The organism is Stenotrophomonas sp. Steno-Z10-BAI (genome assembly GCF_056393115.1).
Genome location: NZ_JBWJOZ010000001.1, coordinates 905716 through 963386 on the forward strand (window position 1 = coordinate 905716; position 57671 = coordinate 963386).

General features: G+C 67.3%; 46 protein-coding genes (2 of these 46 only partly in view). 13 read left to right on the forward strand and 33 right to left on the reverse strand.

Going from position 1 to position 57671, the window contains the following annotated elements; genetic code table 11:
- A protein-coding gene (betA, locus tag AC06E9_RS04130) for a choline dehydrogenase (protein WP_121039801.1) crosses the window boundary here: on the forward strand, positions 1-780 show its 3' portion. 891 nt of this gene lie to the left of the window's left edge; the window shows 780 of its 1671 coding nt (coding positions 892-1671); its start codon lies beyond the left edge, outside the window; its stop codon occupies positions 778-780.
- A 5-nt stretch (positions 781-785) separates the two neighbouring features.
- Here the strand turns inward: betA and AC06E9_RS04135 are convergent, their stop codons facing one another.
- Positions 786-1664: an EamA family transporter gene (locus AC06E9_RS04135; protein ID WP_088432509.1), complete on the reverse strand. Its 879-nt coding sequence runs from the start codon at positions 1662-1664 to the stop codon at positions 786-788.
- A 72-nt stretch (positions 1665-1736) separates the two neighbouring features.
- Between AC06E9_RS04135 and AC06E9_RS04140 the strand changes: the two genes are divergently transcribed.
- Positions 1737-2216: an Lrp/AsnC family transcriptional regulator gene (locus AC06E9_RS04140; RefSeq protein ID WP_478055513.1), complete on the forward strand. Its 480-nt coding sequence runs from the start codon at positions 1737-1739 to the stop codon at positions 2214-2216.
- A 6-nt stretch (positions 2217-2222) separates the two neighbouring features.
- Here AC06E9_RS04140 and AC06E9_RS04145 read toward each other — a convergent pair whose 3' ends face one another.
- The 3 genes from AC06E9_RS04145 to AC06E9_RS04155 all read right to left on the reverse strand — a co-directional run bounded on the left by AC06E9_RS04145 (position 2223) and on the right by AC06E9_RS04155 (position 4736).
- Positions 2223-3311: an alpha/beta hydrolase family protein gene (locus AC06E9_RS04145; RefSeq protein ID WP_259462120.1), complete on the reverse strand. Its 1089-nt coding sequence runs from the start codon at positions 3309-3311 to the stop codon at positions 2223-2225.
- Positions 3302-4153: an AraC family transcriptional regulator gene (locus tag AC06E9_RS04150; protein WP_478055514.1), complete on the reverse strand. Its 852-nt coding sequence runs from the start codon at positions 4151-4153 to the stop codon at positions 3302-3304. Before AC06E9_RS04150 ends, AC06E9_RS04145 begins: the two co-directional genes overlap by 10 nt.
- 103 nt (positions 4154-4256) lie before the next feature.
- On the reverse strand, positions 4257-4736 hold the full coding sequence (locus AC06E9_RS04155; protein ID WP_121039810.1) for a VOC family protein: 480 nt from the start codon (positions 4734-4736) through the stop codon (positions 4257-4259).
- 384 nt (positions 4737-5120) lie between these two features.
- Here AC06E9_RS04155 and fhuE point away from each other — a divergent pair, with 384 nt between their 5' ends.
- The gene (gene fhuE, locus AC06E9_RS04160) at positions 5121-7280 is read left to right on the forward strand and encodes a ferric-rhodotorulic acid/ferric-coprogen receptor FhuE (protein WP_478055592.1); all 2160 of its coding nucleotides are present in this window, start codon (positions 5121-5123) and stop codon (positions 7278-7280) included.
- 179 nt (positions 7281-7459) lie between these two features.
- Here fhuE and AC06E9_RS04165 read toward each other — a convergent pair whose 3' ends face one another.
- Both AC06E9_RS04165 and AC06E9_RS04170 read right to left on the reverse strand, forming a co-directional pair.
- The gene (locus AC06E9_RS04165) at positions 7460-8086 is read right to left on the reverse strand and encodes a LysE family translocator (RefSeq protein ID WP_152152247.1); all 627 of its coding nucleotides are present in this window, start codon (positions 8084-8086) and stop codon (positions 7460-7462) included.
- A gap of 184 nt (positions 8087-8270) precedes the next feature.
- Positions 8271-11144, reverse strand: coding sequence for a TonB-dependent receptor (locus AC06E9_RS04170; RefSeq protein ID WP_478055515.1), 2874 nt, complete (start codon positions 11142-11144; stop codon positions 8271-8273).
- 544 nt (positions 11145-11688) lie between these two features.
- On the opposite strand from AC06E9_RS04170, the gene AC06E9_RS04175 reads away from it, so the two are divergent.
- Together AC06E9_RS04175 and AC06E9_RS04180 are read left to right on the forward strand one after the other, a co-directional pair.
- Positions 11689-13665: a transglycosylase SLT domain-containing protein gene (locus AC06E9_RS04175; RefSeq protein WP_282263889.1), complete on the forward strand. Its 1977-nt coding sequence runs from the start codon at positions 11689-11691 to the stop codon at positions 13663-13665.
- A 25-nt stretch (positions 13666-13690) separates the two neighbouring features.
- Positions 13691-14917 carry a multifunctional CCA addition/repair protein gene (locus AC06E9_RS04180; protein WP_461770282.1) on the forward strand — a complete coding sequence of 409 codons (1227 nt, stop codon included), beginning with the start codon at positions 13691-13693 and terminating at the stop codon, positions 14915-14917.
- Between the two features lie 20 nt (positions 14918-14937).
- Here the strand turns inward: AC06E9_RS04180 and AC06E9_RS04185 are convergent, their stop codons facing one another.
- Complete coding sequence (locus tag AC06E9_RS04185) at positions 14938-16023, reverse strand: S41 family peptidase (RefSeq protein ID WP_478055516.1); 1086 nt, start codon at positions 16021-16023, stop codon at positions 14938-14940.
- A 159-nt stretch (positions 16024-16182) separates the two neighbouring features.
- Positions 16183-20181, reverse strand: a complete 3999-nt coding sequence (locus tag AC06E9_RS04190) for an autotransporter family protein (RefSeq protein ID WP_478055517.1) — start codon at positions 20179-20181, stop codon at positions 16183-16185.
- Here AC06E9_RS04190 and AC06E9_RS04195 point away from each other — a divergent pair.
- Positions 20180-20509, forward strand: a complete 330-nt coding sequence (locus AC06E9_RS04195; RefSeq protein WP_147433870.1) for a hypothetical protein — start codon at positions 20180-20182, stop codon at positions 20507-20509. The two genes, AC06E9_RS04190 and AC06E9_RS04195, sit on opposite strands and share 2 nt — an antisense overlap.
- On the opposite strand, the gene AC06E9_RS04200 is transcribed toward AC06E9_RS04195, so the two are convergent.
- From AC06E9_RS04200 to AC06E9_RS04225, 6 genes are read right to left on the reverse strand one after another with little or no spacing between them, the layout of a single operon-like run.
- Complete coding sequence (locus AC06E9_RS04200) at positions 20494-21561, reverse strand: acyltransferase family protein (protein ID WP_461770285.1); 1068 nt, start codon at positions 21559-21561, stop codon at positions 20494-20496. The genes AC06E9_RS04195 and AC06E9_RS04200 overlap by 16 nt on opposite strands.
- A complete protein-coding gene (nagA, locus tag AC06E9_RS04205) occupies positions 21558-22706 on the reverse strand; it encodes an N-acetylglucosamine-6-phosphate deacetylase (RefSeq protein WP_461770286.1) in 1149 nt (382 codons plus the stop codon). Before nagA ends, AC06E9_RS04200 begins: the two co-directional genes overlap by 4 nt.
- Positions 22706-23734 (reverse strand): SIS domain-containing protein, encoded by a 1029-nt coding sequence (locus tag AC06E9_RS04210; protein WP_152152261.1) that lies wholly within the window; start codon positions 23732-23734, stop codon positions 22706-22708. Before AC06E9_RS04210 ends, nagA begins: the two co-directional genes overlap by 1 nt.
- 6 nt (positions 23735-23740) lie before the next feature.
- Positions 23741-24808, reverse strand: coding sequence for a LacI family DNA-binding transcriptional regulator (locus AC06E9_RS04215; RefSeq protein ID WP_088432334.1), 1068 nt, complete (start codon positions 24806-24808; stop codon positions 23741-23743).
- Positions 24809-24850: 42 nt separating this feature from the next.
- On the reverse strand, positions 24851-26143 hold the full coding sequence (locus AC06E9_RS04220; protein WP_478055521.1) for a sugar MFS transporter: 1293 nt from the start codon (positions 26141-26143) through the stop codon (positions 24851-24853).
- Positions 26143-26409 carry a hypothetical protein gene (locus AC06E9_RS04225; RefSeq protein ID WP_478055523.1) on the reverse strand — a complete coding sequence of 89 codons (267 nt, stop codon included), beginning with the start codon at positions 26407-26409 and terminating at the stop codon, positions 26143-26145. Before AC06E9_RS04225 ends, AC06E9_RS04220 begins: the two co-directional genes overlap by 1 nt.
- A 100-nt stretch (positions 26410-26509) precedes the next feature.
- Between AC06E9_RS04225 and AC06E9_RS04230 the strand changes: the two genes are divergently transcribed.
- The 3 genes from AC06E9_RS04230 to AC06E9_RS04240 all read left to right on the forward strand — a co-directional run bounded on the left by AC06E9_RS04230 (position 26510) and on the right by AC06E9_RS04240 (position 32736).
- On the forward strand, positions 26510-27538 hold the full coding sequence (locus tag AC06E9_RS04230; RefSeq protein WP_121039840.1) for a glucokinase family protein: 1029 nt from the start codon (positions 26510-26512) through the stop codon (positions 27536-27538).
- A 136-nt stretch (positions 27539-27674) separates the two neighbouring features.
- Positions 27675-30305 carry a TonB-dependent receptor gene (locus AC06E9_RS04235; protein ID WP_478050088.1) on the forward strand — a complete coding sequence of 877 codons (2631 nt, stop codon included), beginning with the start codon at positions 27675-27677 and terminating at the stop codon, positions 30303-30305.
- Positions 30306-30399: 94 nt separating this feature from the next.
- The gene (locus AC06E9_RS04240; protein WP_478055526.1) at positions 30400-32736 is read left to right on the forward strand and encodes a family 20 glycosylhydrolase; all 2337 of its coding nucleotides are present in this window, start codon (positions 30400-30402) and stop codon (positions 32734-32736) included.
- 65 nt (positions 32737-32801) lie between these two features.
- Here AC06E9_RS04240 and AC06E9_RS04245 read toward each other — a convergent pair whose 3' ends face one another.
- Together AC06E9_RS04245 and AC06E9_RS04250 are read right to left on the reverse strand one after the other, a co-directional pair.
- Positions 32802-33191, reverse strand: coding sequence for a VanZ family protein (locus tag AC06E9_RS04245; protein ID WP_152152268.1), 390 nt, complete (start codon positions 33189-33191; stop codon positions 32802-32804).
- Between the two features lies 1 nt (position 33192).
- The gene (locus AC06E9_RS04250) at positions 33193-34377 is read right to left on the reverse strand and encodes a class I SAM-dependent methyltransferase (RefSeq protein WP_461770291.1); all 1185 of its coding nucleotides are present in this window, start codon (positions 34375-34377) and stop codon (positions 33193-33195) included.
- A gap of 56 nt (positions 34378-34433) precedes the next feature.
- On the opposite strand from AC06E9_RS04250, the gene AC06E9_RS04255 reads away from it, so the two are divergent.
- Positions 34434-35171 (forward strand): pteridine reductase, encoded by a 738-nt coding sequence (locus AC06E9_RS04255; RefSeq protein ID WP_121039852.1) that lies wholly within the window; start codon positions 34434-34436, stop codon positions 35169-35171.
- A 102-nt stretch (positions 35172-35273) separates the two neighbouring features.
- On the opposite strand, the gene folK is transcribed toward AC06E9_RS04255, so the two are convergent.
- Entirely contained in the window at positions 35274-35765 is a 492-nt protein-coding gene (folK, locus tag AC06E9_RS04260; protein WP_121039855.1) for a 2-amino-4-hydroxy-6-hydroxymethyldihydropteridine diphosphokinase, read from the reverse strand.
- Between the two features lie 84 nt (positions 35766-35849).
- On the opposite strand from folK, the gene AC06E9_RS04265 reads away from it, so the two are divergent.
- Positions 35850-36584: a proteasome-type protease gene (locus tag AC06E9_RS04265; protein WP_121039858.1), complete on the forward strand. Its 735-nt coding sequence runs from the start codon at positions 35850-35852 to the stop codon at positions 36582-36584.
- On the opposite strand, the gene AC06E9_RS04270 is transcribed toward AC06E9_RS04265, so the two are convergent.
- The 4 genes from AC06E9_RS04270 to AC06E9_RS04285 form a co-directional block, all read right to left on the reverse strand.
- Entirely contained in the window at positions 36585-38099 is a 1515-nt protein-coding gene (locus AC06E9_RS04270) for an ATP-binding response regulator (protein WP_461770292.1), read from the reverse strand.
- 4 nt (positions 38100-38103) lie between these two features.
- A complete protein-coding gene (locus AC06E9_RS04275; protein ID WP_478055527.1) occupies positions 38104-38544 on the reverse strand; it encodes a response regulator in 441 nt (146 codons plus the stop codon).
- Complete coding sequence (locus AC06E9_RS04280; RefSeq protein ID WP_121039867.1) at positions 38541-40361, reverse strand: sensor histidine kinase; 1821 nt, start codon at positions 40359-40361, stop codon at positions 38541-38543. The genes AC06E9_RS04275 and AC06E9_RS04280 overlap by 4 nt, the downstream gene beginning before the upstream one ends.
- A 182-nt stretch (positions 40362-40543) precedes the next feature.
- Complete coding sequence (locus AC06E9_RS04285) at positions 40544-40918, reverse strand: BON domain-containing protein (protein ID WP_121039870.1); 375 nt, start codon at positions 40916-40918, stop codon at positions 40544-40546.
- A gap of 170 nt (positions 40919-41088) precedes the next feature.
- Between AC06E9_RS04285 and AC06E9_RS04290 the strand changes: the two genes are divergently transcribed.
- Complete coding sequence (locus AC06E9_RS04290) at positions 41089-42129, forward strand: oxidoreductase (RefSeq protein WP_282260551.1); 1041 nt, start codon at positions 41089-41091, stop codon at positions 42127-42129.
- An 85-nt stretch (positions 42130-42214) separates the two neighbouring features.
- Here the strand turns inward: AC06E9_RS04290 and gnd are convergent, their stop codons facing one another.
- From gnd to AC06E9_RS04325, 7 genes are all read right to left on the reverse strand, one after another.
- Positions 42215-43117: a phosphogluconate dehydrogenase (NAD(+)-dependent, decarboxylating) gene (gnd, locus tag AC06E9_RS04295; protein ID WP_478055528.1), complete on the reverse strand. Its 903-nt coding sequence runs from the start codon at positions 43115-43117 to the stop codon at positions 42215-42217.
- Between the two features lie 3 nt (positions 43118-43120).
- Complete coding sequence (locus tag AC06E9_RS04300; protein ID WP_461770294.1) at positions 43121-44401, reverse strand: hypothetical protein; 1281 nt, start codon at positions 44399-44401, stop codon at positions 43121-43123.
- Positions 44402-44423: 22 nt separating this feature from the next.
- Positions 44424-45050 (reverse strand): DUF2242 domain-containing protein, encoded by a 627-nt coding sequence (locus AC06E9_RS04305; RefSeq protein WP_478055530.1) that lies wholly within the window; start codon positions 45048-45050, stop codon positions 44424-44426.
- A 129-nt stretch (positions 45051-45179) separates the two neighbouring features.
- Positions 45180-47357, reverse strand: a complete 2178-nt coding sequence (locus AC06E9_RS04310) for a carboxy terminal-processing peptidase (RefSeq protein ID WP_121039882.1) — start codon at positions 47355-47357, stop codon at positions 45180-45182.
- 238 nt (positions 47358-47595) lie between these two features.
- On the reverse strand, positions 47596-48609 hold the full coding sequence (gene lipA / locus AC06E9_RS04315) for a lipoyl synthase (protein WP_121039885.1): 1014 nt from the start codon (positions 48607-48609) through the stop codon (positions 47596-47598).
- Positions 48610-48627: 18 nt separating this feature from the next.
- Complete coding sequence (lipB, locus tag AC06E9_RS04320) at positions 48628-49335, reverse strand: lipoyl(octanoyl) transferase LipB (protein ID WP_121039888.1); 708 nt, start codon at positions 49333-49335, stop codon at positions 48628-48630.
- Positions 49323-49601, reverse strand: coding sequence for a DUF493 family protein (locus tag AC06E9_RS04325; RefSeq protein WP_121041243.1), 279 nt, complete (start codon positions 49599-49601; stop codon positions 49323-49325). The genes lipB and AC06E9_RS04325 overlap by 13 nt, the downstream gene beginning before the upstream one ends.
- A 193-nt stretch (positions 49602-49794) precedes the next feature.
- Between AC06E9_RS04325 and AC06E9_RS04330 the strand changes: the two genes are divergently transcribed.
- Complete coding sequence (locus AC06E9_RS04330) at positions 49795-50859, forward strand: lipid A deacylase LpxR family protein (protein WP_478055531.1); 1065 nt, start codon at positions 49795-49797, stop codon at positions 50857-50859.
- Positions 50860-50918: 59 nt separating this feature from the next.
- Here the strand turns inward: AC06E9_RS04330 and AC06E9_RS04335 are convergent, their stop codons facing one another.
- The 5 genes from AC06E9_RS04335 to rodA (AC06E9_RS04355) form a co-directional block, all read right to left on the reverse strand.
- The gene (locus tag AC06E9_RS04335) at positions 50919-52136 is read right to left on the reverse strand and encodes a D-alanyl-D-alanine carboxypeptidase family protein (RefSeq protein WP_152152282.1); all 1218 of its coding nucleotides are present in this window, start codon (positions 52134-52136) and stop codon (positions 50919-50921) included.
- Between the two features lie 107 nt (positions 52137-52243).
- Positions 52244-53563, reverse strand: a complete 1320-nt coding sequence (locus tag AC06E9_RS04340) for a septal ring lytic transglycosylase RlpA family protein (RefSeq protein WP_478055532.1) — start codon at positions 53561-53563, stop codon at positions 52244-52246.
- Positions 53560-54705: a lytic murein transglycosylase B gene (mltB, locus tag AC06E9_RS04345; RefSeq protein ID WP_478050083.1), complete on the reverse strand. Its 1146-nt coding sequence runs from the start codon at positions 54703-54705 to the stop codon at positions 53560-53562. Before mltB ends, AC06E9_RS04340 begins: the two co-directional genes overlap by 4 nt.
- A 601-nt stretch (positions 54706-55306) precedes the next feature.
- Positions 55307-56407 (reverse strand): rod shape-determining protein RodA, encoded by a 1101-nt coding sequence (rodA, locus tag AC06E9_RS04350; RefSeq protein WP_461770297.1) that lies wholly within the window; start codon positions 56405-56407, stop codon positions 55307-55309.
- A 166-nt stretch (positions 56408-56573) separates the two neighbouring features.
- Positions 56574-57671: the 3' portion of a rod shape-determining protein RodA gene (gene rodA, locus AC06E9_RS04355; protein ID WP_478055533.1), read on the reverse strand. Its footprint extends 15 nt past the window's final position; 1098 of the gene's 1113 nt are visible here — the last part of the coding sequence; its start codon lies beyond the right edge, outside the window — the gene reads right to left on this strand; the stop codon is at positions 56574-56576.

Below are 57671 nucleotides of genomic sequence, written 5' to 3' on the forward strand. Positions count from 1 at the left end.
CTGCAGGACCATCTGGAGGTGTACATGCAGTACGCCTGCAAGAAACCGGTCTCGCTGTACCCGGCACTGCAGTGGTGGAACCAGCCGGCGATCGGTGCGGAATGGCTGTTTGCCGGCACCGGTATCGGCGCCAGCAACCAGTTCGAGGCCGGTGGTTTCATCCGCACCCGCGAGGAGTTCGACTGGCCCAACATCCAGTACCACTTCCTGCCGGTGGCGATCAATTATAACGGCACCAACGCGGTCAAGGAACACGGCTTCCAGGCGCATGTGGGCTCGATGCGCACGCCCAGCCGCGGCCACGTGCATGCCAAGTCGCTGGACCCGCGTGAGCATCCCTCGATCCTGTTCAACTACCAGTCCACCGACCAGGACTGGCAGGAGTTCCGCGATGCGATCCGCATCACCCGCGAGATCATCGCCCAGCCCGCGCTGGACGAATACCGCGGGCGCGAAATCAGCCCGAGTGCCGAGTGCCAGAGCGATGCCGAACTGGATGCCTTCGTGCGCGCCCATGCGGAGACCGCGTATCACCCGTCGTGCTCGTGCGCGATGGGCACCGATGCGATGAGCGTGGTCGACGGCCAGGGCCGCGTGCATGGCATGGAAAGCCTGCGTGTGGTCGATGCCTCGATCATGCCGCGGATCATCACCGGCAACCTCAACGCCACTACGATCATGATCGCCGAGAAGATCGCCGACCGGATCCGCGGGCGTGCACCGCTGCCGCGCAGCACGGCGGCCTATTACGTGGCCGGGGACGCACCGGCCAGGCGCTGAGGGCGTTACGCCGGCGCACCCGGCAACGGCACCACCACCCGCTTCGCCGTCAACGTGCTCCCTACCGAGGCCACCACGGTGCAGCCGATCGCCGCCCATTGCAGCGTGGTCAGGTGCTCGGCCAGCAGCCCCATCGCCAGCAGCGCCGCGACGGCCGGCTCCATGCTGATCAGGATGCCGAAGGTCTCCTTCGGCAGCCGCTTGAGCGCCATCATCTCCAGCGACATCGGGATCGCGCTGGAGACGATCGCCACGCCGAGGCCGAACAGCAGGATCTTCGGATCCAGCAGTGCCATGCCCGCGTGCGCCACGCCCACCGGCACCACCACCAGCGCCGCCGCGCACAGCCCCAGCGAGACCGTGTGCCCGGCCGGCAGATGCCCGGCGCGCTTGCCGAAGATGATGTACATCGCCCAGCACACCGCCGCGCCCAGCGCGAACATCACCCCGACCGGGTCCAGTGGCTCACCATGGCCCAGCGGCAGCAGCAGCAACAGCCCGACCAGCGCGCAGCCGACCCAGACGAAATCGACCGGCCGCCGCGAGGACCACATCGCCACCGCCAACGGCCCGCAGAATTCGATCGCCACCGCGATGCCGAACGGAATCGTGCGCAGCGCCATGTAGAACAGCAGGTTCATCACCCCGAGCGTGATGCCGTAACGGACGATCGCCCCGGCATCGGCGCGCGAGGTGGTCCAGCGCCACGGCCGGAACACCATCAGCAGCACCAGCGCCGAGAAACCCACGCGCAGCGCGCTGGTGCCCTGCGCACCGATCAGCGGGAACAGCTGTTTGGCATACGAGGTGCCCACGGCCAAGGAGGTGACCGAGCCGAGCACGGCCAGGGCGGGGAAGAAGCTGGAGAGGCGGGAGGTCGACATCCGCACAGGATATTGCGCAACGGCCGAAGGAGATGCTCAATTGCAGGGGCCTTCCTGCATGTTTCACTCACCATGTCCGCCTTCCCCTACCCCCCTGACAGCTTCGACCGCGCCATCCTGGCGATCCTGCAGCGCGACAACGCCACCCCACAGCGCGAGATCGCCGAGGCGGTGAGCCTCTCTGCCCCGGCGGTGCAGCGACGGATCAAGCGCCTGGAAGAGACCGGCATCATCCGTGGCAACGTCGCCGTGCTGGACCAGGCCCGGCTGGGCCGGCCGCTGACGATCATGGTCGAGCTCCGGGTCGCCAGCGAGCAACCACATCGGGTCGCGCCGTTCCGTCGCCGCGTGCAGGAGGACCCCGCCGTGCAGCAGTGCTACGCGATCACTGGCGACGCCGATTTCCTGCTGATCCTGACCGCCACCTCGATGGAAGAATACGAAGCGATCAGCGAGCGGCTGTTCGGCAACGACGACAACATCGAGCGCTTCCGCACCGCGGTGGCGCTGAGTACGCTCAAGCGCAGCCTGGCGGTTCCCCTCGCCGAGTGATCCGGGTCAGCGCGTGGCCGCCAGCGCGGCATCGAACAACGCCGTCGCTTCCGTGATCGCGGCCCCGTGGGTGGCCTGCTTGTCCGCCACCACCTGGCAGAGTGCACCGACGCGGGTCTGGCCCAGGGCGGTGCAGCTGGACAGGAAGTCGTAGTGCCCGACCGCGGGCAAGGTGGTCAGCCTCGCCTTCGGCAGTCCTGCGGCCGCGATGTCGCTGTTGGTGGCCGGTGAGGCCACCGTGTCGGCCGCACCGACGATGATCGATACCGGCTGGCTCACCTTCTCCAGTTCCTCCGGGGCGAAGGCCTGCACCATGGCCGGCGCGATCAGCACTACCGCACGTACCCCGGCAATGGCGCGGTCCTCACCGGCCTTGGCCACCCACGGGGCCAGTTCCGGTGTCGCCGCGGCGGTCATCCGACGCGCCAGGGTCAGTGACGGAGTCTCGGCCTGCGGCGCGCAGACGCCGTCGTCAGGATGCGCGCGGCAGAACGCCAGCAGCCGCTGCAGATCCGGGCGTGCGCCCGCGGCAACCAAGGCAGTGAACCCGCCAGCCGAATAGCCCGCGATGCCCAACCGCGTGGCATCGATCTCCGCCGCCAGCGCGGGGTCGGCCTGCACGGCAGCCAGCGCGGCAGCCAGGTCATCCACACGGTTCCACATCAGGATGCTGCCGGCCTCGGTCATCGGGTCCACCCCGTTGTTGCCGGGATGATCCACCGCGATCACCACATATCCGGCCCGCGCCATCGCGGTACCGAACCAGCCCATCATCCGTGCGCTGCCGCCGTTGCCGTGCGAGAGCAGCAGCACCGGCCAGCGTCCGTTGGCGATGGCGGCATCGGCGGCGGCCGTGCCCACCTCGAACAACGGCGCATCGGGCGGGCCGATCGTCAGCGCGGTTTCCTGCGCCCCGGGCTGTGCCGGGTACCACACGGTGTAGCGCACGCTGTCGCGGTGGTCGGCATCGCGCACGGCCGCACTGGGCGTATGTGCAACGCCGTGCCGCTCGCCGACGGGCGGCACGGCCCCAGCGGCAAACAGGGGCAGGCAGAGCGCCAGCAGCGCGGCACAACAACGGGCGGTCATTCGCATGGGTCACTCTCCTTGGGGTGCAACGTGTCGGCCAGCGGCAGCCAGATCTCCACACCGCCGTGGCCACTGCGGTCATCGAAGCGCGTGTCGTAGCGCTCCAGGTCCGGTGCGTCGGCCAGGGTCAGGCCGGACGCCGGCAGATAGTCATTCAACAACCAGAACCAGGTGGAGCGGATCGCGGAAATGTGCGCGGCATGCCAGGCCACCAGGTACTCGCGGGGCGCGATCGATATCGCCTGCCAGCCGGCGGGCACGGGCGCGGATGCACTGATCTCCACGCCGGCGATGTAGTCAAAGCCACCATCAACGTCATTGTTGCCGCACACACCAAAGGCGATCTCCGCGCCCAGCCCATGCGCCTCGTCCAGGCGCTGCCATTGCGAAGGAATCGATGCGACGGTCGCGGCGGTGTGGCGCGCACCGATCCCGGCCACGCGCAGTGCGCCACGGTGCACGCGATGCGGTTCGATCATGCAGGGTGTCGAGGAGTCGATCAGTTTCAATGCCTCGACCAGCACCACTCCGCCCAGCCCCTGCTCCCGCACCTGCTCGGGCGATCGCCCAAACTGCTCGGAGAATGCGCGGGTAAAGGCTGCATGCGAGGCGTAACCAGCAGCGATGGCCACCTCCAGGATGCCATCAGCCCCGGCCGCCAACTGATATGCGGCGTGGGTCAGCCGGCGGCCACGCAGATAGCGCACCACCGAGGTGCCGGTGCTGAGCTGGAACAGCCGCGAGAGATGGAACGGCGACAGGCCCACCACGCGGGCGATATCGGCCAGCGACGGGTTTTCAGCGAAGTGGCTTTCGATGTACCACAGGGCCCTGCGTGCCGCACCCATACCGCCAGATCCATGCCGATGAACGGGACCGCAGCGTAACCCAGCGCGCGCTACGCCATTTGATCGTTCTTGCTGTCCGCGGCAACGCGCCGCGCGTGTTGTCTCAGCCCCTCACCGCCGCTTCGATGGCCGCCACGTCGATCCTGCGCATGGTCATCATCGCCTCGAACGCGCGCCGGGCCACGGCGGGGTCCTTGCTGGTCACCGCGTCGGTCAGTACCCGCGGCGTGATCTGCCAGGACAGACCCCATTTATCGCGACACCAGCCACACGCACTTTCCTCGCCATCGTTGCCGACGATCGCAGCCCACAACCGGTCCGTTTCGGCCTGGTCATCGGTGGCGATCTGGAAGGAGAATGCTTCGCTGTGTTTGAACGCCGGCCCGCCGTTGAGCCCGATGCAGGGGATGCCGGCGACGGTGAAATCGACGGTGAGCACATCGCCCTGTTTGCCGGAGGGAAAATCGCTCGGCGCGTGGTGCACCGCGTGCACCGCACTGTCAGGGAAGGTGGCGGCGTAGAAGCTGGCGGCGTCCAGCGCGGTACCGTCGAACCAGAGGCAGATCGTGTTCTTGCTGACCATGGGCGTCTCCTGGAGCAGAGGATGGATTGCGCCCGCTTACGGTAGGCGCGCCGGTGTTAAGCCTGCGCGCGGGTGCCGCGTGGGTGTGCCGTGGATAGCGACGGCCCATGCTGCTCGCCCCCGCGTGCTGACCCCCGCCAAGATGAATACGCAGATACCCTGCCCACCATCATCGGGATCGATGAGATCGAATGCGGTTGATGATGCGAATGATTGCCGTTACCATAGTGTGATCCGGGTCGCGCAAGGGATGCGTACCCGTGAACAGTTATCGAGCCCGCGCCGGGTCACCGCCCCCGCCAGCCGCTTCCTGCCCCCACCCCGCTCCGCCGCAGGCCACCCAGGACGCCGGCCATGCCCGTTGCCGTCTTTCTGGAAACGCCGATGCCCCGCTACGCCCACGTGCTGTCCCGCCCGTCGATGCACCGTCGCCCGCTGCCGCAGGCCTTGATGGTGGCCCTGTGCGCCCTTGCCGTTGCGCCTGCGTTCGCGCAGGATGCGACCCCTGACGCCACCACCACCCTGGACAAGATCGTGGTCAAGGGCGAGCGCGCCGAAGGCTATTCGGTCCGCAGGACCTCGGCCGGTACCCGCTTCGATCTGGCCCCGCGCGAGATCCCGCAGTCGGTCAGCATCATCAGCCACCAGCGCATCGAGGATCAGAACCTCGATGACATCATCGACGTGCTGGCCAACACCACCGGCGTGAGCAGCACCCAGTCCGATACCGAGCGCACCGAGTTCTACGCGCGCGGTTTCTACATCGACAGCTACCAGTTCGACGGCCTGCCGACCCAGATGGTGCAGAACTGGAGCTACGGCGATTCCGGCCTGGATTTGGCCCTGTACGACCGCGTGGAAGTGGTGCGTGGCGCCACCGGCCTGCTGTCCGGCGCCGGCAACCCGTCCGCCTCGGTGAACCTGATCCGCAAGCACGCCGACAGCGCCGAGCTGACCGGCAACCTGTCGGTCAATGTCGGCAGCTGGGGCCGCACCCGCAGCACGGTGGATGTGACCACCCCGCTGAACGCCAGCGGCTCGGTGCGTGCGCGCGTGATCGGCAGCTACCTGGATACCGAATCGCAGATGGACCGCTACGACCAGCACAAGACGCTGGGCTATGCGGTGATCGATGCCGACCTGACCCCGGATACCCAGCTGAGCGTGGGCTATGACTACCAGCAGAAGCGCGCGAACGGCGCGACCTGGGGTGGCTTCCCGATGTGGTACTCCGACGGCACCCCCACACCGTACGACAAGACCTTCAGTGCGAACCCGGGGTGGACCTACTGGGATACCACCAGCAAGCGCCTGTTCGCCACGCTGGAACATGCTTTCGCCAATGACTGGAAGGTCAAGGTCGGTGCGACGCACGACAAGACCAATGCCAACGACAAGCTGTTCTACCCGTCCTACACCGCCTTCGACAAGGTCACCGGCAGCGGCATCACGCCAATGGCCGGCCTGTACAACACCGAGCGCAAGGTCGACAGCGTGGACGGCTTTGTGGAAGGCCCGTTCCAACTGTTCGGCCGCGAACACCAGTTCATGGCCGGCCTGAGCTACAACAAGCGCGAGTACGCCAACTACGGTGACTTCCAGGTCGGCGGCACCAATACCGCGTGGGGCCCGATCGACAACTATCTCAACTGGACCGGCAACATCCCGGAACCGAACTGGAACCCGCTGAGCCTGGCCAGCCAGGGCACCATCACCCAGAAGGCCGGCTACGCGGCGACCCGCCTGTCGTTGGCCGATCCGTTGAAGCTGATCCTGGGTGCTCGTTACACCGATTGGAAAAGCGAGGGCGAAGACGCGGACCGCTCGCACAAGGTCACCACGCCGTATGCCGGCCTGGTCTACGATCTCAACGACACGTATTCCACCTACGCCAGCTACACCGAGATCTTCCAGCCACAGACGCTGCGCACCAAGGCGGGCAGCTATCTGGACCCGGTCGATGGCAAGAGCTACGAGGTGGGCGTCAAGGGCGCGTGGTTCGATAACCGCCTGAACGCCTCGCTGGCCGTGTTCCGCATCGAGCAAGACAACGTCGGCCAGGCCACGATGGACAAGGTAGACGGTAACGAACTCGAAACGGCGTACATCGCCGCGCGCGGCACCGTCAGCCGCGGCGTTGAGTTCGAACTCAACGGTGAGCTTGCCCCGGGCTGGAACGCCACGTTTGGTGCGTCGCGCTACGTGGCCAAGGACATCAACGATGCGGACATCAACACCAACCTGCCGCAGACCACGCTCAAGCTGTTTACGAGCTACACCCCGCAGTCGCTCACCGCACTGACGGTCGGCGGCGGTGCCAACTGGCAGAACCGTATCTACTACCCGATCCCGGGGCTTGGCCGCTTCGAACAGGAAGGCTACGCGCTGGTCAGCGCCTTCGTGCGCTACCGCATCTCCCCGGAGTTCAGCGTGCAGGCCAACCTCAACAATCTGCTGGACAAGAAGTACCTCTCGCAGATCACCGGCTACGGTGCCTACGGCGATGGTCGCAATGGCGGCCTGACGTTTACCTGGTCGTTCTGATCGGTCATTGATCGTAACGCTTCAACAAAGGAGAACCGGGCATTGCCCGGCTCTCTGCGTCTTGCACGATGCGCAACGGACGCGCGGCGCCGCACGGCCAGACCTCGGTAGTGCCGGCCGCTGGCCGGCAGCCTCATGAACGATGAAAGTCCTGCCTGGTTGCCGGCCAGCGGCCGGCACTACGGCCTGGCGCGCAGCAGCGCCAACCCGAACCCGATGAAGATCGTGCCGACCACGCGGTCGAACACCTTGCGCAGCCCCGGCTTGGCCAGATAACCGGCCAGCCCGCGGCCGCCGGCGGCGTACACCCCGTACCAGAACATCTCCATCACCGCGAAGGTGCCCACCAGGATCACGAACTGCGGCAGCTGCGGCTGGGTGAGATCGACGAACTGCGGCAGGAACGCCGAGGCGAACAGCAGCAGCTTCGGGTTGCTGATGCCGATGATGAATCCATCGCGGAACAGCACGGTGCGTGAACTGGGCACCAGCGCCGAGGTGCTGCCGACGTCGATCGGCGCATCACCGCCGCGCCAGGCCTTGATCCCCAGGTACACCAGGTACGCCACGCCGGCGTAGCGCAGCACGTCGAACACCATCGGCGAGGCCTTGAGCACCGCGCCCAGCCCGGCGGCGGAGATCGCCAGGGCCAGTACCAGCGCGGTCAGGCAGCCGGCCATGGCGGCGATGCTGCGGCGGAAGCCGACGCGCACGCTGCGGGTCATCACGTGCAGCATGTTCGGGCCGGGCGTGCCGCACAGGACGAACACGGTCACGGCGAAGATCCACCAAGTATGCAGGTTCATGGCAATACAGTTCGAGAGAGAGGTAGTGCCGGCCGCTGGCCGGCAGCGCAATGATGCCTGACGGAAACAGCATCGGCAGGCCGGACTCGCGAGATGGCCGGTCCTCGCAACCGGGTTGTCCGCCCGGAACGCACCGGGGCGCCCTCACGGCGCCCCGGTGTGTCACCTCCGCATCAGCCCGCGATTAGAACCGCAGGTCCGCGCGCACGTACCAGTAGCGCCCGCGCGGGATGTCGTAGGTCGAGGCGTCATAGCCGTTGAGCGAGCACGACAGGCAGATCGGCGGATCCTTGTCGAACAAGTTGTTCAGGCCGGCGCTGAGCTGCAGCCCCTTCATCCAGTCGATCTTGTAGCCCACCTGCATGTCGTGGAAGGTGGTGGCCGACAGTTCGTTGGTGCCTTCGGCCTGGTTGCTGCAGATCGGGAAGGCGGCCACATCGCCGCACGCCTCGGTGAGCTTGGAGATGTGGCGCACCGTCCAGGAGGCGTTCCAGTTGGACAGGTTCCAGCTCAGCGTAGCATTGCTGGTCCACTCCGGGATCGAGCTGTCGGCCACTTCCACACCCGGCTCCTGCGGCTGCTTCTGCCCGGCGGCCCCCAACGCCTCGTAGCGGCCGACGAAGGTGTTCTGCCAACCGAGCTTGAACTGCCCGATCTCCGTCTGCGGCAGGGTCCAGAACAGATCCACATCCCAGCCATCGGTCTTGATCGAGCCCAGGTTGGTCAGCCGGTTGTTGAAGCTGCTGACCGCCCCGGTGGAGGCGCGCGTGATGCCACTGCAGTACAGCGGGTCCAGCGTGTCCACGCACAGATCAAGCTGGGTCTGCGCGTTGATCGCCTGGATCGCGCCTTCGATGTGGTGGCGGTAGAACGTCACCTCGACATCGAAGCGCTCCGACCAGGACGCGTTGCTGCCGAACCACGGGCTCCACACGAAGCCGGCGCTGAAGCTGCGCGAGCGCTCCGGATCCAGTTCCGCGTTGCCGCCGGTGGTGACCGAGATCTGCGAGTTGGCCTGCTGGAAACCGCCCGGCACGCCGAGTGCGGCACAGTTGGCGGCACTGCCGCGCGGCGGCGTGCCCCCCAGCCCGACCGAGCAGGGATCGAACAGCTGCAGATCGGCACGCGCGGCCGAGCCATACAGCTCGCCGATGGACGGTGCGCGGAAGCCTTCGGCGTAGCTGGTGCGCAGCACGAAGTCATTGGTCACCTGCCAGCGCAGGCCGTACTTCGGGGTGAACTCGCCACCAAACGTGGAGTAATCCGAGTAGCGCCCCGCAAGGCTCAGGTCGAGTTTTTCGCCGAGCGCGCTCTTGGCGAAGATCGGCACGCTCAGCTCCAGGTAGGCCTCGTTGACATCGTAGGAACCGGCGGTCGGCAGCGAGGGCACGCCGTTGTAGTGGCCGATCACGGTCAGCGGATCCGGATCGTAGCGGCCCTCGTACTTGCGGTACTCATAGCCGGTGGCGAACGAGACCGGGCCGGCCGGCAGGGTGAACAGCTCGCTGCTCAGGTTGGCGGTGAACAGGCTCAGCTCGTTCTGGCTGCGGTCACGCACTACTGGCTGGATCCAGCGCAGCATCTCCGGGGTGATCGAGCCGACCCCACCGAAAATGTTCAGCGGTACGCAGCCGGGGGTGGCCGCACAGATCGCCGGATCGCCCAGCGCCATGTTGACCTTGTAGATGTCGTAGCTGCCGTAGTTGGTCTGCTCGGCCTTGTTCTTGCTGTACATGCCGTTGAGGTCCCAGAACCAGCTGCGATCCGCGGCCTGGAACTGGCCGACCAGGCCGGTGGCGAAGTACTGGGTGTTGACCTCCTGCTCGAACACGCGCGCGCCGCCTTCAACAGGGCGACGGCCGATCAGGCTCATGTTGCCCGAGGCGGCCAGATCGAAGCCGAACGGGTTGTACGGGTTGAGGCCGGAGACCACGATGTTGTCGGCCAGCGGGTTGCCGGTGGCGCCATCGGGGCCGAAGAACAGCGGCTCCGGACCGGCCTGGTTGGTGGACTCGCGGCGATTGCCAAGCGCCTTGATATACCACTGGATGTCGTCGGTGAGATCGAAGCGGAACTGGCCGAAGATGCCTTTCCGCTCGGACGGGGTGAGCACCAGGTTGTACTCGGCGAAGTTGAAGCGGTCGGCCGAGGTGAAGCAGTGATAATCATCACTGCGGTCGCAGCCGGCGCTGCCGTCGTAACGCGGGCTGCTTACGCCGGTATTGGGTACGATGTCCTGTACCGCCCCGGTGGCGGGATCGACGAACTTGAAGCGCCCCTGCGGAATGCCACCACTGCCGAAGGCCAGCCCGGTGCCGGGAATCGGGAAGCGCGACTGCTCGCGATCGCGCGCATACACCGGGTCCTGCTTGGTCCAGCTCGCCCCCAGGAACAGGGTGTAGCGGTCACCGCTGGTGCCCCAGGCCAGGTCCACGCCCTTCTGGGTGCCATCGCCCTTGGTGTACTCGCCATAGTTCATCGTCACCTGAGCGCCGTCGAATTCACGGCGGGTGATGATGTTGACCACACCGGCGATCGCGTCGGAGCCATACAGTGATGAAGCGCCGTCTTCGAGCACTTCGATGCGCTCGACGATGGCCAGCGGAATGGTGTTCAGATCGGTCGCCGCGCCCACGCCGGACGCGGAAGATTCATTGACCCAGCGGATGCCATCGACCAGCACCAGCACGCGCTTGGCGCCCAGGTGACGCAGATCGACCTGGGCCGACCCCGCACCCACGCCACTGCCATCGGGTGGGAAGCCGAAGTTGCCCGAGGAATTGAATTTCGCATTGAGCGCCGAGCCGGAGCCGGTCAGCTGCTGCAGCACGTCGCCGATCGAGGTCAGGCCGGTGCGCTCGATCTCGGTGCGGGTCAGGGTCTGGATCGGCACCTGCCCTTCCACTTCGGCCCGCTTGATACGGCTGCCGGTCACTTCCACCCGGTCCAGATCCGTCGTACTGCGTGGCGCGTCCTGCGCGCTGGCCAGGGCCGGTGCAGCCAGCAGCAGGCACAGCGATACGGCGACCGCCAACGGGCGGTGATGCAGGTTGTTCATTCGCTCTCTCTCCAAAGGAATGTTGGGCGGGACTGCCGCTCCCCCCTGCATGGCGGCAGTGTCTCCTTTGTAAACAACCTGTAAATGTGAAGGAGTGACGTGCGCCTCGCTTTCACGGGGAATCGACAAAGCCGACTGTGCGCGGGCGCGGCTATGGGGCAGCGTGTGTGCGGTCTGTGCGAGCGCACATGCTGCTGTTTTCGAGGGATATTGACGGCATCCGGGGCGGTCGTCGTGCCGCTGCTGCGCGAACGCCGTCCGCGTGATGTCGGGACTCTGGTGACGACTGGGAACCTCGGCGATTGCGCTGGCCAGCGCGTCGGAATCGGCTTCCGTGCGCAGCCGTCGAGGGTCGTTGGCATGGCGTCCAGATGCGCCGCCGCACGTCGATGCGATGGGGTCTGGAGCGGCGCGTGTTTCCAACATCCCTGGTCACCGGTGGAGCGATGGACCGGTGTGCGAATGGACCGCCCCAGCGGCGCCCGTTCATCCTCGAGTCGGATTGCCCTCACCGCCTTTCACCGGCCCCCGTTATGCTTTCCGCATGACTCGACTTCCCCTCTATTTCTTCAGCGCGACCGTCCTGCTGGCCTGCACCGGGGTCAGCCCGGTGGCCGATGCCCAGAACCTGGATGCCCAGCGCGCGCAGCTCAAGGCCGTGATCGACAATGCCGAGCGCGGCCAGTTCGATCCTGCCCAGGCAGCGGCACTGAGCAAGCACCCGCTGTATGGCTGGGTGGAGTTCGCCAATCTGCGGCGCAACATCGATACCGTCAGCAACGTGCAGGCGCAGGATTTCCTGAAGCGCTACAACGGCCAGGCGGTAGCCACCAGCTTCCGCAACGTATGGCTGCCGGCGGTGGCGCGGCGCCAGGACTGGCCGACCCTGCTGGCCAACTGGACCGACACGACCAACGTCGGCCTGCGCTGCGCCCAGCTCAATGCACGCCAGGCTACCGGCAAGGCCGACGCGCAGTGGGTCAGCGAGGCGCAGGCGATCTGGCGCAGCACCGGCAAATCCTTGCCTGATGCCTGCGACCCCGTGTTCGCGGTGCTGGATGCCAAGGGCGGCATGAACGCCGAGCTGCGCTGGGCACGCATCGATGCCGCTGCCGATGAGCAGCAGCCGGCGGTGATGCGCAGTGCCGCGCGCGGGCTGCCGGCCGCCGATCTGGCCCTGGCCAACACCTATGCCGCCTTCGTCGACAAGCCCAATGCCAGCGCGCTGAACTGGCCGCGCAATGAGCGCAGCCGGCGGATCGCCACCGATGGCCTGGCTAAACTGGCCAAGGCCGACCCGGGGGCCACCGAACAGCAGTTGCCGCAGTACGCCGACGCGCTGCAGCTGAGCGCCGCGCAGCGCGCGCAGGTGCTGTACCAGATCGCGCTGTGGACGGTGGCTTCCTACGGTCCGGACTCCGCCCGTCGCCTCAATGCGGTGCCCGAATCGGCGTATGACGAGCGTCTGCACGAATGGCGTGCGCGCGAAGCGCTGTCGCGCGGCGACTGGCCGGCGGCGCTGACCGCGATCCGCAAGATGGGCCCGACCCAGCGCGCCGACTCGCGCTGGCGCTATTTCGAAGCGCGCATGCTGGACAAGACCGGCAAACGCAGCGAAGCGCAGGCGGCCTTCCGTGAGGCCGCCCGCGCGGCCACCTTCCATGGCTTCCTGGCGGCCGACCAGCTCGGCCAGAACTACACGCTGTGCCCGTGGGAACCCAACGACAGCGCCCAGGCGCAGGCGGCGGTCGCGCGTGACCCGGCGATCGTGCGGGCGATGGAACTGTTCAAGATCGAACGGGCGGGCTGGGCCGTGGCCGAGTGGAATGATGCGCTGAGCCGTTACGACAACACACAGCGTCGTCTCGCCGTGGAAGTCGCCCGCGACAACGGCTGGTTCGACCGTGCGGTGTTCTCGCTTGGCAAGACCCCGGACGAGCAGCGCCTGTATTCGCTGCGCTTCCCGCTGCACCACGACGACAGCATCCGCCGCGAGTCCGCACGCAATGCCATCGATCCGGCCTGGGTGGCCGCGGAAATCCGCGCCGAGAGCATCTTCAACCCGAAGGCCCGCTCACCGGCCAACGCCATGGGCCTGATGCAGGTCCTGCCCGCCACCGGTGCGGCAGTGGCCAAGTCAATCGGCCTGACCAACTACGGCGGCGCTGCCAGCCTCTACGACCCCGATACCAACATTGCCATCGGCACGGCCTACCTGCGCCAGCTGATGAACAAGTACGAGGGCCTGCCCTACGTCACCATTGCCGCCTACAACGCCGGCCCGACCCCGACCGCCCGCTGGCAGTCGCAGCGTCCGGGGTTCGATCCGGACATCTGGATCGAGACGATCAGCTACAAGGAAACCCGCGAGTACGTCGCGCGCATCCTGGCCTTCAGCGTGATCTACGACTGGCGCTTGAACGGTGACGCGCTGCCGGTGACCGACCGCATGAACGGCCGCCTGCAGGCCAAGCGCAAGACCTTCGCCTGCGCGGCCAACGCCGACAAGGGCGGGGATTGAGCGGACTGACGATTATCATGGCCGCATGAAGATCTATCTGGTGGGCGGCGCCGTGCGTGACCGCCTCTTGCAGTGTCCACCCGGCGACCGCGACTGGGTCGTGGTCGGGGCCACCCAGGCGCAGATGGACGCGCAGGGGTACAAGGCCGTGGGCCGCGATTTCCCGGTGTTCCTGCATCCGGATACCGGTGAGGAATATGCGCTGGCCCGCACCGAGCGCAAGTCCGGCCGCGGCTACCGCGGCTTCGTGGTCGATGCCGATCCCGCTGTGACGCTGGAGGAGGACCTGCAGCGTCGCGATTTCACCATCAACGCGATCGCCTGCGATGAAGCCACCGGTGCGTTGGTGGATCCGTATGGCGGCGTGGGTGATATCCAACAGCGCGTGCTGCGCCACGTCGGCCCGGCCTTCGTCGAGGATCCCCTGCGGGTGCTGCGTGCGGCCCGCTTCATGGCGCGCTTTGCGCCCCTCGGCTTCACCGTCGCCGCCGAGACGATGGCCCTGATGCGGGAGGTCGCCGCCAGTGGCGAGCTCGATGCGCTGGTGCCCGAACGCGTCTGGCAGGAGCTGAGGCGTGCCCTCGCCTCCGCGCGGCCGTCCGCGTTCCTGCGCACGCTGCATGACGCCCATGCCCTGGGCGCGGTCCTGCCCGAGCTGGAGGCGCTGTATGGCGTGCCACAGCGCGCGGAGTTCCACCCGGAAGTGGATACCGGCGTGCACCAGGAAATGGTCAGCGACATGGCCGCGCAGCTGGCCCCGGGCGATGACCTGATCGGCTTCGCCGCGCTGACCCACGACCTCGGCAAAGGCCTGACCCCACCGGCCGAATGGCCGCGGCACATCATGCATGAGCAGCGTGGCGTCGCCCCGCTGCGTGGATTGGCCGAACGCCTGAAGGTGCCGGTCGATCACCGCCAGCTGGCCGAAGCCGTCTGCCGCGACCATCTCAACGTGCACCGCATCGATGAGTTGCGCGATGCCACCGTGCTGGAGCTGCTCGGCCGCTGCGATGGGTTCCGCCGGCCCGAACGCATCGCGCAGATCGCGCTGTGCTGCGAAGCCGACAAGCGCGGCCGGCTGGGCTTCGAGGCCAGCGACTACCCGCAGGGTGAAACGCTCAAGCGCCTGCACCAGGCAGCGCTTGCCGTGCAGGCGCGCGATCTGGATCTGACCGGGCTGAAGGGGCCGGCGGTGGGGGAAGCGCTGGCCAAGGCGCGGGTGAAGGCCATCAGCGCGGTGCGTACGCGCTGATCGACGGCTGGGATGACGCCTCAGGTGGCGCGGGCGCACGCCGGTTGCGCCAGCAGCCAGTCCCTTGCGGCCGCCGCAGCATCCTCGCCCTCACCGATCACCACATCCGGCGCGATCTTCCTGCCATCGCCCTGGCCGTTGCGATCGACCATGACGTTGCCGGTGACCAGCAAGGCGCTTCCATCAGGCAGCAGCTCGGTCCGGTTACCCGTGGAGACGCCTGCCGTGGGCTGGCCGAAGCTACGGGTGTTGGCACGCCCACGGAACGCCAGTGCCGTCGCCTCTCCCGCGCTGGCGGTGCGCGGCCCGAACAGCACCGCCACCGGTGCGCCGGGATGACGCAGCCGATACGCGGCCGCGCCAACATCCAGCAGGTTCTTCTGCTCCAACCACACCACGCCGCCGTGCAAGAACCAGGACCGCTCCGAGCCGGCCGTGGTGAACGCACCTACCCGCGGTGCATTGCCGCCCGCGTCTTCCAGCAAGGGCGCCAGGCCGAGCAACATCGGCCACATGTTGCCGCCGGTGTTGCGCCGCAGGTCGACCACCCAGCCGCATCGCTCCGCGCGGTCCTTGCTGCGGATGGCGTCCTGCAGCGTGCCTGCAAACGCAACACTCGCCCGCTGCCAGGCCACGCTGTCGCCCGGTCCACCACCGCTGAAGGCGCCCACCGTCATCCAGCCGATGCGCCGGCCGACCGTATCCATATCGCGCTGCTGGTCAGTGCGTTGCTGCTTGGCGCGGTGCTCGTGTGTGCGCTGCGTTGCCGGCGGTGGCTGGGATCCCGCCACGGTGGCGCGGCTTGAAGAGGACTGCAGCAACGGGTAGCTCGCCGGCAGCCACCGCCCATGCCCCCCACTGCTCACGACAATGGCATCGCGCAACAGCGGCCAGGTCTTGGCGGGATCAGCATCGGGAGCCTGCAGGCGGGTGCGCAGCGCCTGCCAATCGACCTTGTCGCGGTACAGCGCCTCGCGCTCCAGCACCGCCACGATCCGCAGCTGTACCGGGGGCGCAGGCATCTCCTGTGCGTTCGCCATCGGTGCAAGCAGCACACCGGCCAGCAGCGCCGGGCGCGTACAACGAGACCGCAGGAACATCACCATCGCGCTACATCCGTGTAGTTGAGCAGGCCGCAGCATATCGCTGCACACGGCCACAAGAACAGCGCGCGTCCTCCGCCCTGGCGACCGGTCAGCCCGAAATGAGGGCACGCCACCCGTGGCGGGCAGCGTGCCGGGGATCAGCCAGCGCCCACAACCGCCTCACCAATCAAACCGCACGCCGATATTCCCCTCGATGCTCTTGCGCTCCTTCTGCGCGCTGCTTTCCAGATCGCGCGTGTAATCGGCCACCGCAAACGCGCTGACATTGGCATTGAAGCGCGCGACCACACCGACGCCGACTTCCAGTGCGCGCGAGCCCTGCTGGTTGGTGAGCCGGTTGTCGCCGAAGTCGATGCGATCTTCGCCGTCCAGGGTCTGCCAGTAGTTGAGCTTGACGTACGGCTGCCACCCATTGCCGGCGAGATCGTAATCGGCGGCGAGGCGAAGGCCGACGCGCCCGGTCCAGGCATTGTCGGCCTTGAAGCGGACCGCCGACACCCGGTCACCGGCATCGTCGATCGAGGTGCGCTGCCAGATCACCTGCGCCTGCGGCTCCAGCCACCATGCGGACTGCCCGAGCTGCAGCAGCGGCTTGCCTACTTCCAGCGACGCGGTGGTGCCATCGCCACGCACGTCGATGCCCAGCCCGCGCGCCGACGTGGCCTCACCGTCGTAGCGGCTCTGAAGGACCACGGCATCCAGATACCCGCCTTCGCTGCCGACGCGGGTCCAGTACAGGCCCACGTGCTTGTCATCCAGGCGGGTACGGCCGACGGCCACGTTGTCCCAGCCGATCGCAAAGCCGTTGACGTTGCCCTGCGCGCGGGTGCGGCCGACGAATACACCGACCTGATCGCGGTGGTTGCCATCGCCGTTGGCGTACAGGTCCAGGCCGGCCTGGATGCCCTGGAGATCACCGTCGAAACTGGGCTTGGCATCGCCCTCCCAGTGCTGCTCATGACTCTGCCCGATCATGCGTGCCCAGGCCGAGCGGAAGCCGCCCTGCCCGGCCAGCACGCGCTGCTCGCCCTGGCGCTCGTGGAAGGTGCCCAGGCTGGCCAGACTCGTCTCGCGCAGCAGGGGGGGCACCACGGAGTAGACGGGGGTTTCCACCCGGTACAACGGAATGATGTCGCCCTCTGCCGGGCGCGCATCGGGCGTCGGCGGTGTGGCCAGCGGACCGGGCACCGGCGGCACTTCGGTGGGGACCGGCGGCGGTGCCTCCGGCTGCGCGGGCGGCACGGGCGCCGGGGCCGGCGGGGGCGGGGGTGGTGCCGGCTCCGGCGCGATCGGGTCCGGATCGTCCGGCGGGTTCACGTCCGGGGGCGGCGGCGGTGCCGGCGGCAACACCGGGGGCGGGGTGCCGATGGCTTCCGGCGGCGGCGGCGGCGGCGGCACGTCGATGGTCGGCGGTGGCGCCGGTGCCGGGATCGCCGAGGCGGTAACCGTGGAACGCAGGTACCAGTTTTCAGCGCTGCCGCCGCTCACTCCGCCCTTGAACAGGTAATACTCGTAAGCGCCTGCGGCGACCGGGCTGTACAGCGCGAACGCATTGGCGGCGGTGCTGGCGCCATTGGTCGCCTGCACCACCATGATGCCGTCGGCGATCGTGGCCGCGCCGGTGCCGCCGACGTTGAGCACGCCGATACCGGTGGTGCCGCTGGCGGTGCCGTTGGAGATCACCAGCTTGTCCGACAGCGAGCTGTCATCGCCCAGCACGGACTGCAGGTACAGCGCGCCGCCGTTGCCCACATAGTTGCCGACGATGGTGAAGGCGTCGCCGACGCGGCTGCCACCATTGCTCAGGTCGATGCGTCCAGCGTTGGTCACCGTGGCCAGCTGGCCGGCGGTGAACGGCACGATGCGCGCGTCCAGGCCACCGGCGAAGAGCGTGCTGGTGGCATCGATGTCCAGCGCACCGGTGCCGGTGCCGCCGTCACCCAGAGTCAGGTTGCCGTCGAAGGTGAGCTGGGAATCATTGGCCAGGCCGATCTGCTCCCAGTTGGCGAAGCGCGCGACACCGTCGGTCTTGACGTTGTTCATGCTCAGCGCGTCGTTGCCGGGTCCGCCGTCGAACAGCGGCAACGCCCCCAGGTTGGAGGCGTTGAGGTTGGCCAAGCTGGCAACGTCATTGCCCTCGCCCATGTCCACCGCGCCGTGCACCACGCCACCGCCAGACCAGTCCAGCCGATCGCTGCCGGTACTGGCGCGGATCTCGCCACGTACGGTGCCGCCGGTGATGGTGATCGAATCATCGCCACCGCTGACGCTGATGTTGCCGCCGATGTAGCCCTCGGACAGGATGATGGTGTCGTTGCCGAAGCCGGTGACCAGGTTGCCGTCGATGGTGCCGCCGGACATGTCGAAGGTGTTGTTCTCCAGCTTCATGTTGACCCGGCCGATGCGCCCGCCGGTCATCTCGGCGTAATCGCCATCATCGAAGCCGCCGATGATCTGGCCACCGGTCATGCGGAAGCGGTCGGTCCCATCGCCCTGCAGCAGCGCACCGATGGTACCGCCGGTCATGACGAACACATCCCGGCCCCCACCCTGCTGCACGGTGCCGGTGATGGTGCCGCCGCTGATCTCCAGCTGGTCGACATCGTCGCCCTGGTCGACCGACGCCAGCGTGCCGCCGCTCATCAACAGAGCATCGTTGCCGGCACCTTGGGTGACCGCGCCCACAATCTGCCCGCCCTGCATCTCCAGGCGATCATCGCCCAGCCCCTGCGCCAGCGTGCCCCCGATCCTGCCTCCGGGCCGCACGATCGTGGTGTCGTTGCCGGCGCCCTGATCGACGTTGCCGACGATCACACCCGCAACATCCAGCAGATCATTGCCGTCGCCCAGCAGCGCTGAGCCGTTCAGTCGGCCGTTGACGATCAGCGACTGGGCGCCACTGGTGCCGATCACATTCGCCGCGCCACCGCCGCGCTGCTGCAGCGTGCCATTGATCTGCAGCGTGGTGCCATTGGCCATGGTCAGGCTGGCGGTTTCCAGCGTGTTGCCCAGCACCAGGGTGCCGCCAGTGAGTGTGCTTGCCCCACCCAGGCTGTTGAGGCCGGTCAGGGTGAGCGTGCCGGCCCCGGTCTTGTCCAATGCGCCGGTGCCGTTGATGCTGCCCGCATAGGTGCCATCGTCGGGCTGCGTGAAGCGGACCAGACCATTGTTGGTCACGCCGGGCGGCAGGCTCTGCGCCCGCGCTTCCAGGATGCCGGCCGGATCGACAATCACCGGGCCGGTGTAATTGGCGTTGTTGCCGGTCAGCGCCAGGGTGCCCTGCGTCACCGTGGCCACGGTCACCCCGGTGATGGTGCCGGTCAGTGTCCACTTGCCCGCATCATTCTTGGTCAGCGACTCGAAACCGACGAAATTGCCCGGCAGCGTGGAATCACCCATGCCGCTCAGGAAGATCGCGTCGTTGCCCGCTCCTCCGCTGAAATTGCCGGTGATCGACGAACCGGTATACAGGCGCAGGATGTCATTGCCACCGGCCAGCGAGATGTTGCCGATCACCTGGCCACGGTTGGTGAAGTCAAGCGCGCCGTTGCCGGAGCCACCGATCACCGTGCCCGGTGCCTGGATGATGCCGGTCTCGGTGTTGATCACGGTGTTCAGCCCAGTGGTGTTCTGCGACCAGATCGCCACGGCGTTGTTGGCGCGGATGGTGCCGCTGTTGACGATGGTGTTGCCCGCGCCCTGGAAGTTGATCACTTCGGCACTGCCTTGGCTGCCCAGCGCCAGCACTTCGCCGCCGGCATCGACGGTCAGGGTGCCGCCGGTGCGGAATTCCAGTGTGTCGCCGCCCGCGCCGAACAGTCCCGGCGCGCTGACTGCAGTGGCGCTGACGGTCGCACCGGTGCCGACGTGGATGTTGGCGTTGTCGCGCAGCGAGATGGCGTTGGCGTCACCCACCACCAGCTTGGCACCGGCCTGGACATCCACCGTGCGTCCATCCTCGATGGCGATGTTGCCGTTACCGACGCGGGTCACATAGGGATTGGGTGCGGCCGTGGTGCAGGTGGTGGTGGTGCCGACGGTAACGCAGTCCGCCTGTGCGCCGAACGAGGCCAGGACGATGGCGCTGCCCAGCAGGCCGCGTGAACGGAGCAGCACGGCGATGCTGAGCGCGAGGGGGTGGAGAGTGGACCTGGGCATGCGGCTTCCTCTGGACATCACGGAGGGCGGCGGCGGCATGACAGGTCATCGAAGCCCCCTGCTCCTGACTGCACGCATCACCATGAAATTCACGACGGCAGCGGACGCTGCCTGGGACTGCATTTCCGGCGGGACAACATCGAGGAGGGGACAGACGGCGCGCGGCAAATGGGCCACGGCCAGGAACAGGCGGTTTCGTGAAGTACGCAGATGTGTGCCGGTACTTTTACTGGTCAACCGTGATGTGAACGTAAAATTCAGGCAGGGGATCGCCCGCATTCGCCGCGCGGTGAGCGAGTCTGCAGAGATCGCTCAGATCTTCAGATAGACACGCCGGCGATCCAGCACCCACACCACACCCCACCAGATCGTCACGAAGCCCACCGCGCACGCGAGTGAGGCCAGTTCTGGTGCCTCCGGCAGCGCGCTCTGCAGGGCATGGAACGCCCAGGCCCACGCACCGGTTGCAGCGAGCACCAGCGCCATCGCCGAGGAGCCAAGATAGGCGGCGATCGCATTCACGCCAAAGCGTCGCCCCAGCGCAGGCATGCCCCAGCGATCGATCAACAGATGGGCCAGCAGCAGCGCAGCCGCGGACAGACCTGCGGTCCACAGCACGAAGCTGGGGGTCCACAACTGCTTGTTCAGGGGCAACCACAGCGTGGCCAGGCCGCCGACCGCCAGGCAACCCGCCGCCAGCAGCGTCAACTGCGGTGCCCTGCCGGCACGCAGCCACGCGCCGGCGCGCAGGCCCAGCAGGGTGGTGGCGATCGCCCCGAGGCTGCTCAGCAGGCCTTCCGGGTCATGGCCCAGCCCGGTGAGCGCGGAATACTTGTAGAGGAACGGGGCAAACAGCGCCGTATCCAGGCGGCTGGCCGGGTTGACCCACGGCGCCATGGAGGTGGCCGACAGCAGGATCACCGCATAGGTGGCCAACAGCCCGACGATCAGCGCCCATTGCGTGCGCGCCCGCGTGTACACCGCCAGCACGCCGACCACCGCCACGCACAGGGCGATCCGCTGCAGCACGCCCCACAGGCGATACGCCGGCAGTTCGAACAGCCACCACGCCAGCAGGTGCAGCAGCGCGCCGGCGATCAGGATGCGCAGTGCGCGTTGCAGCACCCCGCGCACCAGCGCCGGACGCGTGGCCGGCTCGGCCGCGCGTGGCGCCAGACTGAACGCCATCGAGACACCGGCAATGAACAGGAACAACGGGAAAATCAGGTCGGTCGGGGTGAAACCATGCCAGTCCGCGTGCAGCAGCGGTGCGTAGACATGGCTCCAGTCGCCCGGGTTGTTGACCAGCAGCATCGCCGCGACGGTCAGGCCGCGCAGTGCGTCGATCGAGCCCATCCGCCCCGACGGTACGGCACTCATACGTCTTCGCGCTGCCCGGCGATCCAGGTGCTGCGCACCTGCAGCGCGTCATCGAGCAGCACCAGATCGGCGTGATGCCCTTCGGCGATGTGCCCGTAGCGGTCATCCAGATTCAGGAACTGCGCGGGATAGGTCGAGGCCATCCGCGCCGCCTCGGCCAGCGAAACGCCCAGCAGCTGCACGCTGTTGCGCACCGCCGTGGCCATGTCCAGCGCCGAGCCGGCCAGCGAGCCGGCAGCATTGCGCACCACCCCATCCACCGCAGTGATGACCTCGCCGTAAAGTTCGTAGCTGGGGTCCTGCGCACCGACCGGCGGCATCGCATCAGTGACCAGCATGACCTTGCCGCGCGGCTTGGTCGCCAGCGCCACACGCAGGCTGGCCGGATGCACATGCACGCCGTCGGCGATGATGCCGACCCAGCTGTCGCGATCTTCCAGCGCCGCACCGACCGCACCCGGTTCGCGCCCGGTCAGCGGCGACATCGCGTTGTACAGATGGGTGAAGCCGCGGATACCAGCCTCCAGGCCTGCACGCGCCTGCTCGTAACTGGCGGCGGTATGACCTGCCGCCACCACCACGCCGCGTTCCACCAGCGCGCGGATGCTCTCCAGCGGTACCCGCTCGGGCGCCAGCGTGAGCAGGGTGACACCGTTGTCCAGCGAGGCGGCCAAGGCGATCTCGGCGGCGTCCGGCACACGGAACTTGTTCGCATCATGCGTGCCCTTGCGCGCCGGGGCGATGTACGGGCCTTCCAGATGGATGCCGAGCACGCCGGGCACGCCCTCGCTGATCGCCTGGCGGGTCGCGGCGATGGCCGCGCGCATTACCTGCACGTCGTCGCTGATCAGGGTGGGCAGCAGACCGGTGGTGCCGAAGCGGCGGTGCGCCTGCGCCAGCGTGCGCAGCGTGGCGACATCCGGGCTGTTGTTGAACAGCACGCCGCCACCGCCATTGACCTGCGCATCGATGAAGCCGGGCAGCAGCCAACCACCACCCAGGTCCACCTGCTCATCGGCCTGGCCGAGCATGGGCGCGGCATCGGAGACCAGCGCGGTGATCCGGCCGCTCTCGATCACCACCGCCAGATCATCGCGGAAGTCGTCACCGGCCAGGATGCGGGCATTGCGCAGGACAGTTTTCATCAGACGGTTTCCGTCACCTTGTTCAGATGCGGCGGCAGGTCCGGGTTGTGACCACGGCGCAGCGCCAGCGCATTGATCGCGCGGTAGAAACTCTGGATGGTCAGCAGCGGGGCGCACGCCGGGTGCGGCGCGACCGGCAGCGGCAGGTCACCGCCGACATCGGCCAGCCACACCTGCGCATCGCGCGCGGCGAACTCGCTCAGCACCGCGCGGGTGCCAGCGCCGGTTTCATCCGGCTGGGCGAAGGCCAGCACCGGGAAGCCCGGGCCCACCAGCGCCATCGGGCCATGCTTGACCTCGGCCGAGCTGTACGCCTCGGCGTGCAGGCCACAGGTTTCCTTGAACTTCAGCGCCGCTTCCTGCGCGGCGGCCAGGCCAAGACCGCGGCCAAGCACGAACAGATTGTGGGCCGGCACCAGACCGTCGGTCAGCGACGACCAGTCGCTGTTCCAGGCCTGACGCAGCGCATCGGGCAGCGCGCGCAGCGAAGCGATCAGCCCCACATCCTGCGTCCAGTACGCCACCAGCTGCAGGATCGCCGACAGCGAGGCCAGATAGCTCTTGGTCGCCGCCACGCTGTGCTCGGCACCGGCGCCCAGCGGGATCACCGTCTCGGCCAGCTGCGCCAGCGGCGAATCCTCGACATTGACCAGCGCCACCACGCGTGCGCCGGCCGCACGCGCGGCCTCGGCGTTGCGCAGCAGGTCCGGGCTCTTGCCCGACTGCGAGATCACGATGTACAGCGCCCCACGCAGCTTCAGCGGCGCTTCGTACACCGAGCCTACCGACGGCGAGGCCGAGGCGGTGACCAGCCCGAGGCGCGTTTCCAGCAGGTACTTGGCATAGGTGGCGGCGTGGTCGGAACTGCCCCGTGCGCAGGTCACCACGAACGGCGGCGGCGCCGCGCGCAGGCTGGCGGCCAGCGTCTCCACGGCCACCTGGTTGCGCGCGAACTGCGCGGCGATCACATCGGCAGCCTCGGCGGCTTCGCGGTACATCAGGGTGTCGTGGGGGGCAGGCAGGGACATGGGGACTCAGGTCGTTTCAGGAGAAGGAAGCCGTGCACCCTGTGGGCGCATCGGCGCGGTGGAACCACGCACCACCAGCTGCGGCACGAAGCCCTGGTTCTGCAGCTGCAGCGGCGCGTCGTCGTAGGCATCGCTGCGCAGCTGCGCGATCAGCAGGCGCGCGGCATGCCGGGCGATGTCTTCGGTGGCCTGCTTGGCGGTGGTCAACGGTGGCCAGGACTGGCGCGAGAACGGACTGTCCTCGAAACCGGCGATGGACAGGTCGTAGGGAACGTTCATGCCGGTGGATTTGGCGGCCGCGAGCACGCCGGCGGCGATCTCATCGTTGGAACCGAAGATCGCGGTGGGCGGTTCGCGCAGCGCCAGCAGGCGGCGCGCGCCGCGGAAGCCATCATCGAAGGTGTAATCGCCCTGCACCACCAGGTGCTTGTCGATGGTCATGCCGTAGTCGCGCAGCGCCGCTTCATAGCCGGCATAGCGCTCACCGCTGGAGCGGTGCGAGGTGCCGCCCCAGAGGAAGCCGATCCGCTGGTGGCCCAGCTGGATCAGGTGCTCGGTGATCTCGTAGGCGGCCTCGCGGTCGTCGACGAACACACAGGCGCCGTCCTGCGGATCGGCGGTGGCGGCGATGATGCGCACCAGCTTGATGCCGCGTGCGGTGAGCGCGGCCACCAGATCCTTGCGCTCGGACATCGGCGCGGTCAGCACCAGCCCGGCCAGGCGCGAACGCTGCACCCAGTCGGCCAGTTCCTCGGCGAGCATCGGCGAGCTGGAGTCGCAGGGATGGATCTGCAAGCCGAACCCGGTCTCGCGGCACGCGGCAAGCACGCCGTTCTGCACGCCGATGATGTGGTACGGGTTGGGGTTGTCGTAGACCAGCCCGACCACCAGCGTGGTGCCGGTGCGCAGGTTGCGCGCGGCCGGATCGGGCTCGTAGTCCAGCTCGGCGATCGCACGCAGCACCCGTGCACGGGTGGCCTGCATCACCGAGGGCTCGTTGTTGATGACCCGCGAGACCGTCTTCAGCGATACCTTGGCCCGTTCGGCGACATCCTTGATGGTCGCTCTACGCATCGTCTTTTCCTGGCTGACCGGTTGAGCGTCCATGATCGCCGATCACTGCCCGTCGCGGGACAGCCCGACGCGGTGGCCGCGCATCGAATAGAACAGGATGTACAGGTAGCAGGGCACCATCAGGCCGGCGAACACCCACTGGAAGTCGAAGTGCTGCTTGAGCACGGCAAACAGCTGGGGAATGATCGCGCCACCGGCGATGGCCATCACCAGCAGGGCCGAGCCGGTCTCGGTGAAGCGGCCCAGGCCGCGGATCGCCAGCGGGAAGATCGCCGGCCACATCATCGCGTTGGCAAAGCCCAAGGCCGCCACGAAGCCGACCGAGACATAGCCGTGGGTCAGCAGCGCGCCGATGCAGAACACCACGCCCAGCACCGCCGAGATGCTCAGGTAGCGCGACTGTGAGACCAGGTGCGGGATCAGCGCCAGGCCGGCCAGGTAGCCGATCAGCATCGCGCCCAGGGTGATCGAGGTGAACATCTTGGTCTGGTCCAGCGGCAGGTCGAAGCCGTGGCCGTAAGTGCCGATCGCATCGCCGGCCATCACTTCCACGCCGACGTACACGAACAGGCACAGCACGCCCAGCCACAGGTGCGGGAACTGGAAGATGCTGGTGCGCTCGGCCACCCCTGGCGCGCGGGCCGGCGTGGCATTGGCTTCAGCGGTCTTCAGCTCGGGCAGCGGCGAGAACAGCACCGCAACCGCGAGCACCACCAGCAGCCCGGCCATGGCCATGTACGGCAGCTGGATCTTGGCGGCGAAGTCATTGAGCAGCACCGTCTTGGCGGCCGCATCGGCGACCTTCACCTGGGCATCCAGATCGCCGATACCGTGCAGCACCAGCGTGCCGATCAGCACCGGGGCGAGCATGCCGGCGATCTTGTTGCAGATGCCCATCAGTGCGATGCGCCGGGCCGCGGTCTCGATCGGGCCGAGGATGCTGATGTACGGGTTGACCGCCGTCTGCAGCAGGGCAAGGCCGCTGCCGATGATGAACAGGCCGCTGAGCGCGCCCGGGTACCAGCGCTGCTGGGCGAAGTGCGCGAACACCACCGCACCGGCCGCCATCACCAGCAGGCTCAGGCTCAGGCCCTTCTTCATCCCGGTGCGCTTGAGGATCCACGAGGCCGGCAGGGCCAGGAAGAAATACGACAGGTAGAAAACCATCAGCACCAGGAAGGCGCCCACCTCATCCAGCTCGAAGGCGAGTTTGACGAAGGTGATCAACGGGCCGTTGAGCCAGGTGAAGAAGCCGATCAGGAAGAACAGCACGCCGATGATCAGGATCGAGGTAAGCACGCTCGAACGCGCGGAGGCAGCAGGCACGGCAGACATCAAGGAGGCTCCTGCATCGACGGCGCCGGAGCGGCATCGGAAGAGTGGCTGGGAACAACGTTGTCACATTTATTCGTTGCAGCCGCCAGGTTTGTCAACAACTGGTTCACGCCAGCGCCGCGCATTTTGCGTTGCTGCACCTGCGCAATCTGGCGGCAGCGCTCGCCGCGGGCGGAGCGGAGCCCGTATTCACGGCAGTTTGCGAAAACATGACGGCAGTGTGATGAAAACGTTTTCCCGCGCAAACCCACGTTGCGGCGCAGCATCGAAAGTGTGAGGTTATCGTTGACATCGTTGTCAGAACGATTACAGACTCCGCCTCAATCGCCGGGGCAACCCTGGCCACGCCCAACCGATGGAGTCCGTGTGACCAACGCCGCCCACGCTGTTCCGGCCCATGCCCCGCCCGCCGCGACGCCGCCGTTCCTGGCCGCCGACGTGGGTGGCACGCATGTCCGGGTTGGCCGGGTCCAGGCCAGCGCCGATCCGGCCCATCCGGTGGAGCTGCTGGACTACCGCAAGTTCCGCAATGCGGATTACGCCGGCCTCAGCGCGATCCTGTCCGACTTTCTGGCCGATGGCCCGCGCCCGACGCATTGCGTGGTCGCCACCGCCGGCTATGCCCGCGACGACGGCACGGTGATCACCGCCAACCTGCCCTGGCCGTTGTCGGCACGGCAGATCGAGCGCGATGTCGGCCTGGACCAGGTGTACATCGTCAATGACTTCGAGGCCGTGGCCTATGCCGCCGCCCAGGTCGATGCCAGCGGCGTGCTGCAGCTGACCGGCCCGGCCACCGCCCCGCGCGGCCCGACCCTGGTGGTCGGCCCCGGCACCGGCCTCGGCGCGGCGGTGTGGATCCCGACCCCGCACGGCGCCGTCGTGCTGGCGACCGAAGCCGGCCAGCCGACCCTGGCCACCACCACCGAACTGGAGATGGCGATCGTGCGGCAGATGCTGCGCGACCGGTCGCATGTCTCGGTCGAGCAGGCGCTGTCCGGCCCCGGCCTGATGAATCTGTATCGCGCCCTGTGTGCGTTGAGCGGCCAATCGCCAGCGCTGACCACCCCCGATGCGATCACCGCCGCCGCCATGGCCGACCAGGACCCGCTCGCGCGGCAGAGCCTGGATGTGTTCTGCGGCCTGCTCGGCAGCACGATCGGCGACATGGCGCTGCAGTACGGCGTCACCGGTGGGGTCTACCTGGCCGGCGGCATCCTGCCGCAGATCCGCGATTTCCTGTTGAACAGCACCTTCGTCGAGCGGTACCTCAACAAGGGACCGATGCGCGAGGCGCTGGAACGCATTCCCGTGAAGGTGGTCGAGCACGGGCAGCTGGGCGTCATCGGCGCTGCCAGCTGGTACCTGGGCCATAGGGACCACCCGACCGCCTGACGGCGCGCCGGGAAAGGCATTACGTAGTACGCAGCACCCATGGCACGCCCCGGTTTAGGGCGCGCGGAAAAGTCGTACCAGACGCAAGAAGACACGCCGTCGCCGGCGAACCATCGGATTGATGAGGAGAGACATCATGAACCATCGCAAGAGTCTGCTTTCGGCAGCCATTTTCAGCTGTCTGGTGTTCGGCGCGCAGGCGCAGGAAACCTCCAGTACCCCCACCGACCTGGACACCGTCAGCGTCGTCGGCATCCGCGCCAGCCTCGAAAAGTCGCTGGATACCAAGCGCAACAACGTGACCATTTCCGAGGCGATCACCGCCGAGGACATCGGCAAGTTCCCCAGTACGAACGTTGCAGAAGCGCTGTCTCAGCTGCCCGGCATCTCGCTGGACCGCCGCTTCGGCCAGGGTGAGCGCGTCAGCATCGACGGCACCGACCCCAGCCTCAACCTGTCCTTCCTGGACGGCCACCCGGTCGCCCAGGCGATCTGGCTGTACGGCGAGCAGCCCAACCGCGGCTTCGATTACACCCTGCTGTCGCCGCTGATCCTGGGTCGCATGGAAGTCATCAAGTCCTCCGAAGCGCGCCTGACTGAAGGCAGCCTGGGCGGCACCATCCTGATGCACACCCGCCAGCCGCTGGACATGCGCGCCAACGAAGTGGCCGCTTCCGTGGGCTACAGCTACAGCGACCAGGCCAGCAAGGGCAAGCCGAACGCCTCGGCCATCTACAGCTGGAAGAATGACGAAGAAACCTTCGGCATCAACGTGGCCGCGCAGCACTATGAAGAGCGCGTGGACCGTCAGGGCATAGAAGTGTTTGGTTACGCCAAGGCGTCCACCTTCACCAACGCGTCGGGCGTGGACCCGAATGCGGACGTGCCCAATTCGGTCAACGCGGCGTGGTTCCAGCAGGACCGCAAGCGCGACAGCGCCGTGGTCAATCTGCAGTTCAAGCCGACCGACGAACTCGAGTTCAACCTGAGCGGCCTGTACATCAAGGAGAACTTCGACAACTACAACCAGTCGATGTACTCCTTCCTGACGTGGAATCCCGGCACCGTAGGTGCGGTGAACCAGCTCGGCGACGTGCGCAACGGGGTGGTCACCAGCGGTCACTCCAACGCCAGCGCGACGGCCAACAGCGGCACGGTGATCTACGACAACAACGTGCGCGAATCCGAAGTGACCACCAAGGGCCTGGACCTTCGCGGTGCCTGGAAGGGTGAAGGCTGGGGTATCAGCGGCCAGGCTGGCCAGAGCAAGTCCGAAAACAAGGATCTGGCCCAGTACTTCATCGAACCGTTCTACAACGGTGGCTTCAGCTGGAACCTGGACAAGGGCATCACCTTCGACAACCCCGATGCCGCCCGCAATCCGGCCAACTGGGGCTCGGCCGGCGGCTGGTTCGGCAACAACGGCATCTTCTCCACCGACAGCAAGGACACCTACGCACAGCTGGACTTCAATGTGCAGTTCGACAGCATCTTCAACCAGCTGCAGTTCGGCGTTCGCCACGGCAAGCACGAAGAGAGCTTCGATCTGAACGTGTATGGCGGCGTGCGTCCGGGCACCCTGGCCGACGTCGGCACCATCGGTCTGACCGACATCCAGGGCTTCGCCGATGGCCAGGGCCGTCATATCCAGGCCGGCCGCGACAACGTGCTGAACTGGGTCAAGGGCAGCCCGCTGGACTTCGCCAACCCGGATCCGGCCAGCTATCTCAACAACAGCTGGGCGCTGGAGCAGACCAACAATGCCGCCTATGCGCAGTTGAACTTCTCCAATGGCCCGGTACGCGGCAACGTCGGTGTGCGCTACGTGGATTCCAAGACGGCCGGCAGCGGCTTCGTCTACGGCGGTACCCCCACCCTGACCGATCTGGACAGCAAGTGGCAGACCCAGACCAAGAAGGAAGACTTCCTGCTGCCCTCGGTCAACCTGGTCTACGACACCGACAGCGACTGGGTGTTCCGCTTCGGCGCCAGCAAGGTCATCGCGTGGGCGCCGTACAACCAGATGGTGAACAACACCTTCCTCAACGACACCACCCTGACCGGCAGTGGCGGCAACGCGGCCCTGTCGCCGTATGAGTCCTGGAACTACAACCTGTCGGCCGAGTACTACTTCGCTCCGCAATCGGTGGTGGCCTGGTCGCTGTTCTACAAGAAGATCGACAACTACATCGATACCAGCGCCGTCACCGAGCGCCAGTACAACTCGATCCGCGATACCTCGCCGGCCACCTGGGCCAACATCGTGGGCACCAACGGCTGTGCGGCCGACGGCTATTGCGACTACAGCATCCAGCGTCCGCGCAATGCCGGCAGCGGTCACGTCAAGGGCTTCAACCTCAGCTACCAGCAGCCCTTCGGCGAAAGCGGCTTCGGCCTGACCGCCAACTACACCTACGCCAACGGCGAAAACAATTCCGGTGATGCGCTGCCCTACCAGTCGCGCAACTCGGTTGCGTTCAGCCCGTACTACGAAAAGGGTCCGATCAACGCCCGCCTGACCTACAACTGGCGTGACAGCTACCTGGCCGGCGGCTACGTCGCAGGCTCGGCACCGGCCAGCGTGGACGACTACGCCGAGCTGGGCGCCAGCTTCGGCTACACCTTCAACGAGAACTGGTCGGTCACCGTGGACGCCCAGAACCTGCTCGATGAAGAGTACTTCCAGTACCTTGGCGACAAGGATCACCTGGCCTCGCGTTACAAGAGTGGCCGCCGCTACATGGCCACCCTGCACTTCAAGTTCTGATCGCCTTGGCACTATGCTGAATGCCTGAAACGGGCCCGGATTTCCGGGCCCGTTTTCACAGGTGGAACCCGATTCGCTACAAAGGAATGACCCGATGCACACCCGCACCCGTCGTACCTCGCTGTCGCTGCTGTCCTTCGCACTGGCACTCTCCCTCGCACCGCTGGCCCAGGCCGCCGACGCACAGGCCCCGAACGGCCCGCAGGCCCTGCCCGGCTCGCTGATGCTGATTCCGGCGCCGGCCAGGGTCGACCGCCTCGACGGGGCCGGCTACACCGTGACCACCGCCACCCCTGTGCATGCACAGGGCCAGGCCGCCGCCCGCGTGGCTGCACAGTTCGCCACCCTGCTGCGCGACAGCGGTGGCCCGGCGGTAACGGTCAGCGAAGGACGCGGCAAGGACGGCATCCGCTTCGTGCTCGACGCCACGCTCAAGACCGGCGCCGAAGGCTACAAGCTGCGTTCGGACGCGCGCGGCGCGACCGTGCAGGGCGCCACCGAGGCCGGTCTGTTCTACGGTGCGGCAACGCTCTCGCAGCTGCTCACCGGCGGCAGCGATGGCACGCTTCCGGCGCTGCGCATCGATGATGCGCCCCGTTTCAGCTGGCGCGGCCTGATGCTCGATTCGGCCCGCCACTTCCAGAGCCTGGATGAGATCAAGCAGGTCCTGGATGCGATGGCCGAGCAGAAGCTCAACACCTTCCATTGGCACCTCACCGATGACCAGGGCTGGCGCATGGAGATCAAGCGCTACCCGAAACTGACCGGCGTCGGCAGCTGCCGCATTCCGGCCGGCGACGGTGGCCGCGATCCGGTCACCGGCGCCGAGCGTCCCTACTGCGGGTTCTACACCCAGGAACAGATCCGCGAGGTGATCGCGTATGCCGCCGCGCGCCATATCCAGGTGATCCCGGAGATCGACGTGCCCGGTCACGCTACCGCGGCGATCGCGGCCTATCCGGAGCTCGGCACGATCGACACCCCGCTCAAGCCGCTGAGCGAATGGGGCGTGTTCCCGAACCTGTTCAACACGGAAGACAGCACCCTCGAATTCCTTGAGAACGTGCTGGAAGAAGTCATCGCGTTGTTCCCGGCCAAGTACGTGCACGTCGGTGGCGACGAAGCGGTCAAGGACCAGTGGGAAGCCTCCGCGCGGGTGCAGGCGCGCATGCGCGAAGTGGGCGCCGGCGATGAGATGGAAATGCAGAGCCACATCATCAAGCGCCTGGAGACCTTCCTGGAACACCACGACCGGCGCCTGATCGGCTGGGATGAAATCCTCGAGGGCGGCCTGCCGCCGGAAGCCACGGTGATGTCCTGGCGCGGCACCGAAGGCGGCCTCAAGGCCGCCAGCGAGGGCCACGACGTGGTCATGTCGCCGGTGACCGACATGTACATGGACTACCTGCAGACCAACTCGGAGAACGAGCCGCCGGGCCGCCCGGCGACGATTCCGCTGGCACGCGTGTACGGCTTCGAGCCGGTGCCGGACGCGCTGGCCAAGGACAAGCAGCACCACATCCTCGGCCTGCAGGCCAACATGTTCACCGAGCACACGCGCAGCTACGCACGCCTGCAGCACAACCTGTTCCCGCGCTTGGCCGCGGTGGCCGAGACCGGCTGGTCGCCGCGCGAGCGCCGCGACTATGCGGATTTCCTGGCGCGTCTGCCGGCGCAGCTGAAGCGTTACCAGGCGATGGGCATCGCGTATGCGCAGACGCCATTCCAGGTGGAACTGGACAGCACGGACGACCGCGCCGCCGGCACCGCGACGCTGGCCCTGCGCACCCCGCTCGGTTACGACATCCACTACAGCGTGGACGGCAGCGCGGTCACCGCGCAGTCACCGCGCTACACCGCCCCGCTGCAGCAGCCGCTGCCGGTGGCACTGCAGGCGGCGACGTTCTTCAACGGCGAGGCGTTGGCCAAGGCGGCCAGCCGCTTCGACATCACCGCCGGGTCGCTGCTGTCGCGGACCGACGAACATCTCGCGCAGTGCCCGGGCGAAGGCCAGCTGCTGCTGCGCCTGGAGGACGACGGCCCGGCCGATGGCGAGCGCGCGATCTTCAACGTGGACATCTTCAACCCGTGCTGGTTGTGGAAGGACGCGGATGTGGATGGCATCGCCACGCTCCGCATCCGCGCCGGACAGATCCCGTACTACTTCCAGCTGGCCCACGACGAGCCGAACCGCCGCTTCGCGCCCAAGCGCAGCGCACACGGGGAAATGGACATCCTCGGCGGCCAGTGCGCTGGCAAGCCGCTGGCCAGCGTGGCACTGCCGGCCGCGCCGGGCGCCGATGGGTTCATCACGCTGGAGGCGGCGCTGCCGCGCTCGCTCAAGGGCACGCAGAATCTGTGCGTGCGCTTCACCGGCGATACCCGGCCGACCATGTGGGTGCTGGATGAGATGACGCTGTTGCCGCGGTAATCGGGGCGCCAAGGTGCCGGCCAGCGGCCGGCACTCCCTGTCATGGGTCGCCGGCGTCACACGCATCAACCGCGCAGGCGCACCAGCAGATCGCGCAACGGGGTGAACACGATCGCCGTGCCGGCGAGCACGCCGACGCTGTTGGCCAGCGCGTCCATCGGGTCGGCCATGCGGTTGACGGTCAAGGCGCCCTGGGCGAACTCGATGCCGATGCCCAGCGTGACCAGGCCGAGCGCGGCCCAGACCAGGGCCGCGCGACGCTGGTAGATCTGCACGGCGGATGCGGCCAGTAGAAAATACGCGAGGAAGTGCTCGACCTTGTCGCTGTTTTCCGGCAACGGGATCGGCGGCGGCGGGATCAGGCAGACCACGATCGTGCCCAGCACCGCCAGCCACCACAGCGCCAGCCAGAACCGTGGCCAGCGCAGCGGTTTAAGCACGGGTGTCGCCGCCACCTTACAGACGCCAGGTCAGATCGCCGAGTTCGAAGGCGGGTTCGAAATCGACATCGCGCTGGAAGCCCATCACCTGGAAGCGCTCGCCCATCTCGGTCGGCAGCGTCAGCTTTTTCACCTGATCGCGCAGGCGTACGCGGCCGATCTCGTCGGTGCGCGCGTCGGCTTTCTCCAGCAGCGTATCCAGCCCGTTCCCGAGCAGGAAACTGGCCTGCGTGCAGTAACCGGCCAGTTCGAATCCGGCCCCGGTGCCCGACTCGGCCAACGCGGTGAAATCCACCGAGGCGGTCAGGTCCTGCAGGCCCGGCCAGCGGTACAGATCGTTGTGCACGTGGTGGCGATAGAACGCGCGCACCGTGCCGTCGTCGCGGTCGTCCTGGTAATACTCGTTGCGCGGGTAGCCGTAATCGACGAACAGCATCGCGCCGCGCCTCAGGCCGCCGGCGATCGCCTGGATCCAGTACGGCAGCTGCGGCAGCAGTTCGGAACGGTACCCATCGGCGAAGGGCTTCTGACGGTAGTGCTCCACATGCCGCACCGCCGCGGTGAGCATCGCATCGGCCGGCTGCGCGCCGCGCACGAAGGCGCCCTGCGCATCCAGCTCGACGGTTTCCTCGTAGACCATGCCATCGCGCGCGAGGAAGCGCGGCGTCGGCAAGGCATCGATCACTTCATTGGCAAACACCATGCCGTCCCAGTCGTCATCGAACGGGCGGTCCAGCCATTCCACCAGGGCGAACACCGGCGGGATCAGCGCCATTTCCAGGCGCTCGCGCTGGCGCTCGCGCAGGTCCGCGCTGGGCTCCAGGATCGCGTAGCGTTCAGGCAGTGCATCCAGTTCCAACATGCGCTTGAGCAGCACTTCGGCGAACGCGCCGCTGCCGCCACCGACTTCCATGAAACGCGCTTCCGGGCCGAGCTGCTGCATTATCGGGGCGATCGCATTGGCCAGGGTCGCGGCGAACAGTGCGCCGATCTCCGGCGAGGTGGTGAAATCGCCGGCGGCACCGAACTTGCTCGCGCCGGCGCTGTAATAGCCCCAACCGGGGGTATACAGGCTCAGCTCCATGAAACGGGAGAACGGCATCGCGCCGCCGTTGGCGAGGATTTCAGCACGCAGCGCCGCAGCCAGCTCGTCGCTGTGGGCCAGGGCGTCGGATTCGGGGGTGGGCAGTGGGGAATGCATGGCGCGGGCGATTGCGGTGACAATGCACAGCATAGCCTGAGCAGGGAGTACCCCCGATGACCGATACCGCGCCCGTGGCGCTGATCACCGGCAGCGCGCGCCGGATCGGCGCGGCCATCGCCCGCCAGTTCCACGCCTGTGGCTGGTCGGTGGTGCTGCATGCCCACACCTCCACCACCGAGCTGCAGCAGATGGCCTTCGACATGGACATGCTGCGGCCGGGCAGCGTGCTGGCCCTGCAGGCGGATCTGCGCGATGCCGATGCCCTGCCCGACCTGATCGACCAGACCGTGGCCCAGTTCGGCCGGCTGGACACGCTGGTCAACAACGCCTCCAACTTCTACCCCACCCTGCTCGGCCAGATCACCGCCGCGCAGTGGGACGACCTGTTCGCGGTCAATGCGCGCGCTCCGCTGCTGCTGGCCCAGGCCGCCGCGCCGCACCTGCGCCGCCAGCAGGGCAGCATCGTCAACCTGACCGATCTGCACGGCACCCAGCCGATGCGCGACCACCCGGTGTACGCGGCCGCCAAGGCAGCCCTGGAAATGGTCACCCGCTCACTGGCGCTGGAGCTGGCGCCCAAGATACGGGTCAACGCGGTCGCCCCTGGGGCCATCCTGTGGCCGGAACAGGGCAAGGACGATTTCGCCCGGCAGGCGCTGCTGGCGCGCACGCCGCTGGCCCGCACCGGCACGGTGGAGGAGATCGCCGAGGCGGTGTACTGGCTGGCCACCGAGGCCGCGTTCGTCACCGGGCACACGCTGCGCGTGGATGGCGGGCGGACGTTGTCGTAAACGCCGATTGCCCCGCCCGGTAGTGCCGGCCGCTGGCCGGCTCCGCATGAACCGAGCGTGGGCGCAGTGCCGGCCAGCAGCCGGCACCCCCCGGTGCATCGATCAGCCGGGCAGCAGGTCCATCGTGTCGAACGGCTCGCCGAACTGCCGATGCGCGCGCCACAGCGCCTCCAGGGTCAGCCCGCTGACCGGATCGCGGAAGTCCGGGGCGATGTCGGCCAGCGGCTTGAGCACGAAGGCGTGCCTGAGCTCCGGGCGCGGGATGCGCAGGTGGCCGGGGCCTTCCACGATCAGGTCGCCGTAGAACACCACATCGATATCCAGGGTGCGATCGCTGAAGCGCGGGCCGCTGCGGTCGCGGCCGTGGGCATCTTCCAGCGCGTGCAGCCAGTCATCCAGCGTCTGCAACGGCAGCTCGGTCTCGATCGCCACGGCGTTGTTGAGGAAGTCCGGGCCGTCGAAGCCGACCGCGGCAGTGCGGTAGGCCGGCGATACCGCGATCGCGCCGAAACGCGCGCGCAGCGCCTCCACCGCGGCGTGAAGGTGCTGTTGCGGCTGCAGGTTGCTGCCCAGGCTCAGGAGCGCAGTGGTCATGGTATTCAGCGTACGTGGGGCGATTCCACACGGGGGCAACATGCCCAGCGCATAGAATCGGGGTGCACATCATAGGACACCGACATGACCTATTGCGTCGGCATCGAGGTGGACGAAGGCCTGGTCTTCGCCGCCGACACCCGCACCAACGCGTCGCTGGACGACGTGCGCGTGCACCGCAAGCTGCACGAGTTCGAGTTTGCCGGGGAAGCCGCCTTCGTCATCATGGCCGCGGGCAACCTGGCGACCACCCAGCTGCTGATCTCACGGCTGCGCCGTGATGTGGAGGAACAGCGCCCGGAAAACCTGCGCGCCTACCGGCATCTGTTCGAGGTGGCCGAGTACGTGGGCCGGGTGCTGCTCGACAGCCAGGTCAAATCCAGCACGCATGAGGCGGGCCAGGATGGCATCGTGACCCAGGCCACGCTGATCCTGGGGGGCCAGATCGGCGGCGAGCATCCGGGGCTGTACATGATCTATCCGCTCGGCAATGCGATCGCGGCCTCGCCGGAAACCCCGTTCCTGCAGATCGGCGAGTCCAAGTACGGCAAGCCGATCCTCGACCGCATCCTGCGCCCGCAGACGCGGCTGGAAGACGCTGCGCGCACCGCCATCGTCTCGCTGGATTCCACCATCCGCTCCAACCTGTCGGTCGGGCTGCCGGTGGATCTGGTGCTGATCCGCAAGGATGACCTGCGCATCACCCAGCGCATGCGCCTGGCCGGCGACAGCCCGCTGTACGCGGAAATCCACGGCAACTGGTCCTTCAAGCTCGAACAGGCCGTGGCCAGCCTCCCCCGGTTCCCCTGGGAGGCCTGATCAGGCGGTTTCCAGCGCCTCGGCGACCGAACGGAACACCTGCTGCATTTCCAGCGGCTTGCGCAGCACGTGCACATTGATGCCCGGCGGGAACACTGCCAGCGGCACGGTCACCTCGGCTTCTTCCAGCACCAGCGCCGGCCCGCGATAGCCCAACGTAGCCATCTCGCCCAGCAGGTGGCTGGCCGAGAGCAGCTTGGAACCGGCATCGGCGATCACCAGTGCCGGCATGCTCTCCTGCTGCATCCAGCGCAGCGCGGCCGCACCATCGGAGGCCAGCTGCAGGTGATAGCCCTGGCTGGACAACGCGTTGCCCAGCAGCGACAGCCGCGTCGCCTCACCGTCCACGACCAGGATGGACTGGCCGGTACCGGCGGCGATCGGCCCATCGACCGTAGCGGCGGTGTCGGCGATCTCGCGCATCGGCAGCAACAGATCGAAGCGGGTGCCGACACCCGGCTGGCTGTCGACGTGGATGCTGCCGTGTGCGCCTTCAATGATGCGCTTGCACGAAATCAGGCCCAGGCCGGTGCCGGTGGCCTTGGTGGTGAAGAAGGGATTGAACAGATGCGACAGGGTATCGGCATCCATGCCGATGCCTTCATCGGTCACCGAGATCCGCAACCAGTCCTCGCCATGCGTATCGGCGGCGGATGCCGCGCGCAGGGTCAACCGGCCGCCGTCCGGCATGGCTTGGATGGCATTCAACGCAAGGTTGAGCAGGACCTGCTGCAGCTCGGTGTAGTTGGCATCCACCGCCAGGCCGTCGGCCACCTCCAGGTGCAGGGTGACCTTGGCGGGCAGGTTGCTGCGCAGCAGCAGCTCGACCCCTTCGAACAGGTGGACCAGGCAGATGCGTTCGCTGCTGTTGCGCGAACCGCGCACGAAGGACAGCATCGATTCGGCCATCTCATGCCCGCGCCGGCCACACTCGGCGATGATGTCGGCCAGATGGTGCAGCTGCGGATCGTCGGTGCGTGCCTTCATCAGGTCCGGCATGATCAGCAGCGGCTGCAGGATGTTGCGCAGGTCGTGGCTCAGGCCGGCTGCCAGCAGCGACAGGCTTTCCAGACGCTGCGCGCGCATCAGCTCGGCTTCCACCCGCTGACGGTCGATCGCGCTGCGCGCTTCGCGCACGGCACGCGCCACCGCCGAGGGCAGGCGCGCCGGCTGGTGCTTGATGATGTAATCGTTGGCCCCCTGGTGCAGGGCGGCCACCGCGTTTTCCTCACCCATCGTGCCGGACACGAAGATGAAGGGCACCTCGGGCAACGCGGCGCGCACGATCTGCAGCGCTTCATTGCCGGAAAAGCCGGGCATGCTCAGGTCGGACAGCACGATGTCCGGCGCGGCGCGCTCGAGCGCCTCACGCAGTTCCTGCGCGCTCTCGACCCGCTCGAAGCTGGCCTCCAGGCCAGCGTCGAGCATCTGCTCGCACATCAGTTCGGCGTCTTCCGGCGAATCCTCGATCAGCAGGATCCGCAGGGCACCCAACGCAGGGCCGGTCAGCGGCATGGTCTTACTCGACCTCCGGTGCCTGGTTGATCAAACCCCAGAACTTGCCCAGGGTCTGCACCGCGCGGAAGAACTGGTCCACGTCCACCGGCTTGACCACGTAGGCGTTCACGCCCATGTCCCAGCTGCGCGCCAGATCGCTTTCCTCGCGCGAGGATGACAGGATCACCACCGGCAGCCGCTTGAGCTCCTCGGTGTTGCGGATTTCCTTGAGCACTTCCAGGCCATCCATGCGCGGCATCTTGATATCCAGCAGCAGCACGGCCGGCAGGCCTTCGTCGCGGTTGGCGAAGGCACCACGGCGCAACAGGTAATCCATCGCTTCCACGCCGTCTTCGACGTGCACGATCGGGTTGGCCAGGCGGGCCTCCTTCAATGCGTCGATGGCCATCTCGGCGTCGGCGGGGCTGTCCTCGGCAAGGAGGATGGTACGGAGAGCGGTCATGCGGCGGAGCCCTTGTTGATTGCGTCGAGCGCGGGTGGAAGAACGAAATGGAACGTGGCGCCCTGATCGACCACCGACTCGGCCCAGATGCGGCCCCCGTGGCGGGTCAGCACCCGGCGGACACTGGCCAGGCCGATGCCCGTGCCGGGGTAGTCACTGGCCTTGTGCAGCCGTTGGAACACCCCGAACAGCTTGCCGGCGTAAGCCATGTCGAAGCCGGCGCCGTTGTCGCGCACGGTGAACAGATGGCTGCCGTCCGGCTGCAGTTTGTAGTCGACCTCGATCCGGGCCGGCTCGCGGTTGGAAGAATACTTGATCGCGTTGCCGAGCAGATTCAGCCAGACCTGCCGCATCATGTTTTCATCGGAAACAATGATCGGCAGCGGCGCGATCTTCCAGTCGATATGGTGCGGCACCCCGCTGCTCTCCGACTCGCTCTGCTGGTTGGCATCGAGCATGGCGCGGGTGTCGGCCACCAGCGACTGCATGTCCACGGCCTGCAGCCGCATCGCCGCCCGGCCCAGGCGCGAATAGACCAGCAGGTCGTCGATCAACGCGGCCATGCGCTTGGCCGAATTGGAAATCACGCCCAGGTAATGCAGGGACTTTTCGTCCGCGCCCTCGCCCAGGTGACGGGTCAACTTGTCCGAGAAGCCGGCCACGTGACGCAGCGGCGCGCGCAGATCGTGCGAGACGGAGTAGCTGAATGCTTCCAGTTCGCGGTTGACCTCGGAGACCTGCTCGACCTTCCCTTCCAGCTGGCGGTTGAGCTCTTCCACCCGCAGCTGCACGGCGCGCTGGACGGTGACATCGCTGACCGTCATCAGCACCACTTCGTCATCCTTGTCCGGCAACGGCATGCGCCGCGCGTTGATCAGCATGATGCGGACCACGTCATCGGCGGTGCGCTGTTCGTGCTCGTAGTCCCACAGCTCGCGGCCGCGCAGCAGCACATCGGTCAGGCGCTGGCGGACCACCGCATCGGCCCAGGCACCGTCGCCGATGCTGTCCAGCGGCAGTCCTTCGGGCGAGGCCTCCTCGTCCAGCCCATACAGTTCGGCGAACGCGGGGTTGTGCATCTGTACCCGCAGGCTGCGGTCGAGCAGCACGATCGGCTCGCGCACGGTATGCAGCACCGAGGCCGCGCGCTCGGCCGCGCGCAGCGAGGCACGTTCGGCAGAGAGGCGGTGGCGGATCTGCCGCTGCAACAGCCACAGCACCAGGCCGAGCAACAGCAACTGCACCACCAGCGCCGACCAGGACACGAACTCACCCTGGCGCTGCTGTGCGGCAAACAGCGAGGAGCGCTGCTTGAGCAGCTGCTCCTCGGTGGCCTGCAGTTCTTCCACCAGGCTGCGGATCGGGTAGCGCGTGGTCAGGTCGGCCACCAGCTGGCGCTGATCGGCATCGGGCGAGGAACGGGCCAACTGTTTGGCCAGTTCCATCCGGCGCTCGAGCATGGACTGGATGCGACCGATCCGGACCAGCTGATCGGGATTGTCGCGGGTCAGCTCCGCCAACCGCGCCAGCCGCCCGGGAATGTCGTCGGCCTGGGCCAGCCGCTCACGCAGGCCGGGGGCATCGATGCCCTTGGACATCGTCAACGCCGCGGATTCGACATCGCGGACATCGGCCTGGAGCTGGTAGACCGCCACCCCGACATCCTGGGTATGGGTGACCCAGTTCATCGCATCGATGTTGTCATTGGCCAGCTTGCGCAGGGTGAGCCACGGCACCACGATGATGGCTACCGCCGCCAGGGCCAAGGCCGGCAGACGCCAGCGGTCCCAGATTTGATCACTGAACACCAGCGCCATAGTCCCTCGTCAGCTCGATGCCATCGACGACCCGGCCCAGGCGGCAGCGCCGGCCCGCGCAGCCCCATCGGCAATGGCGAAGCGTTGAATATACTCCACCCCTTTGTGAATACGGGGCAGGCGGCCTGCCAAAAAAAAGCGCGCCCGAAGGCGCGCCCTGTTCAGCGATGTAGCGGTGGGGCTCAGCGTGCGGCGGTCGCAGCCACCTTCAGGTTGGCAGCATCGACGCGCTTGACGCCCTTGATCTGCTGGGTCACGCGTACGGCCTTGTCATGCTCGGCCTGGCTGGCCACGGTACCGGTCAGGGTGACGACGCCATTGACGGTCTCCACCTTCACTTCGGTACCCGGGACGTTCTTGCTGGTCAGCAGGTCGGTCTTGACCTTGGTGGTGATCCAGCTGTCGGTGACCGGCTCGGCCGAATCGTGCTTGTCGGCATGGGTCATCGCGGCATGATCGGTGGTCTTCGGCGGATCCTTGGCCATGGCAGTCGAGGTGCCCAGCACCATGCCCAGGGCCAGCGAAGCAGCAAGCAGATTACGGGTCGTGTTGGTCATGTTCGAATTCCTTTGCGGATGTGCAGCCAGTGTCCGTGCACGGCCGTGGACGGGACGTGGGCGCCGCATAACGTTGCCGTGAACCACTCAGGTTGGCGCCCGATCGTTCAGATTTCCGCCGCGCGCGCGCAGCCGTTACGCTGTCCTGCCCCGTTATGTTGGAGCGCACCATGGCCGCCACACTTCAGGTCGCCTTGATCGGCTACGGGCTGGCGGGCAGCGTGTTCCATGCGCCGTTGATCCTGCATACGCCAGGGCTTGCACTGCACAGCATCGTCAGCTCGCAGCGGGATCGCCTGCTGCGCAGCTTCACCGATGTGCGCATCTGCAATGACCCGCAGGCGGTGTTCGATGACCCGGCGGTGGATGCGGTGGTGATCGCCACGCCCAACGATGCGCATGCCCCGCTGGCGCGCGCCGCACTGGCGGCCGGCAAACATGTGCTGGTGGACAAACCGTTCGCACTGTCCGTGGCGGAGGCCGAATCGGTGGTGCAGGCCGCGCACGACGCCGACCGGGTGGTGACGGTGTTCCAGAACCGCCGCCACGATGCCGACTTCCTCACGCTCAAGCAGGTGATCGACAACGGCAGTATCGGCCGCGTCGCCGAATGCCATTCCCACTTCGACCGCTTCCGCCCACAGGTGCGCGAACGCTGGCGCGAAAGCGATGCGCCCGGCAGCGGGCTGTGGATGGATCTGGGGCCGCACCTGCTGGACCAGATGCTGCAGCTGTTCGGCGGGCCCGGCGCGATCAGTGTGGACCTGATGGCGCAGCGCGAGCACGCGCTGGGCAACGACTACTTCCATGCGGTACTGCATTACCCCCGGCATCGCGCGATCCTGCATGCCGGCTCGCTGGTGGCCGCCTCCGGCCCGCGCTTCATCGTGCATGGCGATGCCGGCAGCTATCTGAAGGACGGGCTGGACGTGCAGGAAGATCAGCTGCGGCGCGGCATTGCCCCGGGCGCCCCGGGCTGGGGACTGGATCCGCAGCACGGTCACCTGGTGCGGATCGATGCCGACGGGCACACCCGGCGCAGCACCGTGGACAACGTGCCCGGCGATTACCGGGCGTTCTATGCGGCCTTCCGCGATGCGATGCTGGGCGTGGGCGAAGCGCCGGTCAGCACTGCGCAGGCGCTGCAGCTGATGCGCCTGCTGGAGGCGGGCGCAGAGAGTGCACGCAGCGGGCGGCGGGTGACCCTTTGAGTCGGCCACGCCCGCCCACGCAGATCCCCGCCATGCGTGGATGCGGGCCGGACGATGGGGTTCGGCCGGCCCGCATCGATGGGTCTTACGTGGTCTTGATCGCGTGACCGCCGAACTCGTTGCGCATTGCCGCCAGCAGGCGGTCGCTGAAGGAGTTCTTCTCGCGCGAGCGCAGGCGTTCGAGCAGTGACAGCGTGATCACCGGGGCCGGCACATCCAGATCGATCGCCTCGGCGACGGTCCAACGGCCTTCGCCGGAGTCTTCGACATACGGTGCGATGCCGTCCAGCTGCGGGTTGCGGCCCAGTGCGTCGGCACTGAGATCGAGCAGCCACGAACGCACCACGCTGCCGTGCTGCCAGGCCTTGGCCACCTGCGCCAGATCAAGGTTGAACTCGGTCTTGTGCTGCATCAACGCGAAGCCTTCCGCATAGGCCTGCATCATCCCGTACTCGATGCCGTTGTGGACCATCTTGCAGAAGTGCCCTGCCCCGCTCGGCCCCACATGCGCCCAGCCACGGTCCTCGCCCGGCGCCAGCGTGCGGAAGATCGCCCCGATCCGTTCGACCGCCGCCGTGTCACCGCCGATCATCAGGCTGTAGCCCTCCTGCAGGCCCCACACGCCGCCGCTGGTGCCGCAGTCGATATAGGTCACCTCCTCGCCCTGCAACTGTTCGCTGCGGCGCATGGAATCCTTGTAGTACGAGTTGCCGCCGTCGATCACCACATCGCCTTCGGACAGATGCGGCGAGAGTGACGCCAGGGTCTGGTCGACCACGCCGGCCGGCACCATCAGCCATACCGCGCGCGGGACCGGCAGCGCGGCGAGCGTCTCGGCGATCGAGGCACTGACCTGGAACCCACGCGCGGCCGCCGCGCTGCGGGCGGCCTCACCCGGATCGACGCCGATCACGTGGTGGCCGCCCCGGTGCAGCCGCTCGGCCATGTTCGCGCCCATGCGGCCCAGCCCGATCATTGCAATATCCATGAATCACCTTTGCTCAGTTGTCGTGTTGTCTTGCAGGAACGCTGGCGGCGGGGCATCGCACTGGCGAAGGCGTGCGTCGATCCAGCGCCGATACAACGTGGTATGCAGGTTGTGCAGCCCCAGTTCGATCGCGAACGGTGTACGCGGATTGCGATCGAGCAGGCGTGCGATGTGGTACCCGATAGGACGTATACCCCGAGGATGCACGTAAATCAGGAACCCCTGGTAGAACGGATCGTCCAGCAAGGCATCCAGTTCCTTCAGCAACGGTTGCTGCTCGGCCGGTACCTCGCGCCGCCAGATCGGATCGCGCTCGATCAGCAGCCGCTCGAACCGGCGCGGTCCCGGGCCCGGCATGCGCTGGGCCAGCGCCCAGATGCGCCGGTTGATCCGGTCGTAGTAGGCAAAGCCCTCGTGCTCGCGCAGCGCGCGTGCCGCCGCATCACTGACATCGACCACCACGAAGTTCTCGGCCTGGTTGTTGATGTCGTCCAGGTACTTCCGCTCGAACACGTGCTCGATGAAGCCGGGCGTGCCGACGAAGGCCTGCCGCCCGCGCAGGGCGGTCTTCTTCGCCTTGCCATCGGCCAGGAACTCCCCGGCATGCCGGCCGAGCAGGATGCTGTCGGTCTCGTGCAGGGTCAGGAAGGTGCCGATGGAGAGCTCATCGGCCGAGAACTCGCGATCGAACGCGGCATCGCCGTACAGCTCGCGCTGGGTCGCCAGTTGCGCGACCTGGCGGCCGACCCCGCACTCGGCACGCACGCGACCCTCGTAGAAGGTCTGCAGTGCCGCGCTGTTGGCCTCGGCCGGCTGATAGCCGCGACCGAAGCTGCGGAAGCGCTCCCAGCCCTTGGCCTGCGCGCCGCCGGCACCGAAGCCGATCCAGCCCAGCTGCAGTGCCGAGAAGCGGAAGCCGTCGTTGTCCTGCAGCGCGGTGGTGGCGCGGCGGGTAGCGGCGCCAAGCTGGAAGGCGTACGCGCAGACCGTGGCCGGGTCATCGAACAACGTGGGCAGCCAGGCCTGCCGCTGGTCCGCCGACCACTGGCGCGGCAGCTGCACACGCAGGTCGCCGGCGCTCTGGGCCTGGCGCAGATCGGCACGTTCGCAGACCGGACCACCGTGCACCTTGGGGGCGTCGATGTCGGCTGCAGCGATCTGCCAGCCAAGCTCCTCGAGCACGCCCTGCGCACAGGACGACGCGCTCCACGCGCTGCCCGCCGGGATCAGCCCCAGCAGGACCGCAAGCGCATGGCGGCGCCAGCGCCGCGATCCTGTTGCCATGACCTGCCGCACCGCCGCCCGCTCAGCGCAGGGAGGCCGGGGTATCGCTCACCACCGTGGCAGGCGAGGCCTCCACCGCCGCAGCCGGGGCTGTCGCGGGCGCCGCGGCCGGCGTGGGCTCGGGCACGGCCGCGGCCGGCAAGTACTGCTGCAGGCGCTCGAAGAAGCGGCGGTAGAAGGTGGCGTCCTGCACGGTGCTGCTGGCCACTTTCACCAGCGAGTCGTCATTGCTGCCGAACGGCAGCGACACCGAGCCCAGCGCGCCCACGCCGACGCTGGCCGAGGTCGGGCTCTTCTTGAGCGCGTAGCGGTCCTGCACGGCACTGACGAATACCAGCGCCTGGTCACCGCGCGGCGCACAGGAAATGCGCAGCACCAGTTGCTCGTGCTCTTCATCCTTGGGCTGGAAGTTCTTGTTGCCCTCCACTGCGTCATCGCCGGCGCGGGCGATCGCGTAGCCCTGGCTGAGCAGGGTACGGCGTGCGGCCTCGCAGGCCTGGGCAGGCGGGCCGGGCACGGTGCGCGAATAGGTATCGCCGGAGTCGAAGGACTCCCGGATCAGCGTGCTGTCAGCGGCGCGGCCGCCACAGGCGGTCAAAGCGGCGAGCCCCGCCAGCAGCGGGATCGAACGTACACGACGAAAGCGCATGGCCGCTCCTGCGGAAATCCAGCCTCCAAGGATAGACCTGTGCACGTTGGCAGGAGGTGGATACGCACAGGCCGCCCCGAAGGGCGGCCTGTGGAGTTGTCACCGGTTCAGCTGCGGCAGCCGTGGCGGTCAGTCCGCCCAGCGGCCCACACCGGTCGACTGCGGCAGCACCTGGGCCGACAGCGGGCGGTCGGCTTCCAGCAGGTTGACCGCATCGGCCAGGATCGCGGCCGACTCGCGCAGCAGCGGATCCGGACGCTTTTCGGCCGCCTTCTCACGGGCGGCATCCTTGACGATGTCGCGCTCGTTGCCGGTCAGGCCGTCGTCATTGCTGTCATCGGCCAGCGGATCCAGATCCAGACCCAGTTCCTTGCGGATGGCCTGGCGGTCGGTGCGCTGCTTGTCCTGCTTCTCACGCTCGGCGCGGCGCTCGGCCTCGTTGAGCGAGATGTACTTCTTGGCCTTCTCGGCGCGGAACTGCTCGACATCCTCGTTCCACCACTGGAATTCCTTGTCGGCAGCGATGCGCGTGTCGTGGCGGCTTTCCAGCTTGGGCAGCAGCGGGCCGAAGTTGCCGTACTGGGTGTGCGGCACGGCGGCGATGCGGGTCCACGGCAGCGCGTTGTCGTAGGTGCTTTCGCCGTACTCGCTGGCGTCCACGCTGGCCGGGAAGGCCAGATCGGGCACCACACCCTTGTGCTGGGTGCTGCTGCCGCTGACGCGGAAGAACTGGGCAATGGTCAGCTTGACCTGGCCGAAGCGCTGGGTCTCGCCACTCGGCCAACGGTCGAGGTCGACGATGTTCTGCACGGTGCCCTTGCCGAAGGTGGTCTCACCGATCACCAGGCCACGGCCGTAATCCTGGATGGCGCCGGCGAAGATTTCCGAGGCCGAGGCCGAGCCACGGTTGATCAGCACGGCCAGCGGGCCGTCCCACGCCACCACTTCGCTGCGGTCGCTGTTGACGGTGACGCGGCCACCGGACTCGCGCACCTGGACCACCGGGCCCTGTTCGATGAACAGACCGGTCAGTTCGATCGCTTCATCCAGCGAACCACCGCCGTTGTTGCGCAGGTCCAGCACCACGCCATCGAGTTTGTCGGCCTTGAAGCCGGCCAGCAGCTTGGCCACGTCGCGGGTCGCAGAGGCGTAGTCGGCGGCGTTGCGGCGGCGGCCTTCGAAATCCTGGTAGAAGGTCGGCAGCTTGATCACGCCCACCTTGCGCTCGGGCTCCCCATCCTTGGCCGGGATGGTCAGGGTCTCGCCCTTGGCGGCCTGTTCGGCCAGACGCACCTTCTGGCGGGTCAGCACCAGGGTGTGGTGCTTGCCGTCGACGCCCTCTTCGGCCGGAATGAACTCCAGGCGGACCTGGGTATCGCTCTTGCCGCGGATCTTGGCCACCACATCATCGATGCGCCAGCCGATCACGTCTTCCAGCGGACCGGACTTGCCCTGGCCCACGCCGACGATGCGGTCGCCCGGCTTCAACGTGCCGTTGACGGCGGCCGGACCACCGGCGATGACCTCGCGGATCACCACCATGTCGTCCTGGCGCTGCAGCTGCGCGCCGATGCCTTCCAGCGACAGCGACATCGCCTGGTTGAAGTTCTCGGCGGTGCGCGGAGTGAAGTAATCGGTGTGCGGGTCCACCGCGCTGGTGTAGGCGTTGAGGAAGAACTGGAACACGTCCTCGCCCTTGAGCTCATTGACCGACTTTTCCAGCGTGGCGTAACGCTTGTCCAGCGTCTTGCGGATCTCGGCCGGCTGCTTGCCGGCCAGCTTCAGGCGCAGCCAATCGTTCTTGACCGACTTGCGCCACAGATCGTCCAGCTCGGCGCTGCTCGCGGCCCACGGCACGTCCTTGCGGTCGTACTCGAACTTCTCATCGGTGCTGAAATCGAAATCCGTCTTGAGCAGCTTGCGCGCATAGCCGACACGCTCACCGACGCGCTGCTTGTAGACCGCGAATACCTGGAACGCCGGCTCCAGCTCGCCGCCGCGGATGGCGGTGGCGATGTTGGCCTCGAACGGGGCGAAGCGGGTGATGTCGGCCTGGGTGAAGAACTGCTTGCTGCTGTCGAGCGACTCCAGGTAGCGCTTGAAGACGTCCTTGGAGGTCGCGGCATCGAGTGCACGCGGCCGGTAGGCGTATCGGCTGTCCGAAAGCAGTCCGTAGACCAGCTTGGAGGTGGTCACCTGGTCGGCCGTGGCCGCCGAGGGCAGCGCGGGCGAATCGGCGTAGGCGGCCAGTGCCATCGGCGCGGTGAGCGCCAGGGCCATCAGGAATGCGGGGGCTTTGAATTTCATGGACTAGCTCGTGGCACCTTGCCAAGGGAGAGACTGCGTGCATTACAGACACCACGACAGTGCCGAAAGTTGCCGCGTTTGTCACCGGGGCCTTCAGCCTACCGAGGCCGTTGGAGAAATTTGTGAATACCGGGCAGAACGGCGGGCAGGCACAGGCCTGCGGCCATCCGCGGTTCAGGGCCGCGGCCGGGGAAAGACGGGAGGGATTGGCAGAACGGGCCCCGAAGGGCCCGCTGGATCAACCGGCGACGCCGGCGTCGGCCGCCTGGCGGTCGGCGTGGTAGGACGAGCGCACCATCGGCCCGGAGGCGACGTGGCTGAAGCCCAGCGCATTGCCGTACTCCTCCAGCGCCTTGTACTCCTCGGGGGTCCAGTAACGCAGCACCGGGTGGTGATGTGCGGTCGGCTGCAGGTACTGGCCGATCGTGATCATGTCCACGTCGTGCTCGCGCAGGTCGCGCAGCGTGGCCTGCACCTGCTCCAGGGTCTCGCCGAGGCCGAGCATGATGCCGGACTTGGTGGCGATCTCCGGGTGCTGGGCCTTGAACTTCTTGAGCAGGGTCAGGGACCACTGGTAGTCCGCGCCCGGGCGCACATTGCGGTACAGATCCGGCACGGTTTCGATGTTGTGGTTGAACACATCCGGCGGGTTGGTCGCCAGGATCTCCAGCGCGCGCTCCATGCGGCCCTTGCCGCGGAAGTCCGGGGTCAGCACTTCGATCTTGGTCTTGGGCGACTTGGCACGGATGGCACCGATGCAGTCGGCGAAGTGCTGGGCACCGCCGTCGCGGAGGTCATCGCGATCCACGCTGGTCACCACCACATACTTCAGGCCCATGTCGGCCACGGTCTGGGACAGGCTGGCCGGTTCATTGGCGTCCGGCGGCTTGGGCCGGCCGTGGGCGACGTCGCAGAACGAGCAACGGCGGGTGCAGACCTCACCGAGGATCATGAAGGTCGCGGTGCCGTGGCTGAAGCACTCGTGGATGTTGGGGCAGCTGGCTTCCTCGCAGACCGTGACCAGGCGGTTCTCACGCAGCTTGGCCTTGAGGTTCTGCACGGCGTTGCCGGAGGGAATCCGCACGCGGATCCACGACGGCTTGCGCAGCACCGGCACGTCGGCGAACTGCACCGGCGAGCGGCCGATCTTGTCACCGCCGATCTGTTTGACGCCCGTCTGCAACGGGGCGGCGGACGGCGTGTCGCCCTGCACAACCTGCAGGGGAATGAGGCGAGCGGTGGTTTCAGTCATGGCCTTGGTCGGCGGCGTTCACGCCGCGTCAGTCAAATCGGGTAGTTCAGCGGCCGGCTCGAGGTCCAGGCCGAACTGGCGGGCCAGATGGCCCAGCAGCACCGGCGTGACGGCCGCCATGCCGGACGGTCCCCCCAAGTCTACCACCGAGGTCACCTGCAGCCCTTGATAGCCACAGGGGTTGATCCGGCGGAACGGTTCCAGGTCCATGGCCACATTGAAGGACAGGCCATGGAAGGTGCAGCCGCGGCGGACGCGGATGCCGAGCGCGGCCACCTTGGCCCCGCCCACGTAGACCCCGGGCGCGCCCTCCAGGCGCTCGGCGCCGATGTTCCAGTCGCCCAGGGTGTCGATGATGGCCTGTTCGATGCGGCACACGTAGTCGCGCACGCCGATTCCCAGCCGCCGCAGCTGCAGCAGCGGATAGATCACCAGTTGGCCGGGGCCGTGGTAGGTCACCTGGCCGCCGCGGTCGACATGAAGAACCGGAATATCGCCGGGGGCGAGCACGTGCTCGTCCTTGCCGGCCTGGCCCAGGGTGAACACCGGGTCGTGCTCGACCACCCACAGTTCATCGCGGGTGGCATCGGTGCGGGCATCGGTGAAGCGCTGCATGGCGTGCCAGACCGGGGCGTAGGGCTGGCGGCCGAGGTCACGCACGATGGCCGGTTGCGGCGCCCGGTCGCCCGGGGCCGCGGCAGTGGCGCAGCTGGCTACAGCGTCCACTTCACTTCCGGGTGGTCGCGCAGCGCGTTGTGGGCGGCATCGTACTGTTCGCGGTTGTCGGCCTTGAACACCAGTCGCACGGACACGTACTTGCCGTTGGACGAGTGTTTCCAGCTGACCCGTTCGGTCAGTACTTCCAGCCCGGCGAGCTCGAGCAGGCGTGGCAGTTCGCGTTCCAGGTCGTTGCCGGCCGCGCCCATGGCGCTGAGTTCGAACTGGCCGGGGAACTGGAAGCCGTGGTCGGGGTTGTCAGACTTGATCTCCATGACCGGGATTATGGGGATGCCCGCGCCCGAACCCAAGCGCTGCTTGATCGTGCGCACAGCGGTACCGAACGGCACGTGAAAAGGCCCGTATCGCCACTGATACGCAGCAGTGCGTGCGCAGCGCTGTTCACGACATCACGCTCTGACTACGCTGTATCGGCTTAAGAAAGCATAAATCCCTGTCTGGTATCCCATGTCCTTCAAGCCTTTTGCGCTACCGGCCGCACTCGCCGGTGTCCTGGCCCTGGCCGCGCCTGCTGCCCACGCCGCCCCCCAATGCGGGCCCGATGCGATGCGCGAGCACCCGCCGCAGATCAATGTCCGCGTTGACAACGACCTGTTCGGTGGCAAGGACCAGGATCAGGGCTATACCAACGGGGCCCAGATCACCTTCGTGTCGCCGAATCTGGTGGATTACACCGACGACCCCTGTCTGCCGCGCCTGGCGCGCTGGGTCAACAGCCACCTGGAGCGGCTGCACCCGGGCCAGTACGAGCAGCAGAACATGATCTTCAGCCTGGCCCAGGGCATCTTCACCCCCACCGATTTCACCCGTAAGGACCTGATCGAGGACGATCGCCCGTATGCGGGCGTGCTGATCGCCAGCTTCGGGTACAACGCGCGCCGCGGCGACCGCCTGCAGACGACGCAGCTGGCGGTGGGCATGGTGGGGCCGTGGGCGCTCGGCGAGGAGGTGCAGAACGCGGTGCACGAGCTGCTGGGCGACGAGAAGTTCCAGGGCTGGGACAACCAGCTGCACAACGAACCGGTGTTCATGCTGACGCATGAGCGGATGCGACGTTGGCCGGCCGATGCCAGCGAGAACCTGGGCGGCTGGGGCTGGGATGCGATCAGCCATTACGGCGGCGCGGTGGGCAACCTGGCCACGCACGTCAACGCCGGTGGCGAGGTGCGCTTCGGCTGGAAGCTGCCGGACGATTTCGGCAGTACCCCGCTGCGCCCCGCCGGTGAGAACACGGCGCCGACGCGCGGCGGCAAGCCGAGCGGGTGGTCGTGGCATCTGTTCGGGACCACGGATGCGGCCTGGGTGATCCGCGATATCACGCTGGACGGCAATACGTTCCGCAACAGCCACAGTGTCGACAAGCGGCATGTGGTCGGCCAGGCCGGGTACGGGCTGGCGGTGATGCGTGGGCGCTGGAAGTTCGCGCTGGCGCGCTACCACAGCACGCGCGAGTTCGATGGGCAGCGCGAGGCGCCGGTGTTCGGCAGCTTCACGATCAGCCGGTCGCTGTAACGCCAGAAATGAAAAGACCGGCTTTCGCCGGTCTTTTTTCTTAGTGCGGTCGAATCGGATTACTCCGATTCCCACCACATCCAGAAGCTGTCCCACAGGCGCTTGAAGAAGCCGGCTTCTTCCACGGCGGCCACGGCCACCAGCGGGGCCTGGGCGACGACCTGGTTGTCCAGCATCACCTTCAGGGTACCGACCTGCTGGCCGGCGGTGAACGGGGCTTCGAGGGTCTTGGGCACATCGATGCTCGGCTTGAGATCGTTGTAGCGGCCACGCGGGACGCTGACCAGCATCGGCTGGGCCACGCCCAGCTGCAGCGTGGCGGTCTTGCCCTTCCACACCTTGTGCTCGGCCACGACCTTGCCCGGCTCGTACATGCGGTGGGTTTCGAAGAAGCGGAAGCCCCAGTTGAGCAGCGCCAGGCTGTCATCGGCGCGCTGCTTTTCCGAGCCGCCACCGAGGACCACCGCCACGAGACGCTGGTCGCCGCGCTGAGCCGAGCTCATCAGGCAGTAGCCGGCTTCGGAGGTATGGCCGGTCTTGATGCCGTCCACGCTCTGGTCGCGCCACAGCAGCAGGTTGCGGTTGGGCTGGGTGATGTTGCCGACGGTGAATTCCTTCACCTTGTTGTAGGCGTAGGTTTCCGGGTAGTCACGCACCATCGCGCGACCCAGCAGCGCCAGGTCGTAGGCGGTGGTGTGGTGGCCCGGGGCGCTCAGGCCATGGGCGTTGACGAAATGGGAATCCTTCATGCCGATCTTGGCGGCATAGCTGTTCATCAGCGAGGCGAAGGCCTCTTCGCTGCCGGCCACGTGTTCGGCCAGGGCGATCGCGGCATCGTTGCCGGACTGGATCGCCATGCCCTTTTCCATGTCTTCCAGGCGCGCGGTCTGGTTGACCGGGAAGCCGCTGTAGCTGCCGTCGGTGCCGGCGCCGCCCTCGCGCCAGGCGCGTTCGCTCATCATCACCTGGTCGTCGGTACGGACCTTGCCGTTCTTGACCTCGGCGGCCACGACATACGAGGTCATCACCTTGGTGATGCTGGCCGGGGCCAGTTGTTCGTGCACGTTTTCACCGGCCAGGACCTGCCCGGTGGCGTAATCCATCAGGATCCAGGCCTTGGAGACGCTGGGCTTCGGAGCCGGCGGCGTGGCCACGGTGGCCGGTGCGGCGGCGGCGGGAGCAGGCGCCGGTGCCGGGGTCGGCAAGGGGGTCTGGGCGGAAACCATGCCCACGAACAGGGTCGTGGCCATGGCAGCGGCGGCAAAGCGGAATTTCATCGGACAGCAAGCTCCTGGAGGGGCGCCAAGGGGTGGATGAGGGATAACGGGCATTGTAGGCCCAAGGAGCGGCGGCACGCGCTGGCGTGCCGCGGGCAGCGGAAGGCTCAGTCCTTCACGATCTGCGGCGCCCCGAAGCCCAGACCGGCAATCCGGCCGGCAAGTTCCGAGGCACTGGCGTGGTCGGGGGCCGGCACGCGCAGGCGCCACAGGGTGCGCCCGCCACTGACGATGTCACTGATGCTGGCCCCGGCGATACCCGCCGAGGACAACTGGCCAAGCGCGCGGGTGGCGTTGTCGCGGCTGGCGAAGCTGGCGACCTGCAGCAGCACGCTGCCGAGCACCTGCTGGGAGAGCGTCGCACTGGGCGCCGGTGCCGGGCGCGCTGCAGGTGCGGCGGCGGGCAAGGCGGCCACCGCGACCGGGGCGCTGTTGACGCTGGCGGCCTGGGTGGTGGCAGGCTTGCCGGTCGCCACGCGCACGCCGTTGTCGCGCATCCAGTGATCGAAGTTGTCGGCGTTGCCCGGCTTGGCCGAGTCGGCCACGCGGTAGCGGTACTGCTCGCCGTCCGGCTTGGCGGCGGCGGCCGTGGGCGTGGCGGCCGGCAGCTTGCCGACCAGGGCATCCATGTCGCTGGCGCGGCGTGCCGCGGCAGCGCTGGCCGTGGTGGCGGCTGCCGCAGCGGCGGCGACCTCGCGGCGCTCGCGGCGGCTGGGCTTGTCGGCCAGCAGGTTGTCATCCCCCGGGGCCAGCGCGCGTACTTCAACGTTGCCGGTGCCCCGCTGGGTGATGCCCAGGCGCACGGCGGCGGCATAACTGAGGTCGACCACGCGGCCATCGTGGAACGGGCCGCGATCGTTGACCCGCACGATCACCGATTCGCCGTTGTCCAGGTTGGTGACCCGGGCGAAGCTCGGCAGCGGCAGCGTCTTGTGCGCGGCGGTGAAGGCGTACATGTCGTACACCTCGCGGTTGGAGGTCAGGCGGCCGTGGAACTTGGCGCCGTAGTACGAGGCGGTGCCCTTCTCGGCATAGCCGCGGGTCTTGTCCATCACCTGGTATTGCTTGCCCAGCACCACATACGGCGATTTGTTGCCGATCGGCGAGCGCGGCAGATCGACCACGTCCGGCTCGGGGATGCAGGCCACGTTCGGGATGTAGGTGGGGGTGCTGTCATTCACGCCGGGCTTGTACAGGCCGCCGGCGCGGTAGTCACCGCGCGTGCTCGGATCTTCCGCGGCCGCCTTGTAGGGCGACCCGTCAGGACAATGCGCCGGGCGTCCGCCCTTGCCCTGCACCACCGCGCCGGACGGTTTGCTGCTGCTGGCGGTGCTGCCACCCGGTTTCTTCGGCGCACTGCTGCAGGCGGCCAGTGCCAGTATCAACAGACCCGGGATCAGCCATCTGGAGCGTGCGATCGTGTTCATGCCGGCGGCAACTCCTGTCCGGCGATGGCCTGGGACAACTGGTACACGGCCATCGCGTACATTTTCGAGAGGTTGTAGCGGGTAATGGCGTAGTAATTCTGGAAGCCCAGCCAGTACTGCTTGCCGGTGCTGCCTTCCAGCGTGATCGGGGTCGCGGTCAAGCCGGCCGCGACCGGGACGCTGGGCTGGTAACCGCGCTGGGCCAACTGGGACAAGGTCCAGGTCGGCGCCCATTCGGTCGGATTGAATTCTTCACGACCGGCCTGCAGCCTGGCCGGCACGGCAACCGGGCCACCGCGCACCCAACCGCCCTTCTTGACGAAGTAATTGGCGATCGAGGAGAAGACGTCGTCGTAGCTGTTGAACAGATCGCGACGGCCATCGCCGTTGCCATCCACCGCATAGTCCAGATAGCTGGACGGCATGAACTGGCCCATGCCCATCGCGCCGGCGTAGCTGCCCTTGATCGCAGTGATGTCGAGCTTCTCGTCGCGGGTCAGCGCGAACAGGCGCGCCAACTCGTCGCGGAAGAACAGCTCACGGCGCACTTCGCGCTCCAGCTTGGCCGGATCGCCGCTGCGCGGGTACTTGAAGGCCAGCGTGTACAGCGCATCGAGCACACGGTAATTACCGGTATTGCCGCCGTAGCTGGTTTCCACGCCGATGATCGCCACGATCACTTCGGCCGGCACGCCGGTGCGCTGCTGCACGCGCATCAGCTCTTCGCGGTGCTGGGCGAGGAATTTCTTCCCCCCCTCGATCCGCGCCTGGCTGATGAACATCGGCCGGTATTCGTTCCACGGTTTGACCCGCTCGGCCGGGCGCGACATCGCGGCGATGATCGGATCACGGATCTGCGCCTGGGCCAGGGTTGCCTGGATCTGCGCGGCGGGAATCCCGTAGCGGGCGGCGGTGTCACGCACGAAGTTGGCGCGGGCCACCTCGAAGGGCACCGGGGTCAGATCGACCGGGGCGGCATTGGCACCGGCGGCTTCGGGGGCGGCTTCGGCGGGCCCCTTGCTGCCGGCCGCCGGCGTAACCGGGACACCCGAGGCCTGCGGCGTCGGTGAAGGAGTCTGCGGCTGGGTCGCACAAGCGACCAAACCGAGCGTGAGCATGCAGGCCAGGGAGCGTCGAATCATCGCGGCAGGTTAGCAGGTCATGGATGAATTAAAACCCCTAAGACCATGAATCTCAACGGATTGCCTGAGTTTCTTCGCGACCGTTAAGCCCGCGTGTAGAGAGGCCCTGCCTCCCCTGCCCATTCATAGTCTGACGAAGGTGCCGTCGCCGTCTCGAACGCGCGGCGATGCGGCAAGGCGCATGGCTGGCTCACCGCAGCCGCCCGGCGAAGGGCCATCGAGCAACGCACGTCTCACTTTGGAGAAAGATGCAGAACGCACAAGAGGTCCGCCGGTTGCGTCCCCATCCCCGCAGACGCAACCGGCCAAACCGGACCCGATCGGCAGCGGCGCGGCGCGCATCTCCCCAGCGCGTGCCTCGCCCCTCTGCCTGTTGGGTCAACTACTCCCCGCCAGACTCCCCCTCCGCGATGCTTGGCTCAGCGCGTCGTTGTTGGCGGGCCGCCATTGTGCAGGCCGTTTACGACAAGTCCATTGATCGAGATCAAGTCACTTCATATCTGTGCGCCACTTCTCACTTTTATCTCCGCGCGTTGACAACGTTTGCACCTGAAACCGTTTTCGTGTGCTTGGGGTGCGCAATCGCGGCCGCACCGGCAACTCACGTCGCGTGCACCGGCTGATGCTGGCGCGCCGCCATCACCAGCCCGAAGCTGGCCAGCAGTGAGACCGCCGAGGTGCCGCCATAACTGATCAGCGGCATCGGCACGCCGACCACCGGCAACAGGCCGGAGATCATGCCGCCGTTGACCAGTACATAGACGAAGAACACCAGGCCGGTGGTGCCCACCAGCAGGCGCGAGTAACCACAACGCGACTGGCTGGCGATCCACAGGCAGCGCGCAGTGACGAACAGGAACAGGCTGAGCACCACCGCCACGCCGACCCAGCCGAACTCCTCGGCCAGCACCGAGAAGGCGAAATCCGTGGTGTATTCGGGCAGGAAATCCAGCGTGGCCTGGGTGCCCTGCCCCCAGCCTTTGCCATGCAGGCCGCCCGAGCCGATCGCGATCTTGGACTGGATGATGTTCCAGCCGGTGCCCAGCGGATCGTTCTCCGGATACAGGAAGGTCAGCACGCGATCCTTCTGGTATTGCCGCAGCAGGCCGAACCAGGCCAGCGGCGCGGCCACCGACAACCCGCCCAGCGCGACGGCCATCCACCACCAGCGCAGGCCGGCCAGCAACAGCGCGAATACCCCGCTGGCGGTCACCAGCGTGGCGGTGCCCAGGTTGGGCTGCAGCAGGATCAGCACCGCCGGGCCGCCGATCAGCAACGCGGCGGTCAGCACCGCGCGCGGCCGTGGTGGCAACGGCTGCTTGTGCAGGTACCAGGCCATCATCATCGGCAGGCTGAGCTTGAGCAGCTCGGAAGGTTGCAGGTAGAACACGCCCAGGTTCAACCAGCGCTGGCCGTACTTGCCGGTGCCGACCACATACACGGCCAGCAGTGGCAGCAAGGACAAGGTGTAGATCCAGGGCGACCACGCGCGCAGCGTCACCACCGGCAGCCGCGACAGTCCCCACAGCGCGGCAAGCCCGGCGCCGTAGCGCATCGCCTGCGCATGCACGGGCCCGTCCACGCTGTGCAGGACGGCCAGGCCGGCCACCATCAGCAGGCACAGCGCGCCCACCAGGGGCAGATCCAGGGTGCGGAAAAAGAAATGGAACACGGCGCGTGCGCGCTGCAGTAGTTCGACCATGCGGACGACTCCTGTGGATGACGCGACGCACAGCAGGAGGCGACACGGCGAACAGAAAGCGGACCCGCTAGGCGGGCCGGCGCGAGCGCAGGACCGTAACACGCGCGGGCGACGCAATCCTTAGCCGATACGTACCGCCGGGCCACGGCGCACGCATCGCGTGCGCTCAGCCGTAGCCGCCGTGTACTGGATTGTGGCGACGCACCGCCATCACCAGCCCGAAGCCGGCCAACAGCGAGACCGCCGAGGTACCGCCGTAACTGATCAACGGCATCGGCACGCCGACCACCGGCAGCAGGCCGGAAATCATGCCGCCGTTGACCAGCACGTAGACGAAGAACGCCAGCCCGGTCGCGCCGGCCAGCAGCCGCGAATAGGTATCGCGCGACTGCGAGGCGATCCACAGGCAACGCCCGATCACCACCAGGTACAGTGCCAGCACAATCGCCACGCCGATCCACCCGAACTCCTCGCTGAGCACGGAGAAGGCGAAGTCGGTGGTCTGCTCGGGAATGAAGTTCAGGTGCGACTGCGAGCCCTGCCCCCAGCCCTTGCCATCGAAGCCACCCGAGCCGATCGCGATCTTGGACTGGATGATGTTCCAGCCCGCGCCGAGCGCGTCGCTTTCCGGATCCATGAACATCATGATGCGGTCCTTCTGGTACGGCCGCAGCAGCCAGAACCAGGCCACCGGCGCGGCCGCGGCCACACCGCCGACCGCCACGCCTACCCACCACCAGGGCAGGCCGGCCAGCAGCAGCACGAACGCGCCGCTGGCAGCGATCAGCACACCGGTGCCGAAATCCGGCTGCAGCATCACCAGCGCGGTCGGCACGCCGATGATCACCGCACTGGTCAGCACGGTGGAGAAGCGCGGCGGCAGCGGCATGCGATGCAGATACCAGGCCACCATCATCGGCAGGCTGACCTTGAGCAGCTCGGCCGGCTGCAGGTAGAACACTTTCAGATCCAGCCACTGGCGGCCGTACTTGCCGGTGCCCAGCACGAACACGGCCAGCAACGGGATCATCGAGACTGCGTAGATCAGCGGCGTGGCCGAACGGATGCGCAGGATCGAGATCCGCGAAATCGCCCACATCGCGCCCAGGCCAACCGCGAAGCGCGCCCCCTGGGCGAACACCAGGCCGTCGCCTCCGGCGCTCTTGAGTACGGCCAGGCCCATCAGCATCAGCGCGGCCAGGGCCAGGCACAGCACCCAGTCCAGCGAACTGCTGAAGCGGACGGCCATGTCGACCGCCCAGCG

Bases quoted from the DNA above. Each gene is read 5' to 3' on its own strand.
- AC06E9_RS04255 (WP_121039852.1), top strand. From the start codon at position 34,434: ATGACCGATACCGCGCCCGTGGCGCTGATCACCGGCAGCGCGCGCCGG.
- AC06E9_RS04270 (WP_461770292.1), bottom strand. From the start codon at position 38,099: ATGCCGCTGACCGGCCCTGCGTTGGGTGCCCTGCGGATCCTGCTGATC.
- AC06E9_RS04330 (WP_478055531.1), top strand. From the start codon at position 49,795: ATGTCCTTCAAGCCTTTTGCGCTACCGGCCGCACTCGCCGGTGTCCTG.
- AC06E9_RS04310 (WP_121039882.1), bottom strand. From the start codon at position 47,357: ATGAAATTCAAAGCCCCCGCATTCCTGATGGCCCTGGCGCTCACCGCG.
- AC06E9_RS04265 (WP_121039858.1), top strand. From the start codon at position 35,850: ATGACCTATTGCGTCGGCATCGAGGTGGACGAAGGCCTGGTCTTCGCC.
- AC06E9_RS04305 (WP_478055530.1), bottom strand. From the start codon at position 45,050: ATGCGCTTTCGTCGTGTACGTTCGATCCCGCTGCTGGCGGGGCTCGCC.
- AC06E9_RS04150 (WP_478055514.1), bottom strand. From the start codon at position 4,153: ATGGGTGCGGCACGCAGGGCCCTGTGGTACATCGAAAGCCACTTCGCT.
- AC06E9_RS04275 (WP_478055527.1), bottom strand. From the start codon at position 38,544: ATGACCGCTCTCCGTACCATCCTCCTTGCCGAGGACAGCCCCGCCGAC.
- fhuE (WP_478055592.1), top strand. From the start codon at position 5,121: ATGCCCCGCTACGCCCACGTGCTGTCCCGCCCGTCGATGCACCGTCGC.
- AC06E9_RS04165 (WP_152152247.1), bottom strand. From the start codon at position 8,086: ATGAACCTGCATACTTGGTGGATCTTCGCCGTGACCGTGTTCGTCCTG.
- AC06E9_RS04135 (WP_088432509.1), bottom strand. From the start codon at position 1,664: ATGTCGACCTCCCGCCTCTCCAGCTTCTTCCCCGCCCTGGCCGTGCTC.
- AC06E9_RS04140 (WP_478055513.1), top strand. From the start codon at position 1,737: ATGTCCGCCTTCCCCTACCCCCCTGACAGCTTCGACCGCGCCATCCTG.
- AC06E9_RS04180 (WP_461770282.1), top strand. From the start codon at position 13,691: ATGAAGATCTATCTGGTGGGCGGCGCCGTGCGTGACCGCCTCTTGCAG.
- AC06E9_RS04175 (WP_282263889.1), top strand. From the start codon at position 11,689: ATGACTCGACTTCCCCTCTATTTCTTCAGCGCGACCGTCCTGCTGGCC.
- AC06E9_RS04200 (WP_461770285.1), bottom strand. From the start codon at position 21,561: ATGAGTGCCGTACCGTCGGGGCGGATGGGCTCGATCGACGCACTGCGC.
- AC06E9_RS04285 (WP_121039870.1), bottom strand. From the start codon at position 40,918: ATGACCAACACGACCCGTAATCTGCTTGCTGCTTCGCTGGCCCTGGGC.
- AC06E9_RS04300 (WP_461770294.1), bottom strand. From the start codon at position 44,401: ATGGCAACAGGATCGCGGCGCTGGCGCCGCCATGCGCTTGCGGTCCTG.
- nagA (WP_461770286.1), bottom strand. From the start codon at position 22,706: ATGAAAACTGTCCTGCGCAATGCCCGCATCCTGGCCGGTGACGACTTC.
- AC06E9_RS04280 (WP_121039867.1), bottom strand. From the start codon at position 40,361: ATGGCGCTGGTGTTCAGTGATCAAATCTGGGACCGCTGGCGTCTGCCG.
- AC06E9_RS04210 (WP_152152261.1), bottom strand. From the start codon at position 23,734: ATGTCCCTGCCTGCCCCCCACGACACCCTGATGTACCGCGAAGCCGCC.
- gnd (WP_478055528.1), bottom strand. From the start codon at position 43,117: ATGGATATTGCAATGATCGGGCTGGGCCGCATGGGCGCGAACATGGCC.
- folK (WP_121039855.1), bottom strand. From the start codon at position 35,765: ATGACCACTGCGCTCCTGAGCCTGGGCAGCAACCTGCAGCCGCAACAG.
- AC06E9_RS04195 (WP_147433870.1), top strand. From the start codon at position 20,180: ATGCGGCTTCCTCTGGACATCACGGAGGGCGGCGGCGGCATGACAGGT.
- AC06E9_RS04325 (WP_121041243.1), bottom strand. From the start codon at position 49,601: ATGGAGATCAAGTCTGACAACCCCGACCACGGCTTCCAGTTCCCCGGC.
- AC06E9_RS04185 (WP_478055516.1), bottom strand. From the start codon at position 16,023: ATGGTGATGTTCCTGCGGTCTCGTTGTACGCGCCCGGCGCTGCTGGCC.
- AC06E9_RS04145 (WP_259462120.1), bottom strand. From the start codon at position 3,311: ATGCGAATGACCGCCCGTTGTTGTGCCGCGCTGCTGGCGCTCTGCCTG.
- AC06E9_RS04215 (WP_088432334.1), bottom strand. From the start codon at position 24,808: ATGCGTAGAGCGACCATCAAGGATGTCGCCGAACGGGCCAAGGTATCG.
- AC06E9_RS04220 (WP_478055521.1), bottom strand. From the start codon at position 26,143: ATGTCTGCCGTGCCTGCTGCCTCCGCGCGTTCGAGCGTGCTTACCTCG.
- AC06E9_RS04340 (WP_478055532.1), bottom strand. From the start codon at position 53,563: ATGAACACGATCGCACGCTCCAGATGGCTGATCCCGGGTCTGTTGATA.
- AC06E9_RS04235 (WP_478050088.1), top strand. From the start codon at position 27,675: ATGAACCATCGCAAGAGTCTGCTTTCGGCAGCCATTTTCAGCTGTCTG.
- AC06E9_RS04240 (WP_478055526.1), top strand. From the start codon at position 30,400: ATGCACACCCGCACCCGTCGTACCTCGCTGTCGCTGCTGTCCTTCGCA.
- lipA (WP_121039885.1), bottom strand. From the start codon at position 48,609: ATGACTGAAACCACCGCTCGCCTCATTCCCCTGCAGGTTGTGCAGGGC.
- AC06E9_RS04290 (WP_282260551.1), top strand. From the start codon at position 41,089: ATGGCCGCCACACTTCAGGTCGCCTTGATCGGCTACGGGCTGGCGGGC.
- AC06E9_RS04225 (WP_478055523.1), bottom strand. From the start codon at position 26,409: ATGCTGCGCCGCAACGTGGGTTTGCGCGGGAAAACGTTTTCATCACAC.
- AC06E9_RS04190 (WP_478055517.1), bottom strand. From the start codon at position 20,181: ATGCCCAGGTCCACTCTCCACCCCCTCGCGCTCAGCATCGCCGTGCTG.
- AC06E9_RS04250 (WP_461770291.1), bottom strand. From the start codon at position 34,377: ATGCATTCCCCACTGCCCACCCCCGAATCCGACGCCCTGGCCCACAGC.
- rodA (WP_461770297.1), bottom strand. From the start codon at position 56,407: ATGGTCGAACTACTGCAGCGCGCACGCGCCGTGTTCCATTTCTTTTTC.
- mltB (WP_478050083.1), bottom strand. From the start codon at position 54,705: ATGATTCGACGCTCCCTGGCCTGCATGCTCACGCTCGGTTTGGTCGCT.
- AC06E9_RS04335 (WP_152152282.1), bottom strand. From the start codon at position 52,136: ATGAAATTCCGCTTTGCCGCCGCTGCCATGGCCACGACCCTGTTCGTG.
- AC06E9_RS04170 (WP_478055515.1), bottom strand. From the start codon at position 11,144: ATGAACAACCTGCATCACCGCCCGTTGGCGGTCGCCGTATCGCTGTGC.
- AC06E9_RS04155 (WP_121039810.1), bottom strand. From the start codon at position 4,736: ATGGTCAGCAAGAACACGATCTGCCTCTGGTTCGACGGTACCGCGCTG.